Genomic DNA, 51,510 nt, shown 5'->3' with positions numbered 1-51,510 from the left:
CTGCGCGAGCTGCTTGAGCCTAATGGCCGCGGACAAACCGGCGGGACCGCCGCCGACGATCACGACGTCGTATTCCATCGATTCTCGAGGGCCGTACTGCTCGATCAGACTTTCGGGGGTCATTGAGGCTCCTTAACCATTAGAATGCTTTTTTTCGGGTTCGTATTGTCAGCGAACGATAGGGACGCCGCAACCGCATGAATCGAGATTAGCACGACCGTTCTATTTTATGTTAGAGTGGCGGCTCCGCAAGCGGAGGTCATTTCGTCGCTGTATCTTCCCTGTTCGATTCGCGCGTCGTGCACAACTTCATCGACTAAAGGAATGAGAATGGGCCGTTCGATCAACCTGGAAGGCAAGGTCGCGCTGATCACCGGCGCGTCAAGCGGGCTCGGCAAGCGTTTTGCGCTGGTACTGTCGCAGGCGGGCGCCAAGGTGGTGCTGGCGAGCCGGCGTGTGGAGCGGTTGAAGGAGCTGCGCGCCGAAATCGAGGCATCGGGCGGCGCGGCGCATGTGGTCTCGCTCGACGTCACCGATTATCAGAGCATCAAGTCGGCCGTCGCGCACGCGGAGACCGAGGCGGGCACGATCGACATCCTCGTGAACAATTCCGGTGTGTCGACGACGCAAAAGCTCACGGAAGTTACGCCGGCGGACTACGAATATGTGTTCGATACCAATGCACGCGGCGCGTTCTTCGTCGCGCAGGAAGTGGCGAAACGTATGATCATGCGTTCGGGCGGCGCGGCCCAGAAGCCGGTCTACCGGATCATCAACATCGCGTCGGTGGCGGGCTTGCGCGTGTTGCCGCAAATCGGCCTGTATTCGATGAGCAAGGCTGCCGTCGTCCATATGACGCGCGCCATGGCGCTCGAATGGGGGCGGCACGGTATCAATGTGAACGCCATCGCGCCCGGCTACATCGACACCGAGATCAACCATCACCATTGGTCGACCGATCAAGGGCAGAAACTGATGGCGATGCTACCGAGGCATCGCGTGGGCCAGCCCGAGGACCTCGACGGTCTATTGCTGCTGCTCGCGGCCGACGAGTCACAATTCATCAACGGCGCCGTCATCGCGGCCGACGACGGGTTCGGCCTTGCCTGACAATTACCAACCTGCCTTCGAAATGTCGATCCCGATCCGCTGGGGCGACATGGACGCGTTCGGCCACGTCAACAACACCGTGTATTTCCTCTACATGGAGCAGGTTCGGATCAGCTGGTTCGAATCGCTCGGCATCATGGGCGGCGCCGAGCAAGGGCAGGGGCCCGTCATCGTGAATGCCTCGATGGAGTTCTTGCGGCAGCTGCACTATCCCGGCGACGTGATCGGCATGATGTCGGTGGGCAAGCCGGGACGGAGCAGCTTCGATACCGGGTTCGAGCTGCGCCGCTCCGACGATCCGGGCACGCTCTATGCGCGCGGAACGGCGCGCTGCGTTTGGATCGACTACGCCGCGGGCCGCTCGGTGCCGTTGCCCGACCGGCTGCGCTCGCTGCTCGAGCATCCCCACCTCGTCAGCGCGCGCTGACGTTCGTCCGTTTCGGTCCCGGCCCCGGCCTTAGTGTCGGCGTCAATGCCCGAGCAGCCGCTGCATGAGTTCGGTCGCGTTGCCCGTGCCGTACTTGCGCATGAGCCGCGCGCGGTAGATGTCGACCGTGCGCGAGCTGATGTCGAGCACCCGCCCGATCTGCTTGCTCGTCTTGCCCGTCGCAAGCTGCGCGGCCACTTCCCGCTCGCGCGGCGTCAGTTCGATGGCTACGCGGCGCGTGGCGCTCAAATCCTCGAACGTCCATACGCCCGCGGCCAGCGGGGCATGGCGCTCGAGCGCCCGGCCTGTGACGTGGCACCAGAAGAGTTCCCCGTCGGCGCGTTTCATGATCCGGTCGTCGGCATAGCTGCCTTGCGCGGTCATGATCGGCCCGATCCGTTCCCCGATGCGCACGAACTCGTCGGCGGACGGGTACAGCACCTCGAAGGAGCGGCCGATGAGCGCCGAGCGCTCGCACCGGAAGATGGCGGCTACCGCGTCGTTGCAGTCTTCGATGCTCCGGTCGCGCGAGAGCACGAGGCCGATCGGCGCGAGTTGAAAGGCGGTTTGGTAATCGAGTTTGGGCATGGTTCGCGGCAAGCCTGCGCGCTTGCACGGGGCTTTCGCTTATGTATTTTTGCGTATTGTGCCGCAAGCACCGGCCATCGTACCCTTTGCGGCATTAAATCGAGTGCGGCGGCGCGCGTCGGAGATAAACCGACGGATGCGCGTTCGGCGACTAAAATGACCATCGATTGCGTTCGATGTCGATCATTGCACTCGTGCCGATCCGGTTTTCGGATTTCCATCATGGAAGGGACACACAGATGAACAAAGTCTATCCAAGCGCGTCCGCCGCGCTCGAAGGCATCGTCAAGGACGGCCAGACGTTCGCCGTCGGCGGCTTCGGCTTGTGCGGCATTCCCGAAGCGTTGATCGCGGCCCTGCGCGACTCGGCCGTCAAGGGCATCACCTGCATCAGCAACAACGCGGGTGTCGACGGCTTCGGCCTTGGCGTGCTGCTCCAGACTCGCCAGGTCAAGAAGATGATCTCGTCGTATGTGGGCGAAAACAAGGAGTTCGAGCGCCAGTTCCTGGCGGGCGAGCTCGAGCTCGAATTCACGCCGCAGGGCACGCTGGCCGAGAAGCTGCGTGCGGGCGGCGCCGGCATTCCGGCGTTCTACACGGCCACCGGCTTCGGGACCGTCATCGCCGAGGGCAAGGAAACGCGCCAGTTCGGCGAGAACCAGTACGTGCTCGAGCATTCGCTGACGGCCGACATCGGGCTCGTGAAGGCGTGGAAGGCCGACAAGGCCGGCAATCTGATCTATCGCCGCACCGCGCGCAACTTCAACCCGATGTGCGCGATGGCGGGGCGGATCACCGTGGCCGAGGTCGAGGAGATCGTCGAAGTGGGCGAGCTCGATCCCGATGCGATCCACACGCCCGGCATCTTCGTGCAGCGCATCGTGCTCAATGCGCATCCGGAAAAACGCATCGAACAACGCGTCGTGCGCGCAAAAGGAGACTGACATGGCTTGGACTCGTGACGAGATGGCCGCGCGCGCGGCGAAGGAACTGCAAGACGGTTTCTACGTGAACTTGGGCATCGGCCTGCCGACGCTCGTGGCGAACTACGTGCCGCCCGGCATCGACGTATGGCTGCAATCGGAGAATGGCCTGCTCGGTATCGGCCCGTCGCCGACGGAAGAGGAACTCGATGCCGATCTGATCAATGCGGGCAAGCAGACGATCACGACGCTGCCGGGCTCGTCGATTTTTTCGTCGTCCGATTCGTTCGCGATGATCCGCGGCGGCCACATCAATCTGGCGATTCTCGGCGCCATGCAGATCAGCCAGAGCGGCGATCTGGCGAACTGGATGATCCCGGGCAAGATGATCAAGGGCATGGGCGGCGCGATGGACCTGGTGGCGGGCGTCAAGCGTGTCGTCGTGCTGATGGAGCACGTGGCCAAGGGCGATCAGCACAAGATCCTCGAAAGCTGCACGCTGCCGCTGACGGGTGTGGGCGTCGTCGATCGTATCATCACGGATCTGGGCGTCATCGACGTGATCGACGGCGGCCTGAAGCTCGTCGAACTCGCGCCTGGCGTGACGATCGACGAAATCCAAGCCAAGACGGGTGCGCCGCTCGATACGAGCGCCGTCCATTGAGTCTGGCCTATCATGAGCGCGAATAGGCCAAGCCGTTCGCGTTAGGGCGATGAAACGGGTGAGGCGAAGGCTTCGCCCGTTTTTGCTTGGCGGGTCCGGGTGTGCCCCGGCACGTTCGAACCCGTGGGCCGCCCTTCTGCATTTCCATGATCGTGAGGATGATCCGATGAGCGAGTCGATCGCAGCCGCCGCCTTTTCCGATACCGGCGCGCATGGGCGTGCGCCGCGCGAGTGCGAAGTCACCTGCGCCAATCCGATGGGCCTGCACCGCATGGCCTATCGGGAATGGGGCGATCCCGACAATCCGCGCGTGCTCGTCTGCGTCCACGGACTCACGAGATCGGGGCGAGATTTCGATCGCGTGGCCGCGGCGCTCAGCGATGTCTACCGCGTCGTCTGCCCCGACGTCGTTGGGCGCGGACGCTCGCAGTGGCTGCCCGACCCGAATCGCTACGTGCTGCCGCAATACGTGGCGGACATGGTGACGCTGGTTGCGCGCCTGAACGCTCGGACGGTGGACTGGTTCGGCACGTCGATGGGCGGGCTCATCGGCATGGCGCTGGCCGGCTTGCCCGGTTCGCCCGTGCGCAAGCTGCTCGTCAACGACATCGGTCCGCATATCGAGCCCGAAGCGCTCGTGCGTATCGGCGGCTACGTCGGCCAGAGCACGCGGTTCGCGACGCTCGACGAAGGCATCGCGCATGCGGCCTCGCTGGCGTCGACGTTCGGGCCGTTGACGGCCGACGAATGGCGCGAAATCAACACGCCGCTCGTTCGCCGGCGCGCGGACGGCGCCTGGGAGTTTTGCTACGACCCGGCGATTGCCGTCCCGTTCGGGGCGACGACGCCCGAGGCCGCGGCGGCGGGAGAGGCGGCGCTATGGCAATTGTTCTCGGCCATCGAGGGGCCCGTGCTCGTCGTGCGCGGAGAGGAATCGGACCTGCTCTCGCGCGAGACCGTGTCGCGCATGATCGAATCCGGCCGCTCGGTCGAATCGGTCGAGGTCCCGGGCGTCGGCCACGCGCCGGCCTTCATGGACCCCGCGCAGATCGCCGTCGCGCGGCGATTCTTCGCGGGAGACGCAGGAGACGCGGGCGAGTCATAATAGCGGTCTGCGGCGCCGTTCCGGCGGCGCCCGATCGTCTACGATCGCCCACTCTCCTACCGAACAGGGACTTTGAAATGGCAGTCATTCGTCATCACGTCGGCAAGCGCCTCTCGGAAATCGCGGTTCACAACGGCACCGTTTATCTGGCTGGGCAAATCCCCGACGACACGACCCAGGACATCGGCGGCCAGACGCGCGAAGTGCTCGGCCACATCGATCGCCTGCTCGGGGAAGCGGACAGCGACAAGTCGCTGCTGTTGTCGGTGCAGATCTATATCTCGGACATGATCCACTTCGGCGGCATGAACGCAGTGTGGGATGAATGGGTCCCCGCGGGCAACACGCCCCCGCGCGCAACGGTGGAGGCGAAGCTGGCCAACCCCGAATGCCTCGTCGAGATCGTCGTGGTCGCGGCTCAGCGGAGCTGATCGCATCGAATCCTCGAAGTCGCAGTCAACCGTCGAAGTCCAGCAAGAGAGTCGAACGATGAACGCCGATACGGCCGTCGCCGGCGCACCATCGTTGCCGTCGCACGAGGATGCGCTCGCTTTCGTGCGCGAGCACGCGGGCGACGCGCGCCTATCGTCGGGCGAGTCGCTGGCCGAGCATGCGGCAGGCACGGCATCGATCGTCGGCAAGCTCAACGTCGATCCGCCCGCGGTGCTGGCGGCGGCGCTGTTCGCGCTGACGCCTCATCTCGCCGATCCCGAACGGGTCATCGCCGAGCGCTTCGGCGAGGAAGTGGGGCAGCTCGTCGGCGATGTGCGCAAGCTGCTTCGGCTCGGCACGGTGAGCCTGAAGGCCGCGAGCAACGCGGTGCCCGAGGCGGGCCGCGATGCGCAGGCGGCGCGGCGCGCGCAGATCGAGGCGCTGCGCAAGATGCTGCTCGCGTTCGCGCAGGACATCCGCGTCGTGCTGATTCGGCTCGCGTCGAGATTGCAGACGCTGCGCTACTACGCGGCCGCGAAGCGCTCGCCCGGGCTTGACGTCGCGCGCGAGACGCTCGAGATCTATGCGCCGCTCGCAAACCGGCTCGGCATCTGGCAGCTGAAGTGGGAGCTCGAGGATCTAGCCTTCCGCTTCGAGGATCCGGATACCTACAAGCGCATCGCCAAGCTGCTCGACGAAAAGCGTGTCGAGCGCGAGACCTACGTGGCGCAGGCGATCGCGCAGCTTCAGCACGAACTCGCGGCCGCTCATATTCAGGCCGAGGTCAGCGGGCGGCCCAAACACATCTACAGCATCTGGCGGAAGATGCGCGGCAAGGCGCTCGATTTCGCCGAACTGTACGACGTCCGCGCGTTCCGGGTCATCGTCCCCGACATCAAGGATTGCTACACGGTGCTCGGCATCGTGCACAACCTTTGGCAGCCCGTGCCGAAGGAGTTCGACGATTACATCTCGCGGCCGAAGCCGAACGGCTACAAGTCGTTGCATACGGTCGTGATCGGCGACGACGGCCGCGCATTCGAAGTGCAGATCCGCACGCACGAGATGCATCGATTCGCCGAATACGGCGTGGCCGCGCACTGGCGCTACAAGGAAGCCGGCGTGCGCGGCTATGGCGGTCAATTCAGCGCCAGCGAGAAATACGACGAGAAGATCGCGTGGCTGCGGCAGCTGCTCGCTTGGAAAGAGGACGTCGCTGAAAGCGAGCAGACCAATCCTTGGGAGCAGTTGCGCCAGGCGACGCTCGACGACGATCACCTCTACGTGCTGACGCCGCAGGCGCGCGTGATCGCGTTGCCGCAGGGCGCGACGCCCCTCGATTTCGCTTATCACCTGCACAGCGAACTGGGTCATCGCTGCCGCGGCGCGCGCGTCGACGGCGCGATGGTGCCGCTCAATACGCCGCTGCAAAACGGTCAGACCGTCGAGGTCGTCGCGGTGAAGGAGGGCGGCCCGTCTCGCGATTGGCTCAATCCGCAGCTCGGCTACTTGCAGAGCAACCGCGCGAAGCAGAAGGTGCGCGCGTGGTTCAACGCGGTCGAACTGCAGGAGACCATCGCGGGCGGCCGCGCCATGGTCGAAAAGACGCTGCAGCGCGAAGGAAAGACGTCGGTCAATCTCGATCAGCTCGCGGCCAAGCTCGGATTCAAGTCGACCGACGATCTGTTCAACGTCGTCGGCAAGGAAGAGTTCAGCCTGCGCAACATCGAGCAGGCGCTCTCCGATACCGTGCCGCCCGAGCCAGCCGCCGATACCCCCGAACAATTCGAAAAGCGGGGCAGCGGCGCGAGCGTCGCGCGCGGTGCTTCGACGGGCGTGCTCGTCGTCGGCGTCGATGCGCTGCTCACGCAGCTCGCGCGGTGCTGCCGTCCCGCGCCGCCCGACGACATCAGCGGCTTCGTCACGCGCGGCAAGGGCATGTCGATCCACCGCAGCGATTGCACCATGTTCCAGCGGATGGCGGCGCGTGCGCCCGAACGCGTGCTGCAGGCCGCGTGGTCGGCCGACGTCATGGTTGGGCGCGGATCGTCGGTCTATCCGGTCGACATCGTGATCGAGGCGCAGGATCGGCAGGGCTTGCTGCGCGACATCTCCGAGGTGTTCGCGCGCGAGAAGATGAACGTCGTCGGCGTGAAGACGATGAGCCGTCGCACGGCGGCGTTCATGCAGTTCACGGTCGAAGTGTCGAGCTCGTCGCAGATTCAACGCGCCTGCACGCTGCTCGGCGAAGTGGTCGGCGTCATGAGCGCAACGCGCAGGGCGTAACTTTTTTCATGTGGAAGCATAAAAGGGCTTGCCAAGGTCAGATACGCTCCATATAATCTCGTCTTCTTCAGGCTCGTAGCTCAGCTGGTTAGAGCACCACCTTGACATGGTGGGGGTCGTTGGTTCGAGTCCAATCGAGCCTACCAACGAAAATAGAATGTCCGGTTCGCCGGATGTTCGATGGCAGTCAAAGGCGCGAAAGCGCTCAGGGCGAATACGGTTATGACACCGCGAACGTTGACCGAAACCTTTTCGGAGCGACGCTAGTCGAGGACCTCTTTCGCACTTGTTGATTTGCTTGTCAGTGAAAGTGAATGCGGCCCCTCGAAAGCGGGGCCGCATTTTTTTTATGCGTCTTCGGCGCGGGTCTATTTGCAGTTTGGGTTGGTTGCCGCCAGCCGATTGTTTCGATGCCGCGCGCGGCATCTCGGAGAACACGCAATGGTTTCGATACGCCTGCCCGACGGTTCGGTTCGACAATACGATCACCCGGTGACGGTGGCCGAGGTAGCGGCTTCGATCGGCCCGGGCCTCGCGAAGGCCGCGTTGGGCGGCAAGCTCGACGGCGAACTCGTCGATACCTCGACGCTGATCGAGCGCGACGCGACGCTTGCGATCGTGACGGAAAAGGATCCGGACGGCCTCGACATCATTCGCCACTCGGCGGCGCACTTGCTTGCTTACGCGGTCAAGGATCTCTATCCCGAAGCGCAAGTGACGATCGGCCCCGTGATCGACAACGGCTTTTACTACGACTTCGCCTATCAGCGCCCCTTCACGCCCGAGGATCTCGAAAAGATCGAGCAGCGCATGCAAGAGCTCGCGAAGAAGGACGAGCCGGTATCGCGCCGGGTCGTCTCACGCGATGAGGCGGTGGCTTATTTCAAGGGCATCGGCGAGAAATACAAAGCCGAGATCATCGAATCGATCCCCGCGAGCGACGAAATCAAGCTCTACTCGCATGGCGGGTTCACGGATCTGTGCCGCGGGCCGCACGTGCCGTCGACGGGTAAGCTCAAAGTCTTCAAGCTCATGAAGGTGGCCGGCGCGTACTGGCGCGGCGATTCGAAGAACGAGCAGTTGCAGCGCATCTACGGCACGGCCTGGGCGAAGAAGGAAGAGCAGGAAGCGTATCTGCACATGCTCGAGGAAGCCGAGAAGCGCGATCACCGCAAGCTCGGGCGTCAGCTCGACCTGTTCCATCTGCAGGACGAATCGCCGGGCATGGTGTTCTGGCATCCGAAGGGCTGGTCGCTGTGGCAGCAAGTCGAGCAGTACATGCGCCGGCGCGTGAACGACGACGGCTATCTCGAGATCAAGACGCCGATGATCATGGACCGCTCGCTGTGGGAGGCGTCGGGCCATTGGCAGAACTATCGCGAGAACATGTTCACCACGGAGTCGGAAAAGCGCGACTACGCGATCAAACCGATGAACTGCCCCGGGCACGTGCAAGTGTTCAAGCACGGCTTGCGCTCGTACCGCGATTTGCCGCTGCGCTACGCCGAATTCGGCTCGTGCCATCGCAACGAGGCCTCGGGTGCGCTGCACGGCCTCATGCGCGTGCGCGGCTTCGTGCAGGACGATGCGCACATCTTCTGCACGGAAGAGCAGTTCATCGAGGAATCGATCAAGTTCAATACGCTCGCGATGAGCGTCTATCGCGATTTCGGCTTCGAGCAGATCGACATCAAGCTGTCGCTGCGTCCCGAGCAACGCGCGGGGACGGATGAAATTTGGGATCGCGCGGAACAGGGCTTGCGCCAGGCGCTGACGGCATGCGGGCTGCAATGGGAAGAACTCGAAGGCGAGGGCGCTTTCTACGGTCCGAAGATCGAGTACCACATCAAGGATGCGCTCGGCCGGTCCTGGCAGTGCGGTACGCTGCAGCTCGACATGGTCTTGCCGGAGCGGCTCGGCGCGGAGTTCGTGGCCGAGGACAACAGCCGCCGCCGGCCCGTGATGCTGCACCGGGCGATCGTCGGTTCGATGGAGCGTTTTCTCGGAATTCTGATCGAACACCACGCCGGAGCAATGCCGCCGTGGCTTGCGCCGACGCAGGCCGTCGTCATGAATATCGCGGAAAGCCAGGCCGAGTATGCGCAGTCGGTGGCCCAAACGTTGCAAAAACAAGGGCTTAGAATCGAGCTGGATTTGCGCAATGAGAAAATTAGCTATAAAATACGCGAGCATACGCTCGAAAAAGTGCCGTACCTGCTCGTGGTAGGCGACAAAGAGCGTGAAGCACAAACGGTAGCCGTGCGTGCCCGTGGCGGTGTCGATCTGGGTGTGATGCCGGTCGACGCCTTCGTTGAGCGCCTGCATCGAGAGATCGAGGCGTTCAAGTAGCCACTGCGGCAGCGCGGCTCGTTTTTTTAATTTTTAGAGGAAACGGAACATCGCTACTGAAAAGGGGCATCGCATCAACGGTGAGATTACGACTCCCGAGGTGCGTCTAGTCGGAGTCGACAACGAACCGCTCGGCATCGTTAAACTGGCTGATGCTTTCCGCATGTCGGAACAGCAGGACGTCGATCTGGTGGAAATCGCCCCGCAGGCGGTTCCTCCGGTCTGCCGTTTGATGGATTACGGCAAGTTCAAATACCAGGAATCGAAGAAGCAGCACGAAGCGAAGCTGAAGCAGAAGGTCATCCAGGTCAAGGAAGTGAAATTCCGCCCGGGTACCGACGACGGCGACTACAACGTCAAGCTGCGCAATCTCGTGCGCTTCCTCGAGGACGGCGACAAGACGAAGATCACGTTGCGTTTTCGCGGTCGCGAAATGGCACACCAGGAAATCGGCATGCGAATGCTCGAGCGCCTGCGCACTGATCTTGACGAAGTCGGTCAGGTCGAGCAGATGCCGAAGATGGAAGGGCGCCAGATGATCATGGTGCTCGCGCCGAAAAAGAAGAAATAACGCGCGGCTCGCCGCCGGTCGGCCAGGATTCGAGGCCGGCGGGGCGGGGTGTGCGGCGAAGCGGTAAAATATATTGAGCAGGTTTCGGAGCGGCGTCCGGCGGTATCGGGCGCCGGTCCAGAAAGCGCGGCGGCCGGCAACGGCAAGCTGCAGACAAGTGGACTGGGTTTCGAAGGGCGGAACTGGGGCTTTTTGCCGGCCGCACACCCATCGCCATCAAATAACGGAGTAGTTGTCATGCCGAAGATGAAAACCAAGAAGAGCGCTGCAAAGCGCTTCGTGGTTCGTCCGGGCGGTACCGTCAAGCGCGGTCAAGCCTTCAAGCGCCACATTCTCACGAAGAAGACCACGAAGAACAAGCGTCACCTGCGTGGTTCCACCGCTGTGCACGAGTCCAATCTGGATTCCGTGCGCGCGATGATGCCCTTCGCCTAACCCTTAACCTTTACTCATAGGAGCGAAACATGCCTCGAGTCAAACGTGGGGTTACGGCACGTGCCCGCCACAAGAAGATCATCAACCTGGCCAAGGGTTACCGCGGCCGTCGCAATAACGTCTACCGCATCGCGAAGCAAGCGGTCATGCGCGCCGGCCAATACGCCTACCGCGACCGCCGCAACAAGAAGCGCGTATTCCGTGCACTGTGGATCACCCGTATCAACGCGGCGGTCCGTCAGCACGACATGACGTACAGCGTGTTCATCAACGGCCTGAAGAAGGCGTCGATCGAACTCGACCGCAAGGTGCTGGCCGATATGGCCGTGTTCGACAAGGCCGCTTTTGCCGCGATCGTGAAGCAGGTGAAAGCCGCCGTTGCAGCCTAATTGCGAGATTAGTACTGCGTGGTTCGTCGGGAGTGCCGGTGCAAACCGGTGCTTCCGACAAGAAAACGGGGCTCCTCACCGAGCCCCCTTTTTTTTGCTGGTCGCCTATACGTGGTTCACGTGTTTCGTAAAACATCTCCGACGCTGAAATGATGGGATCAATGGATCTGGACCGGATTGTCGCCGACGCGCAAGCAGCATTCTCCCAAGCCGACGATAGCGCCACGCTCGAAAACGAGAAGGCTCGTTTCCTCGGCAAGGCGGGCATGTTGACCGAGCTGCTCAAGGGGCTCGGCAAGCTCGATCCCGAGGCACGCAAGGCCGAGGGGGCGCGCATCAACATTGCGAAGCAGCAAGTCGAAGCGGCGCTGACGGCCCGTCGCGACGCGCTCGCGCAAGCGCTGCTCCAGCAGCGGCTCACGGCCGAGGCGATCGACGTGACGCTGCCCGGGCGCGGCACGGGTGCCGGCAGCTTGCACCCCGTGATGCAAACGTGGGAACGCGTCGAGCACATTTTCGGCTCGATCGGCTTCGACGTGGCCGACGGCCCTGAAATCGAAACCGATTGGTACAACTTCACGGCGTTGAACAGCCCGGAAAACCATCCGGCGCGGTCGATGCAAGACACGTTCTACGTCGACGGCCAGGATGCGGGCGGCCGTCCGTTGCTGCTGCGCACGCATACGAGCCCGATGCAGGTGCGCTACGCGCGCAGCAACCAGCCGCCGATCAAAGTCATCGTGCCGGGGCGCACGTATCGCGTCGACAGCGACGCGACGCACTCGCCGATGTTCAATCAAGTCGAAGGCTTGTGGATCGAGGAGAACATCAGCTTTGCCGACTTGAAGGGCGTCTATACCGACTTCCTCAAGAAATTCTTCGAGCGCGACGACATCCTCGTGCGCTTCAGGCCTTCGTATTTCCCGTTCACGGAACCGTCGGCCGAAATCGACATGAAGTTCGAAGAAGGCAAGAACGCCGGCAAGTGGCTCGAGATCTCGGGCTCGGGCCAAGTGCATCCGAACGTCATCCGCAACATGGGCCTCGATCCGGAGCGCTACATCGGCTTCGCGTTCGGCAGCGGCCTCGAGCGTCTGACGATGCTGCGCTACGGCGTGCAGGATCTGCGGCTCTTCTTCGAGAACGATCTGCGCTTCTTGCGGCAGTTCGCGTAACGCGCGGCCGCAAGCGGTGCCTGGGCCCGTGGGGGCGTTTGTCGAACGACGAACGCGCTCGCGCGAGGCCGGGCATGGACCCACTCCTTCGAACGTAGACACACATGCAATTCCCTGAATCCTGGCTCCGCGCGTTTGTCGATCCGCAACTGACGACGGACGAACTGTCGCATGCGTTGACGATGGCCGGACTCGAAGTCGAGTCCCTGCGCCCGGCCGCGCCGCCGACGTCGAAGATCGTCGTCGGGCGCGTGCTCGAAGTGGTCAAGCACCCCGATGCGGACAAGCTCAACGTTTGTCAGGTCGACGCCGGAACGGGCGCGATCCTCAATATCGTCTGCGGTGCGCCGAATGTCGCGCCCGGAATCAAGGTGCCCGTCGCGCTCGTCGGCGCGCAATTGCCGCCGGCCGAAGAGGGCGGCGCGCCGTTCATGATCAAGCTGTCGAAGCTGCGCGGCGTGCAAAGCGAAGGCATGCTGTGTTCGGCGCGCGAGCTCAAGCTCTCGGAGGATCACAGCGGCTTGATGATCTTGCCCGAGGACACGCCGATCGGACAGGACATCCGCGAAACGCTGAATCTCGACGACACGGTGTTCGAAATCAAGCTGACGCCGAATAAGGCGGATTGCCTTTCGGTGTTCGGCGTGGCAAGGGAGACAGCGGCCATTACCGGTTCGCCGCTCAAGCCGCTCGCGATCGAGCCCGTTGCCGTGAAGCTCAGCGAGCGTCTGCCCGTGAAGATCGCGGCGCCCGATCTGTGCGGCCGCTTTTCCGGCCGCGTGATCCGCGGCGTGAACGCGCGCGCGAAGTCGCCGCAGTGGATGGTGGAACGGCTCGAACGTTCAGGACAACGAAGCATTTCGGCGCTCGTCGATATCTCGAACTACGTGATGCTCGAGTTGGGCCGCCCGTCGCACGTGTTCGACCTCGACAAGATTCACGGCGGTATCGAAGTGCGCTGGGGCCGTCGCGGCGAGAGCCTGAAGCTGTTGAACGGCAATACGATCGAACTCGACGAAGCGGTCGGCGTCATCGCCGACGATCGTCAAGTGGAGAGCCTGGCCGGCATTATGGGCGGCGACAGCACGGCGGTCACGCTCGACACGACGAACGTCTACCTCGAAGCCGCGTTCTGGTGGCCCGACAGCATTCGCGGCCGTGCGCGCAAGTACAACTTCTCGACCGACGCCGCTCATCGCTTCGAGCGCGGTGTCGATTACGAGACGACGGTCGCGCACATCGAACGCATCACACGCCTCATTCTCGACATTTGCGGCGGCGAAGCCGGCCCCGTCGACGACCAGGTCGTCAATCTGCCGCAGCGCAAGCCTGTCGCCATGCGCGTGGCGCGCGCGCAGCGCGTGATCGGCGTGGCGATCGATGCCGATGAAATGGCGCGGATTTTCACGCGCCTTGGGCTCGAGTACGAATTCGACGGCGAGATCTTCGCCGTAACGCCGCCGTCGTACCGCTTCGACATCGAGATCGAGGAAGACCTGATCGAAGAAGTCGCGCGCATCTACGGCTTCGAAAAGATTCCGGCGCGTCCTCCCGTTGCGGCGAATGCGATGCGCGCGACGAACGAAACGCGTCGCTCGATTCATACGCTGCGTCATGCGCTGGCGGCGCGCGATTATGCCGAGACGATCAACTTCAGCTTCGTCGACGAAAGCTGGGAGCGTGATTTCGCGGGCAACGAAACGCCGGTTCGCGTCGTCAATCCGATTGCGAGCCAGCTGTCGGTGATGCGGACGACGTTGTTCGGCAGCCTCATCGAAGTCTTGCGTCACAACTTGAATCGCCGTGCGGACCGGGTCCGCGTGTTCGAAGCGGGGCGGGTGTTCTTGCGTGATGCGTCGGTCGGCGCAAGCGAGATGACCGTCGAAGGCTACGCGCAGCCGAAGCGCCTTGGCGCGCTGGCGTATGGCCCGGCCGCGGAAGAGCAGTGGGGTTTGTCCACGCGCATGGTCGACTTCTTCGACGTGAAGGGCGACGTCGAGGCCTTGTTCGCGCCGCGCAGCGTGCGCTTCGTCAAGGCCGAACATCCCGCGCTGCATCCGGGGCGCAGTGCGCGCATCGAACTCGACGGCCAGGTCGTCGGCTGGATCGGCGAGCTGCATCCGCGTTGGATGCAGCAATACGATTTGCCGCATCCCCCGATTTTGTTCGAAGTCGATGCAGAGGCGCTGATGGGCCGCGCGTTGCCGGCGCCTACCGAAGTGTCGAAATATCCGCCGGTGCGGCGCGATATCGCGGTGGTCGTCGAGCAGAACGTGGACGTTCAGGCGTTGCTCGACGAGATGCGCAAGGCACTTGACGAGGACGCATGCAAGTTCGTTCAGAGGGTTGCGCTTTTCGATGAATTTCGTGCAAAATCAAGTACTTCCGGTGGGATGGCGGCGCACGAGAAAAGCCTTGCCTTCCGCGTGACCCTGCAAGATACTGGCGGCACTCTGCAGGACGAGACGGTCGATCTGGCCGTCAAGGCCTTGGTGGATCGCTTGGCTCGAGTCTACGGCGCGCGGTTGCGCGGATGAGCGCGGGAACGCTCGCAAGAGCGTTCGTGCGGTGTGTCGCCATCGGCTAGTCGCCGTTTTTAGACATGAACGAAATGAACTCGAGTGATTTCGAAGCCCTACTTGCGGCGCAGCGTGGCGCCATGATTCGCGAGATACCGACATCGTCCATCGGCGTATCCACTTCAACGGAAACGCCGACACTGACCAAAGCCGAATTGGCCGAGTTGCTGTTCGACAATGTGGGATTGAACAAGCGCGAAGCCAAGGACATGGTCGAGGCGTTTTTCGATGTAATCCGCGATGCGCTCGAAGGGGGAGACAGCGTGAAGCTGTCGGGCTTCGGCAATTTTCAGTTGCGTGACAAGCCCCAGCGTCCGGGGCGCAATCCCAAGACGGGCGAGGCGATTCCGATCGCGGCGCGCCGTGTCGTGACGTTCCACGCCAGTCAAAAGCTGAAGGCGCTAGTCGAAAGCGGCGCTTGAGGCGGTTTGGCCTCGCGTGGGAATCGCGAGATTTCCGACGCGTTGCTGCGCGCCTTTTACCACGACGGTTAACCGACGATGACTACGACGGTCGAAAAAGTCGTCTTGCCCCCGATCCCGGCGAAGCGGTACTTCACCATCGGTGAAGTGAGCGAGCTGTGCGGCGTCAAGCCGCACGTGCTGCGCTACTGGGAACAGGAGTTCACGCAACTGCGGCCGGTGAAGCGCCGCGGCAACCGTCGCTACTATCAGCATCACGAGGTGCTGCTCATCCGCCGTATCCGCGAACTGCTTTATGAGCAGGGCTTCACGATCAACGGCGCGCGCAACAAACTCGACGCGCGCGGCGCGGTGATCGACGACGAAGCGGGCGCGAAGCCGGAGCAGGAAGGGCAGCCGAAGCAGAGTGAGGATGCATCGCCGTCGCAGTCGCCATCGTTATCGTCTCAAGAGGCGGGTGCGAATGTCGACGTCGTACGGCTGCGAAAGGATCTGATCGGCATCGTCGAACTGCTGCGCAGATAGTTTCGCGTAGGTGGTTCTAATCGGTGAAAGTGTCTGTTATACTCTCATGCTTTCGGGGCGTAGCGCAGCCTGGTAGCGTACCTGCATGGGGTGCAGGTGGTCGGAGGTTCAAATCCTCTCGCCCCGACCAGGAATATGAAGGACTTACGGTGAAAGCCGTAAGTCCTTTTTTCGTTTCTGGCGGCTGCGTGCTCGGTCTGCATGCGATGGGTTTTCTTAACGCCGGAGCGCCCATCTGATTTCCTTATACGGTGCATTTAATTTTCACGTTCGACCCGCTACCCGGGTTGCATAAAAATTCGCGCGTGCTCGGCTGAAGCCGGGTACAAGCGGACCGCAACCGGGGTGGATCGTTGCGGAGCGAATCGGATCAACGTGGATATTCGATGAAAAAACTATTTGGTGGGGCGGCGCTCGCCCTCGTTTGCTGTGGGGCGTACGCTCAGTCGAGCGTGACGATGTACGGCTTGATCGATGAAGCGGTTCGCTTCCAGACATCGGGTGCCGGCAATACGGTCGGGCTCAACGAAGGCGCGATCAACGGCACGCGTTTCGGCTTCAAAGGCAGCGAGGAGCTCGGCGGTGGTTCGCGCGCGATCTTTCAACTCGAATCGGGCTACAACGTAGGCACCGGCAAATCCGATCAGCAGCAGCAACTGTTCGGCCGCTTCGCGTGGGTCGGATTGCAGAACGACAAGTTCGGCACGGTCAGACTCGGCCGTCAATACGGCGGCGTCTATAGCTTCTACGCGTTCAACTTCGATCCGATCGGCGGCGGCAACGTCAATGCCGTCGACTGGTCGCTGTTCCTCACTGGCATCCGCTTCGACAACACCGTCGAATACGACAACAAATTCGGCCCCGCGGTGCTGACGCTTCAGCATTCGCTAGGCGGGCAGCCCGGCAGCACCGCATCGGGCAGCACGACGACGGCCTCGCTGATCTATAACTTCAGCGGCGGCAAGGTCGGCATCGCCGGCGCCGAATCGAAGGACGGCGGCGGCCATAAACTGCTCATCGGCTCGGCGGGCGGTACGTACGCGTGGGGGCCGGTGGGCCTCTACCTGTACGGGATCGACGCACGCCGCGATGCAGGTTTCAACGTTGCCGGGACGAATACGGGCGGACCGCTCTCGAATACGAACATCATCAGCAACGCGACGACCCAATTCGGCACGCAGACGGCCGCTCGCGACGACGTGTTCGTACGCGTAGGCGCGACGTATCAACCCGCGGCTCAATGGCGCTTCATCGCGTCGTATGCCTACGACCACGCGAACAACGTCGCACCCGGCCGCAACGGGACGATACAGGGCGTGTACGGGATCGCCGATTACATTCTCAGCAAACGGACGGATATCTACGTCGAAGTCGACCATAGCCATCTTGCCGGCGCATCGGTCAACGACCCGAACGGGCCGCTGACGTTCGCGGGCAGCGCGAACAATTTCGGGGCGAGCGTCAGCTTGCGCCAGGTGTTCTGAGATTGCGATTGAGACTGTGAGGTTGAGGTTTGACGCCGGTCCAATGCCCTGTGCCGGCGTTTTCAGCGGGCGCGCATTGCGCGCGCCCGGCTTTTTGTTTCTGTGTTTGCTGTTCACTCGGCAGTACGACGGAGACGGGCTAGTCCTTCATCCGAATCGGCGTCTGCTGGCCTTGCTGAAAAGCCGAAATGACCGTCTGAGTCATCCCCAGGTGAGAAGATTGCGCCGCATAGTAGGCGCCGACCACCATCCCGCATACCGCGATGATGATTGTGGATGCCGCCATCCACAAGTGTGTGGTCAGGTGCGACGTGCGCTCCAGCGCAGCATCCGCCCGTTGAATAAACATGTCGAATCGCTCGTTTTGCGCGGTGTATCGTTCGCCAAATCGCTTGTCCTGCTCGGTCCATCGTTCGTCGAATCGCTTGTTCTGCTCTTGGAGTTGTCCGTCGAACAGCTTGTTCTGCTCTTTGAGTTGTTCGTCGAATAGCTTGTTGCGTTCCTCGAACCGCTTGCAGAACGCATCGAACTTCTCATCCATACGTCGCTCGCGCTCCTCGGAGCGGATCTCGGCGGCATCCATCCGAGCGATCAAAGCATTGACGCGTCCATCCATCCGAGACTCGATGGCCTCGATCCGCGCCTCGAACGCTTCTCGTGTTGGGGTACTCATGTCCGGTAATCCAATGGCGAAAGGTTGTGCCTCTGTGGGATTCGGCTCTTCCCAGCGCTTTGTTGATTCCCTAAAACAGTCGCTTCGGTTTATTGCGCCTAACGGGGCCGCCCCGAAGCATGAGTAACGGATGGCACGCTTCGGTTCCAACTCACTCGTATGAGTATTACGTGCTCCGCCGACGCGTCCGGCTCGAATCTCAGCCATCCCATCAGGCGAATTCTGAACTCTCAGAATTTTGCGTCCGATGGAGCGCATGAAGTCTAAAAAATATAAATAAAATCAGTTACTTATATTGATATCACCACGCTGACCAACTGGCATAGGCCTTGCAATTCTGGGCGTCCAATAGGTATCGGACCGTCACATGGAAGCGATCGCGACGATCCGCGCCGACACCTCGAATCAAGGAGACATGTTTTGCCATCCACTTCGCCCGCCTCGAGCCATCCGCAAGCCCTATCCGCCGCGGGCTCCGCCAATAAAACCCGCTTCTGGCCTGAAGGCTGGTGGAAGCTGATGGAGTATCGAATCGGCATCATCCCGCTGCCGATCTACTTCGTCTTGCTCGCCCTCATCGCGACCTTCGCGATCAAGGGAAAGGTGCCCGGCGAGATCTCGATGGCGATCGCCGTCCTCGCGTTCTGCGGCTTTACCTGCGCCGAGATCGGCAAGCGCCTGCCGGTGCTGCGCAATATCGGCGCCGCCGCGATCTGCGCGACCTTCGTGCCGTCGGCGCTCAACTACTATCACCTGCTGCCCAAGCCGGTGCTCGGCCTGACGGTCGAGTTCACCAAATCGACCAACTTCCTCTATCTGTTCATCGCGTCGATCATCGTCGGCAGCATCTTGAGCATGGACCGGCGCGTGCTGATTCGCGGCTTCCTCAAGATCTTCGTGCCGCTGGCGGCGGGGTCGATTGCCGCGGCAGGCGTGGGCACCGCGGTCGGCGCCATGCTCGGGCTCGGCGTGCGCCATACGCTGCTTTTCATCGTCGTGCCGATCATGGCGGGCGGTGTCGGCGAAGGGGCGATCCCGCTGTCGGTGGGATATTCGGAAATCCTGCATCTGCCGCAAGGTCAACTGTTCGCACAAGTGCTTCCGCCGGTCATGCTGGGCAGCCTGACCGCGATCATTCTGGCCGGTGCGCTCGACATGCTGGGCAAGCGCTTTCCGCACCTGACCGGGCAGGGGCGCCTGCAAGTGGGCGAGTCCGACGAAATGGATCCGGTCGAGCAGGAGATTCGCGGCCATGTCGACGTCACGCATATCGCCGCGGCCGGCATCACCGCCATCACGCTGTACTTGGTCGGCTTGATGTGCCGCGATCTGTTCGGTCTGCCCGCACCGGTCGCCATGCTGTTCCTCGCGGTGCTCGTGAAGCTCGCGCGCGCGGTGTCGCCGCCGCTGCAGGAAGGAGCGTTCGTCGTCTATAAGTTCTTCTCGACCGCCGTGACGTACCCGCTGCTGTTCGCGATCGGCGTCGCGATGACACCGTGGGACAAATTGACGGCCGCTTTCACGCTGGCCAATACCGTCACGATCGTCGCCACGGTGACGACGCTGATGGGCACGGGCTTCGTGGCCGGCCGCCTATTGAAGATGTACCCTATCGATACGGCGATCGTGAACGCGTGCCATAGCGGGCAGGGCGGCACGGGCGATGTCGCGATTCTGACCGCGGCCAACCGGATGCAACTGATGCCGTTCGCGCAGATCGCCACGCGTATCGGCGGCGCAATCGTGGTGACGCTGACGCTGATCTTGCTGGCCCACTTCGGCTGATGCTCGATCCGGCCGATCCTCGCGATGGCGCTGCAATGCGCATGCACATTCCGACTTCCGGCATGGTCCATCGATGAGGGCGAAGTTGCGTACGAGCATAACGAGCAAACGGTTCTGGGGATGGGCGGCGGCGGCGGTTCTGTACTTCGGTGCGGCCGCGGCTGCCGCCGAATTCACGTGGGATCGCGCAATCGATGCACTGGCGGAGGCGGGCGAGCATCGGCTCGACCTCTACGCGGCCAGCTTGAAAAGCGAATTGAATCGCTTCGAGACGACGCCCTCCATCGTCGCCCGTCAGGACAGCGTTCGGGCATTGCTGGCGGCGCCTCACGCTCCGCCCGAGTCGCTGCATGCGGTGAACGCCTATCTCGAAGCAGTCAATCGCGACACCGGCAGCCTCGCCACTTACGTGATCGATCGCGAAGGTTCCGTGATCGCGGCCAGCAACTGGAATCAGGCGCGCAGCTTCATCGGCACCAACGTCTCGTATCGGCCGTATTTCAAGGATGCGCTCGCGAGCGGGACGGGGCGCTTTTTCGGCATCGGCACCAACACGGGGATGCCCGGCTTGTACTTCGCGAGCGCGGTGCGGGACGCGGGGGCGGCAACGGGGGCGGTGGCGGTCAAGATCAGCGTCGATGCGCTCGAATCGGCATGGCGAATGCCGGACGAAGCCGCCATGGTGGTCGACGGCAACGGGGTGATCGTCATCTCGACCGTGCCCGGGTGGAAGTTCACGTCGATGCGGCCCATTACCGCGCAGCGGCAACGCGCGATTGAAGCTTCGCAGCAATACGCCGGCCGCGCCGTCGATCCTTTGCCGTATCGCCGAGTGGATGAGTGGAGCCGCACGGCATGGCTCGGGCGCTTTCCCGATTGGCGCGCGCCCGGCCGCGGCGCCGAGTATCTCGTCGTATCGCGGCCTCTGCCGGAAGCAGGCGATTCGTTGATGGTGCTGCAGGGCATCGCGGGTGCTTATCGGCAGGAGCATCTCGCCGTCGCGTTCGTGACCGGCGCCTTCCTGATCGCCGCGCTCTATGGGCTGTATGCGGGCCAGCGCCGCAGGACAATTGCGGAGAAGCTCAAGTCGCAAGATGCCCTGCGCCGCGCAAACGACCAACTGGAGTTGACGGTCGCGCAGCGTACCGCGGCGCTGACGGCCGCCAACGAAAGAATGCAGCGTGAAATCCTGGAGCGCGAATCGACCGAGCAGCGCCTGCGCGATTCGCAGCAGGAGGTCGTGCATGCGGGCAAGCTCGCGGTGCTTGGGCAAATGGCGGCGGGGCTCACGCACGAGATCAATCAGCCGCTCGTCGCGATCAGAACGCTGTGCGACAACGCGCGCACGTTCTTCGAGCGCGATCAGCCGGCGCAAGCCATCTCCAATTTGGCGCGCATCGCGCGTCTGGTCGAAAGCATGGCGGTGCTGACGAGCGAGCTGAAAGCCTTCGCCCGCAAGCCGGATGTCGAGCGAGTGGCCGTTTCGCTGGGCGAAGTCGTCGCTCACGCGCGACTCATGTACGAGACACGGATTCGCGACGAGGCGGTGCGGCTCGACGTGAACATACCGCCGGGTACGATGGTGTGCGCGGAATCGAGCCAGCTGCAGCAAGTGATCGTCAATCTGCTCGGCAATGCTCTCGATGCGATTCGCGATGCCGAGCAGCGCATCATCCGCATCGAGGCGGCACCGTCGGACCGACATCCGGGCCGCGTGCTGTTCACGATCGAGGACAGCGGGAGCGGCATTGCGCCGGAAGTGCTCGCACACCTGTTCGAGCCGTTCGTCACGACCAAACCGAGAGGCCAGGGGCTGGGTCTGGGCCTCGCGATTACGTCGCGCATCTTGGAGGGGTTGGGGGCGAAGATCCAGGGCGCGAACCGCGAGGACGGCGGAGCACGATTCAGTATTGAATTTGCGGCGGCGACGTCGCTCAGGGCGGAACATGGAAGATGAGATTCGAGTGTTGGTCGTGGAGGACGACGAGAACGTCCGCGTTGGCGTCGAGCAGGCTGTTGCATTGGCGGGATATCCGGTAGCCGCGTACGAGTCGGCGAGCGAGGCCCTTTCGCAAGTCGCACCGGGCGCGCCGCTCGTGGTCGTGTCGGATCTGAAGATGCCGGGCATGGACGGGATGCAGCTGCTTGCGGGCGTGCTCGAGATCGATCCTCAGATCCCCGTGGTCCTGATCAGCGGGCACGCGGATATTTCGACTGCTGTCGGTGCCATGCAGGTTGGCGCCTACGACTTCATCGAGAAGCCGTTTTCATCCGATCACATCGCCGGCAGGGTCGCTCGTGCGGTCGAAAAGCGTCGTCTGACGCTCGAAGTGCAGGGTCTGCGCGCCGCGCTCGATAACTGGCAGGGAATCGAAGCGCTCGTGCTCGGCAAGTCGCCGGCGATGGCCGAGGTGCGCAAGAAGATTCTCCGGCTTGCCGGCACGTCCGTATCGGTGCTGATTACGGGCGAGACCGGTACCGGCAAGGAACTGATTGCACGCAGCCTGCACGACTTCGGCGGGCGCCGCGACCGGCATTTCGTCGCGCTCAACTGCGGCGGTTTGCCGGAGCAGATTTTCGAAAGCGAACTGTTCGGTCACGAAGCCGGTGCCTTTACCGGAGCGATCAAGAAGCGGGTGGGCAAGGTCGAGTGGGCCGACGGCGGGACGCTCTTTCTCGACGAGATCGAAACGATGCCGGTTTCGCTCCAGATCAAGATGCTGCGGGTATTGCAGGAGCGCGTGGTCGAGCGGCTGGGCGCGAACGAGCCGATTCCGGTCGACTGCAGGGTGGTGGCGGCGTCCAAGGCCGATCTGGCGGAGTTGTCAGCCGATGGGCGCTTTCGCGCCGATTTGCTTTACCGGCTCAACGTCGCGCAAATCGAACTACCCCCGTTGAGGGAGCGCCGCGAAGACGTGCCTCTGCTCTTCGAACATTTCGTGCTCGCGGCCGCGCGCAAATTCGAGCAGCCCGCTCCGATCGTGTCGGCATCTCAGGTGTCCGAATTGATGACGCATCAGTGGCCGGGCAACGTGCGCGAACTGCAGAACGTGGCGGACAGGTTCGTGCTCGGACTGACGGGCGACACGCTGCTCGGCGCGAGCGGCGGCGGCAGTGGCGCCGGTGGCAAAACCGGAACGCTGGCGCAGCAGTTGGCTTACTTCGAGCGCATGCTGATCGAGGACATGCTGCGGCGGCACAATGGGAGCGTGGCGGATGCCAGCGTGGAGCTGGGCATGCCGAAGAAAACGCTTTATCACAAGCTTCGACAGCTCAAGATCGTTGCGCGCGATGCGCAGAGCGAAGGCGGAGAGACGACCGGCAACGAGTAGCAAGGGTAGGCGCGGGCGTGGATCGTATCGATATCCGGCTCGCTCGAACACGCTACTCCTTTAACGGCGCCTGAGTTTGTTGGCCTTGCTGGAATGCCGAAATCACCGTCTGAGCGATGCCTAGGTGCGACGATTGTGTTGCGTAGTAGGCTGCGACGACGGTTCCTATTACAGCAACGATGACCGTCGATGCGGCTAGCCACATGTGAGATTTGAGATTAGAGGCGCTTTGTGCCGCGGCAGTGGCTTGTTGGAATTGCAGTTCGAGCCGCTTATCGCGCTCGTCCAGCCGCTTGTCGCGCTCGTCCAGCCGCCTGTCGCGCTCGGCGGACATGACCACGAAACGCTGCAGCCTTTCTTCGGCAAGCGCCGTATAGGCATCCAACCTCGCGCCTATCGCAGCGACCCGCGCATCCATTCGTGATTCGATGGCTTCGATGCGTGCGTCGAATTCGTCTCGTGTCGGGGTGCTCATTGCTTCCGCTCTCGTACAGGTCCGGATCTCGATTTCGCCGCCGCTTTCCCCGGAGCCGATCGGTTCCGAGACATGGGGCAATGGCGGTTGATTCTTTGGCATGAGTAACGCCTAGCGCTTTTTGGTTCCAATTCGTAGGCGATATCGAGGCGACTCGATCGCGTTCGTGGTCGCCGGGTTCGGCATGGGCGCACGTTGCGGCCCGGAAGCCTGAAAGTGCCGACAAGACCGGCCAAATCGAGTCGGTGATGTACTACGAGCTGACGAGCGGAGACGATACGTACGGTATCGTGCTCGACAATCTGGCGCCGATTCAGCCGACGTACGGGACGTTCCAAAGCTTCGTCCAGCAGCACGCGGACGTTTGATTTCGGTGCGATAGCGCCTCGGCGCTGGCGATGCGGAGCCTGAAACGAGAGACGGGAATCCGTCTACGTTTCGGGCTTTTTTCGTTCGAGCGTCCCGCGAAGCCTCTCGTTTACGCGTTTTTTACACGCCCCCCATCACTCTTATCGTGGCGTTTACGCGATCTCCTCTACGCTCCAGGCTGTCCTGATCCGCTACGGGAGAACACCAAAATGGACTTCATTTATTTAGTCGGCATAGCCATTTTCTTGGGGCTATGCGTGGCGCTGACGGCCGGCTGCGAAAAGCTGCGCGGCCGCGGACCGGGAGGTCGGCCGTGATTGCCTGGATGCTGTGGCTCGCTGGAGCTTCGACGCTGCTTTTGCTGGCGTACCTCGTCTACGCGCTGCTGCGCGCGGAGGACCTCGAATGAACGCCAATAACTTTCTTCAAACCGCTCTGTTCATCGTCGTATTGATCGCGCTGGCCTTCCCGGTCGGCCGGTACATGACGTCCGTGCTCGACGGCTCGTCCGTCGTCGTGCGCAAGCTCAGTGCAATCGAGCGGCTGCTCTACAAGATCGCCGGCGTCGATGCGAACGCCGAAATGTCGTGGAAGCACTATGCGATCGCGGTGCTGCTGTTCAATGCACTGGGCGCACTGGCCGTATACGGCTTTCTGCGTCTGCAGCAGTGGCTGCCCGCCAACCCGCAGGCGTTTGGACCGATGACGCCCGACGCGGCCTTCGATACGGCCGTCAGCTTCGTGACGAACACGAACTGGCAGGACTATACGCCCGAGGCGACCGTCAGCTATTTGACGCAGATGGCCGGCTTGTCCGTGCAGAACTTCTTGTCCGCGGCGACGGGTATTGCCGTCGTCATCGCGCTGATTCGCGGCTTCGCGCGTCATACCGTGCAGACGATCGGCAACTTTTGGGTCGATCTCACGCGCATCACGCTCTACATTCTTGCGCCGCTCGCGACGATCATCGCGCTGGTGTTCATCAGTCAAGGCGCGATTCAGAACTTCAAGTCGTATCAGGACGTGCCGACGTTGCAGGTCACGACGTATCAAGTGCAAAAGACCGACGCGCAAGGCAACCCGGTGAAGGATGCGAAGGGCAATCCGGTCATGCAGGACGCGAAGGCCGACAAGCAGACGATCGCGATGGGCCCCGTTGCCTCGCAGGAAGCGATCAAGATGCTCGGCACGAACGGCGGCGGCTTCTTCAACGCCAACTCCGCGCACCCGTACGAGAACCCGACGCCGCTGTCGAACTTCGTGCAGATTCTGTCGATCCTGATCATTCCGGCAGGGCTGTGCGTCGTGTTCGGCCGGATGGTCGGCGATCGCCGCCAAGGCTATGCCGTGCTGGCTGCGATGACGATCGCGTTCTCCATCGCGTGCTGGGGAGAGATTTCCGCCGAGCAAGCCGGCAATCCGCTGTTTACGTCGCTGCACGTCGATCAGAGCGCGACGGCTCTGCAGCCGGGCGGCAACGCGGAAGGCAAGGAAGTACGCTTCGGCATCGCGCAGACGGGCATCTTCACGGTCGCGACGACGGCTGCGTCTTGCGGCGCCGTGGATGCCATGCACGACTCGCTCACCCCCCTCGGCGGTCTCGTTCCGATGCTGCTGATTCAGCTCGGCGAGGTCATCTTCGGCGGTGTCGGCTCAGGCCTGTACGGGATGCTCGTGTTCGCGCTGCTGGCCGTCTTCGTCGCAGGCCTGATGATCGGCCGCACGCCCGAGTACGTCGGCAAGAAGATCGAGTCGTACGAAATGAAGATGGTCTCGATCGCGATTCTGTTGACGCCGTTCCTCGTGCTCGTCGGGACCTCGATCGCTGTATTGACGCCCCTCGGCACGGGAGGCATCGCGAATCCGGGAGCGCACGGTTTCTCCGAGATCCTTTACGCGTTCAGTTCCGCCGCCAACAACAACGGCAGCGCGTTTGCGGGGCTCTCGGTGAATACGCCGTTCTACAACGTGCTGCTGGCAATCGCCATGTGGTTCGGCCGCTTCGGCACGATCGTGCCGGTGCTCGCCATCGCCGGTTCGCTCGCGAACAAGAAGCGCATCGCCGCGACCTCCGGCACGCTGCCGACCCATGGGCCGCTGTTCGTCGTGCTGCTGCTCGGCACGCTCGTGCTCGTGGGCGCCCTCACTTACGTGCCGGCATTGGCGCTCGGCCCCGTCGCCGAACATCTCACGATGATCTCGGGTCATTGATTTCGAGGAAAGCATGACTACTGTCACTCAACCGCCTGTCCATCGCCCCGACAATCTCGGGCAGGCACGTAACGCCGCGCGGTCGATGTTCGACCCGGCGCTCGTGAAGCCCGCGATCGTCGATGCGTTCAAGAAGCTCGGGCCGCGCACGCAGTTGCGCAACCCGGTGATGTTCTGCGTCTACATCGGCAGCATTCTGACCACGATCCTCTGGATCGCGGCGCTCGCGGGCCAGGCCGAGGCCCCGGCGGGGTTCATTCTTGCCGTCTCGCTGTGGCTCTGGTTCACGGTGCTGTTCGCGAACTTCGCCGAAGCGCTCGCGGAAGGGCGTTCGAAGGCCCAAGCCGCATCGCTTCGCAGCGCAAAGCACAACGTGATGGCGAAGAAGCTGAACGAGCCGCATCCGAAGGCGCCGGTCCTGCTCGTCACGTCCACCGATCTGCGCAAGGGCGACGTCGTGCTGATCGAATCCGGCGACACGATTCCGGCCGACGGCGAAGTCATCGACGGCGTCGCTTCCGTCGACGAATCGGCGATCACGGGCGAATCGGCGCCGGTCATCCGCGAATCGGGCGGCGACTTCTCGTCGGTGACGGGCGGCACGCGCGTGCTGTCGGACTGGATCGTCGTGCGCGTGAGCGTGAACCCCGGCGAGGCGTTTCTCGACCGCATGATCGCGATGGTGGAGGGCGCCAAGCGTCAAAAGACTCCGAACGAAATCGCGCTGACGATTCTGCTCGTGGCGCTGACGCTCGTGCTGCTGTTCGCGACTGCCACGCTGCTCCCGTTCTCGATCTTCTCGGTGGCCGCCGCCAAGGCGGGCCACGTCGTGACGATCACGGCGCTCGTCGCGCTGCTCGTCTGCCTGATTCCGACGACGATCGGCGGCTTGCTGTCGGCGATCGGCGTGGCGGGCATGAGCCGGATGATGCAGGCGAACGTCATCGCCACGTCGGGCCGTGCCGTGGAAGCAGCCGGCGACGTCGACGTGCTGCTGCTGGACAAGACGGGCACGATTACGCTCGGCAACCGGCAGGCATCGGCATTCGTGCCGGCGCCCGGCGTCACGGAAGAGGCGCTGGCCGATGCGGCGCAACTGTCGTCGCTGGCCGACGAAACGCCGGAAGGCCGCAGCATCGTCGTGCTGGCGAAGCAGCGTTTCAACATTCGTGAACGCGACATGCACGCGTTGAACGCGATCTTTCTCGCCTTCACCGCGCAAACGCGGATGAGCGGCGTCGATCTGCCCAACCGCGAGATCCGAAAAGGAGCCTCGAGCGCGGTGAAGGCGTACGTCGAAGACAACGGCGGCCGCTACCCGCAAGAAGTGATGAAGGCCGTCGACGACGTCGCGCGCCGCGGTAGCACGCCGCTCGTCGTGGCCGAGAAGGCGAGCGGCGTGGCGCGCGTTCTAGGTGTGATCGAGCTGAAGGACATCGTCAAGGGCGGCATCAAGGAGCGTTTCGCCGAGTTGCGCAAGATGGGCATCAAGACGGTGATGATCACGGGCGACAATCGGCTGACGGCCGCCGCGATCGCGGCGGAGGCGGGTGTCGACGATTTCCTTGCCGAAGCGACGCCGGAAGCGAAGCTGAAGATGATCCGCACGCATCAGTCGGAAGGCCGCCTCGTCGCGATGACGGGCGACGGCACCAACGATGCGCCGGCGCTCGCACAGGCCGACGTGGCAGTTGCGATGAACACGGGTACGCAGGCGGCGAAAGAGGCCGGCAACATGGTCGACCTCGACTCGAATCCGACGAAGCTCATCGAAATCGTCGAAATCGGCAAGCAGATGCTGATGACGCGCGGCTCGTTGACCACGTTCTCGATCGCCAACGACGTGGCCAAGTACTTCGCCATCATCCCGGCGGCATTCGCGACGACATATCCGCAATTGCGCGTGCTCGACATCATGCACCTGCACTCGCCGGCGTCGGCGATCCTGTCGGCCGTGATCTTCAACGCGCTGATCATCGTCTTCTTGATCCCGCTCGCGTTGAAGGGCGTGAAGTACCGCGCGCTCGGCGCCGCGTCGCTGTTGCGCCGCAATCTGCTGATCTACGGTCTCGGGGGCATCCTGCTGCCGTTCCCGTTCATCAAGCTGATCGACATGCTGATCACGGCGATGGGCTGGGCTTGATTTTAGGTTTGAACTTGATCCTCGCTCGACGGTAGCTATCGCGGGCCCGGCCGGCGATCGGAAGCGATCCGGCCGAATGGGCGGGCCCTCTTGGAACATCATTTGTTTGAATCGAACGACCATGAAAAATCTGCTGAGACCCGTGCTGGTGCTGTTTGCCGCATTGACGGTGGTCACGGGCATCGTCTATCCGGTCGTCGTCACGGCGATCGGCCAGGCCGTCTTTCCGCATCGAGCGAACGGCAGCTTGATCGAGAAAGACGGCAAGGCGGTCGGCTCCGAGCTGATCGGACAGCAATTCGACGCGCCCGGCTACTTCTGGGGCCGTCTGTCCGCGACGACGCCGAATCCTTATAACGCCCAGAACTCGGGTGGCTCGAACCTGGGCCCGACGAACCCGGCGCTCGCCGACGAAGTGAAAGGGCGCTTGAGCGCGCTGCACGATGCGGATCCGAAGAATACGCTGCCGGTCCCGGTCGATCTCGTCACGTCCTCTGCCAGCGGCTTGGATCCCGATATCTCGCCGGCCGCGGCAGCCTATCAATCGTCACGCGTGGCCAAGGCGCGAGGCTTGAACGCCGGCCAAGTCGACACGCTGATCGCGCGGAACACCTCCGGGCGGCAATGGGGCGTGCTCGGCGAGCCGCGCGTGAACGTGCTGAAGCTCAATCTGGCCCTGGATCAACTGAAACCGCTACACTGAACGGATTGATTCGGTTATGGCGAAGTGAAGACTTCTTATGGAACGCCCCGATCCCGATGCGCTGCTCGACAAGATTCAGCGCGATGAGGAAAAGCGCCACCGCGGCCGGCTGAAGGTATTCTTCGGTGCATCGGCGGGTGTCGGCAAGACGTTCGCGATGCTGCAGGCCGCGCGCCGCAGGCTCGAGGAAGGCGTCGACGTCGTCGTCGGCCTCGTCGAGACGCACGGGCGCAAGGAAACGCTCGCGTTGCTCGACGGGCTCGACATCCTGCCGTCGGCGCGCTTCGAACATCGCGGGCGCCAGCTCGCGGAGTTCGATCTCGACGCGGCGCTCGCGCGCAAGCCGGAGTTGATTCTCGTCGACGAACTCGCGCATTCCAACGTCCAAGGCTCGCGTCATCTGAAGCGCTGGCAAGACGTGCACGAGCTGCTCGATGCGGGGATCGACGTCTATACGACCGTCAACGTTCAGCATCTGGAAAGCTTGAACGACGTGGTCGGGCAAATCACCGGCATTCGCGTCTGGGAAACCGTGCCGGATCGCGTCTTCGATTTGGCCGATGAAGTCACGCTCGTGGATCTGCCGGCCGAGGAATTGCTCGATCGCCTGCGCGAGGGCAAGGTCTATCTGCCGCATCAAGCGGAAAATGCCGTTCGCAACTTCTTCCGCAAAGGCAATCTCATTGCCTTGCGTGAGCTCGCGCTGCGGCGCACGGCCGATCGCGTCGATGCGCAGATGCGCGAGTATCGCGCCGATCAGTCGATCGAGCGCATTTGGCAGGCGCGCGAGCGGATCATTGTCTGCGTGGGGGCAGGGCCCGAGAGCACGACGCTCGTGCGCGCCGCCGCGCGTCTCGCTTCCAGCCTGAAGGCGGACTGGCTCGCCGTGTACGTCGAGACGCCGAAGCTGCAGCGGTTGCCGGACGCCATCCGCAAACGCACGCTCGACGCGTTGAAGCTCGCGTCCGAATTGGGCGCTGAGACCGTGACGCTGCAAGGGCCCGATGCAACGCTGACGCTGATCGCGTACGCGCGCATGCGCAACGTCTCGAAGCTCGTCGTGGGCGCGGCCCCGATGTCCGGGTGGCGCGGGTGGCTGCGGCGCTCGACGGGCGAGCGGCTGATTCGCGAGGCACGCGACATCGACGTGACGCTCGTCAATTCGGGCACGGTGCGCGAGACGGCCGAGCGCGGCGAAGCGGTGGCGCGCTTAGCCGGCATCGGCGCCGGAAGCGGCCGCTCCACATTCGTTTCGTACTCCTACGCGTTCGGCATTTGCGCCGCGATCACGATCGTCGAAAGCTTCTTCGTCGATCATATTTCGCTCGCGAATCTGGTCATGCTTTATCTGCTCGGCACGATCTTCACGGCCGCGAAGCTGGGGCGCGGGCCGGGCGTGATGTTTTCGTTTCTTGGCGTGGCGGCATTCGATTTCTTTTTCGTCCCGCCGCGCATGTCGTTTACGGTGTCCGACACGCAGTACCTGCTGACGTTCGGCGTGATGCTGATGACGTCGCTCACGATCAGCCATTTGACGGCGAGCCTGCAGCGCCAGGCGCGCATTGCGACGATGCGCGAACGCCGGACCGGCGCGATGTTCGCGATGGCGCGCGAGCTCGGCGCCGCACTGCAGACGGCTCAGATCATCGAAGTCGGCACCCGCCATGTCGCCGAAGTATTTCAAGCGCGCGTGGCGATTTTGCTGCCCGACAGCGGCGAGAAGGTTCGGCAAAAGATCGAAAACCCCGACGAGGCGCTGACGCTCGACGCATCGACCGTCGATTTGGATATTGCGCAGTGGGTCTACGACCAGCAAAAGAATGCGGGCCACGGCACCGACACGCTGCCGGCCGCTCCCGCGCTCTATCTGCCGCTGAAGGCGCCGATGCGCACGCGCGGCGTGATCGCGATTCTGTCGCCGCGCATGGAAGAGCTCGAGATCCCGGAGCAGCGCCGCATGATCGATACGTTCGCGTCGCAGATCGCGTTGGCGCTCGAGCGTGTGCACTATGTCGAGATTGCCCAGGATGCGCTCGTCAGCATGGAATCGGAGCGATTGCGCAACTCGCTGCTTTCGGCGATCTCGCACGACTTGCGCACGCCGTTGACGTCGATCGTGGGGTTTGCGTCGATGCTCGCGGAAGCGCCGGGCGGCGGGCCGTTGGGCGAGCGCGAGCAGGAGCTGGCCGATGCGATCCACGACGAGGCACTGCGCATGACGGGGCTCGTGACGAACCTGCTCGACATGGCGCGGCTGCAGGAAGGCAGCATGCGGCTCAATCGGCAATGGTCGTCGATCGAGGAAGTGGTCGGCTCGGCGCTGTCGGGGTGCCGCCGCATGCTGGCGGGGCGGACGATCGAGGCGCGCGTGCCGCCCGATCTGCCGCTCGTGCAGCTCGACGCCGTGCTCGTCGAACGGCTCTTCGCTAACTTGCTCGAGAACGCGTCGAAGTACACGCCGGCCGCGTCGCGGATCTCGATCGTGGCGTCCACACGGGAGGGGGAAGCGGGTGGCGAGCGCTACGTCAAAGTGGAAGTGCAGGATAGCGGGCCGGGATTGCCGGCCGGGATGGAATCGCGCTTGTTCGAGAAGTTTACGCGCGGCGAGAAGGAGTCGGCCAAGCCGGGCATCGGTTTGGGCTTGGCGATCTGCCGGGCGATCGTCGAGGCGCACGGCGGGCAAATTGGCGCGGACAATCGTTGCGACGCCGCCGGGGCGGTGATCGGGGCGGCGTTCTGGTTTACGTTGCCGGCGACCGACGCGCCGACGATCGAGACCGAGGCGATCGAAGATGACGAACCGGGAGAAGGGGCTCAAGGCGCGGCGCCGCCCTCCGCATCACCGGCATCGCCGGATAGCGCGGTCAGGGAGCCGTCCGCATCGGTCCCGCAGTCGGATCCCGAGTCAGCGAACAGAACATAGAGCACCCATGTCGGAATCCACGATTACCGTCGTCCTGATCAAGGACGACAAAGCCATTCGCCGCTTCGTGCAGGCGTCGCTCGAATCCGAGAACGTCCGCGTGATCGAGGCGGAATTGGGCCGCCGAGGCCTCTCGCTCGCGGCCAGCGCACGGCCCGATCTCGTCATTGTCGATTGCTGCTGGAGCTTTGAGGCTCGATCTCGAAGCTTTCCGCTTCCTGGCGCTCGCGCCGCTCTTCGTTGGCGCGCCGTGCCCTTAGCCGCTGACGGGACAGCACGGCGATCACCTCGCTCGTGCTGGCTCCGGCAGGCACTTCGTTACGGATGACGTTCGGCACCATCGGCAATCCGGAGCGTTGCCGGCGCAGCGCTCTGGAGATCGCCGTCCGGCACTCCTGCCCATGGCATTCCCATTCGTCGCGGCGTTTTCCGCAATAACGGCACTTGTCCATGCCAGCTATTTTACCGGCAATCGCCGAAGCGATCAGGGCGCGGGAAGGGGCGCCCCGGAACGCCCCGATTCCTCAACTCAAGGCGACTTCGTCGAATAGCAGCCGGTAGGGCCGCGCAAGTTCGATTTCGTCGCAGTTCGGCTGATTGCCCCCGCGATCGACGACGAGGAAGTCGGCGATGGCATCGAGCGCGATCAGCGGATGATGCCAGACACCGCGGGCGTAGTTCACGCCGACGCCGCCGGTGACGGCGAACGCGCGCATGCGCCGCTCGTCCAACGCTCCGCTCGGCGCGACGACGACGAGGTAGCGGACGTCGCCCAAGGGAATGAAGGCCTGGCTGCCGAGCGGGTGGCGCTCCATCATCGCGACTTCGAAAGGCAGCGTGCGCGGCTGCGCGCGAAAGACGTTGACGAGCGTTCGCCCGCCGGCTTCGCCGACGTCGATCGTCGCCAAATCGTGAAAGCGCTCGGTCGTGCCGCCGTTGATCGGGAAGCGGCGGGCGCCGTCCAGCGAGATGACGTCGCCGAACGGCGCGAACGCATCGCGCGTGAGAGGCTCGATAGCGAGCGTGGGGCTCATGGTGGGGTCCTTACTCGCCCCAGAGGCGCAGCCGCGATACGCCCCCGTCGGGGAAGATGTTGAACCGCACGTGCGTGACCGCGCCGATCGCCGCGATCTCGCGCTCGTAAAAGTGCCGGTTGTCCATTTGCAGCGATTGCTCGGGCAGCAAGACGGGCCAGAACATGGCTTGCGTCACGAGCGACTCGTCGGTGCCGCCGGTTACGTTGGCGGCCTGCAGCGAGCAGCGGTCGGGATAGTTGCCTTTGAAGAAGGCGGTGTCGACTTCGATCTTGCGGATCACGCCGGGGCGCGCGAGCGCGACGATCGCCCAATCGTTGCCCGGCTCGCGGCGCCGGCGGGTTTCCCATCCGTCGCCCATGTTCGCGCCGCGGCCCGGCATCAGCATATTGCTCGCCAGCCCGAAATGCTGGTTGTTCGCGCAGACGACGTGCGCGCCGTTCTCGGCGGCCGCGAGATCGACGAGCGAGTCGCCGGACGAAGAGGCGAGCGCATCTTCAAGCGCGGGCCGGCCGTAGATGCGCAGCCTGGCGACGCCGCCGTCGGGGAACAGCGTGATGCGAATGTGCGTGAACGTATCGGAGCCGCCGATGGCGAGGTAATGATGCTGATTGCCTTGCAGCGCCGTGGGCGGAACGAGCATGTGCCATGTCGCGTCGTCGGGCGGCAGCTCGCTCGTGCTTGCACAGGCTTCGATCGATGCCGCCGGCGGGAAATTACCCGTGAAATGGCTCGTGTCGATGTCGACGCCTTCGATCGTGCCGCGGCGAGCCAGTTTGACGACGCACGAATCCTGGCCCGTGGTGCGCTTGCGGCGCGTCTCCCAGCCGTCCATCCACTTGCCGTGATCGTCGTACTTGCCGGGGATGAACACAGCGGGCTGCGGGTCGAGCATGCGCTCCTTCGGCGCGAAGAATTCGTCGCTGGCAACGAGCGCTTTCGCGCCGAGGCGCGGATCGGCCAGATTCAGGCAGCGGCGTGTGAAGTCGGGCGCGTTGGGGTCGAGAGTCGGAATGGCCATGATAGATCGATTAGGAGTCCAAAATTGTGCTGCGGGAAGAGGCGGGGCGGCCTCTTCGGTCACGGAACGGTAGTGGGGGGGAGGCTGCCTGGCGGTCTAGCCGTGCTTCGAGCGGCGAATCAAACCGCGGCGGCACCGTGCGTGGGCGTTTCGAATTCCGGCATGGCGGCCGCGTCGACGAACTTCAGGGCGGGATCCTGGTTCAGCACGCGGCGGGCGCGCGCATGATCGATGTCGCGTTCCCAGGCTGCCACGACGACCGTCGCCACGCAGTTGCCGATCATGTTGGTGAGGGCGCGGGCAATGCCGACGAACCAGTCGACGGGAAGAATCAGCACGAGGCCGAGTACCGGGATCGCCGGAATGGCCGACAACGTCGCCGCGAGAATCACGATCGCCGAACCGGGAATGCCGTGCGCGCCCTTCGACGTGATCAGCGAGATCAAAACCACCACGAACAAATCGTGCATCGACAGCGGCGTGTTGGTTGCCTGGGCGATGAACAGGACGGCCAGCGTCAGGTAGATGGAGAAGCCGTCGAGATTGAACGAGTACCCGGTGGGAATCACGAGTCCGACCGTCGTATCCTTGATGCCCATCCATTCGAGCTTGCGCATGATCTGGGGCAGCACGGCGTCCGACGAGGCGGTGCCGAGCACGATGACGAGTTCTTCGCGCAGGTAGCGAACGAGCTTGAAGACGTTGAAACCCGCGAGCTTCATGACGATCCCGAGCACGACCACGACGAACACCGCGCAGCTCGCGTAGAAGACGAGCACGAGCAGGCCCAGTTGTTCGAGCGAAGCGACGCCGTAGGTGCCCGTCGTGAAGGCGATGGCGCCGAGCACGCCGAGGGGCGCGAGCTTGATGATGAAGCCCATGATGCGGAAGAACACCTGGGCGAGCTCGTCGATCAGCGAACTCACGCGTTTGGCCTTGTCGCCGAGCAGCGACAGCGCCGAACCGAACAGCACGGCGAACACGAGCACTTGCAGGATGTCGCCTTTGGCGAATGCATCGAAGGCGGTCGACGGGATGATCTTCAGCAGAAACGCGGCGACGTCCTTCAGGCTCTTGGCATGCTCGGTATAGGTCGTCAGCGCTTGAGGATCGAGCGAGCGAACGTCGACGTTCATGCCGGCGCCCGGCTTGAGCACGAGGGCGAGCACGGCGCCGATCATCAGCGCGATCGTGGTCATGGCTTCGAAGTAGACGATGGCCTTGCCGCCCACGCGGCCCACCTTCTTCAAGTTGCCGGCACCGGCGATCCCGCTCACGACCACGCAGAAAACGATCGGTCCGATGATCATCGTGATCAATTTGAGGAAGCCGTCTCCGAACGGCCGCAGCGATTGCGCGAAGTGCGGGAATAGTGCGCCGATCGCGATGCCGGCGACGAGCGCGATCATCACGCGGCCGAACAGCGAGTTGAAAAATCTGAGCACGGCTTTCTCCAGAACAAGGTAGTAGCGGGCGGGAAATCATCTGGTCTAACTGGTAAGACCGGAAGACTTATGGCGAAGATTAGGAAACCGATATAGTCGCGTCAAGCCTGGCGACGGTAGGTGTATACCCGTCGATCATGACCGGAAGAAGGCTGGGCGCGGGCAGCCGGGCGGCGCCGCGCTACAATGCTGGTCCGACCAGGCGATTTTTCGGCCCATGAGAAGCAATACCCAGACGGTGACGGAAGCCGCAACCGAGACGATCCGCGAGCGTATCGAGCGCGGCGAGTATCCGGTCGGCAGCGCATTGCCCGCGCAGCGGCAGCTCTCGGAAGAGCTCGACATCAGCCGCGCGGCGCTGCGCGAGGCGCTCTCCACGCTCGAGGCGGTCGGCATGCTGACGATCCGCGCGGGCAAGGGCGTGTATGTGCAAAGCGCACGGGCGGAGGCGGGGCCCGCATGGCGATTTGCCGAACAGTCGTCGCTGCCCGATACCTATCAGGTCCGTTATGCGCTCGAAGGATTCGCGGCGCGCATGGCCGCGCTGGCGATGACGGACGAGGTGATCGAATGGCTCGAAGAGAACATGGCCCAGCTGCACGAGGCGCTGATCGAGGGCGATCTCGATACCGCGGCCCGGCTCGATTTCGCGTTTCACATGCGCATCGTTGCCGTCGCGGCCAACGGCGCGATCGAGGCGATTCTGCGCAGCAGCAGCGAAATCATGAAGGAGAGCCAGCGCTTGCCGTTTTATCGGCGCGAGCTGCTGCAGTCGACGTATCGCGAGCATCGCGCGGTTCTCGATGCCTTGAAGGCGCGCGACTGCGAAGCGGCGGGGCGCAGTATCGAGGCGCACATCACGGCCGCGGCGCAGCGGGCCGGCGTGCATTTTCCGGCGCCCCCGCGGGCCGACGTCGATTGACGCGGCCCGCTATCCTTTAGCCGGTCGGGCGCTTTCGCCCTCTGCCGCGCGGCTCGATTGCCGTCGTTTCTTGTGTCGCTAGCGCGAACGCCTGCTTGACTTGCTCCCTCATCCACCCGATGGCGCTTTCGCCCTCGCTATCGCGTCGCCATATCAACTGCACCGGATAGCTCCCCAGATCGAGCGGCGCGGCACAAACACTCAACCGCGATATTCGCGCAAGTGCCGCGGCCGCGTGCGAAGGCAGTGTAACGACGGCGCGCGTATTCGTGAGAAAGGCCGGCACCGCCGAAAAATGCGTGAGCGCCGCGTAGACATGGCGTTCGCGCTTCAACGCGCGCAGCGCCGTATCGACGATTCCGGTTCTGCCCGAGTACGACACGAGCAGATGCGGGATGTCGAGATAGTCGTCGAGCGAAAGCGGTAGCGGTGCACGGACGGCCTTCTCATCGACTACGCACGCATAGCCGCTGTGCCCGATCTGCTCCTGCGCGATCCAAGCGCGTCTGACCGTGCCCGATACGACGGCGAGTTCGATCTCGCGATCGTTCAGCATCTGCTCGACCGTGTGACGATTCGTTTGCCGAAACATCACCGAAACCTGGGGGCCCGCACGCTGCACGAGTGTGGTGAGGTGAGGCCCGAGCGCGATTTCGAAGTCGTCCGACATGCCGATCGAAAAGCGGCGCGATGCGCTCGACGGGTCGAATGCTTGCTGGGCCGTCAATACCTCCCAAAGATCGGCGATGCCGGCTTCGAGCCGATCGGCCATCGCCTGCGCGCGCGGCGTGGGCGCCATGCCGCCGCGCACGCGGACGAACAGCGGATCGCCACAGGCTTCACGCAATCGCGCCAATGCCGCGCTCGTTGCTGCCTGGCTCAGCGCGAGACGCGCGGCGGCCTTCGTGACGCTGCGCTCCTGCCATATCGCGACGAATACTACGGCCAGGTTCAAATCCAGCCGTTTTATATCGAGCACATTGATTTTCATCATCTAGACAATTTGTTTGATAGATAAGCGGGAGAATAGCAAACTGCTCCCGTCACAACATCTTCGATCGGAGCAGCAAGTGAGAACACATCGCGTGGCCGTAGTGCAAACCGGTAGCCGCCTATTCGATACGCCGGCAACGTTGCAGCGCATGGAGCAACGCGTCGATGAGGCGAGCGAGCAGGGCGCACGGCTCATCGTATTTCCCGAGGCCTATATCGGCGGTTATCCGAAGGGGCTCGACTTCGGCGCGCGCGTGGGCTCGCGTTCCGCCGCGGGCAGAGACGATTTTCTGCGGTACTGGCAGTCTGCAATCGACGTACCGGGCCCGGAGGTCGTGCGCATGGGCGAGATGGCACGCCGTGCGCAGGCTTGGCTGGTGGTGGGCGCCATCGAACGCGACGGCACGACGCTGTATTGCACGGCGCTCTTTTTCGGACCGGACGGTACCTTGGCCGCGCGGCGCCGCAAGCTGATGCCGACCGCGAGCGAGCGCTTGATATGGGGGATGGGCGACGGCTCCACGCTACCGGTGATCGATGCGCCGCCGTTCGGCAAGGTCGGCGCGGCGATCTGCTGGGAGAACTATATGCCGGCGCTGCGCATGTCGATGTACGACAAGGGCATCGGCATCTGGTGCGCGCCGACGGTCGACGATCGCGACACCTGGCAAAGCACGGCTCGGCACATCGCCTGCGAAGGGCGATGCTTCGTGCTCAGTGCGTGTCAATATTTGACGCGTGCGGACTGTCCCGATCACTACGATTGCATCCAGGGCAACGCACCCGAAACCATGCTGATTCGAGGCGGCAGCGTGATCGTCGATCCGCTCGGAAAAGTGTTGGCCGGTCCGGTCTACGATCGTGAAGCCGTTCTGACGGCCGAGATCGATCTCGACGACATCGTGCGTGGCAAGTTCGATTTGGATACGGCTGGGCACTACACGCGGCCCGACATCTTCGAGCTACGCGTCGATGCGCGTGCGCGTCGAGCCGTGTCGCTCGAGTGCGATGCGGGCGACGGGGAGCCGGAAGACGGCGGTCCGGGAACGGAGACGACCCAGTGAGTCCGGCGCCAGCCTCGATCCGGCGTCAATCGCCTCAAATCAGCTCGAGCTTCGACGTGAGGTAAGTCAGCTCCGTACGGTTCGCGACGCCGAAGCGCTTGCGCAGCTTGCGCAGGTGGTAGTCGACGTTATGGGCGCTCGTATCGAGGCGGCGCCCGATCTCCTTGTCCGATGCGCCTTCCGCGATGCCGAGCAGCAACTCGCGCTCGAACTCGGTGAGCTCGTCGGTCGTGCGCTCGCGTGCCGCGGCGGTCAATTGCTGAGCGGCGACGGTATGGACCGAAAGGCCGATCGCGAGCGCCTGTTCGAGCGTCGTCGAGGTAATCCAATCGTGCGTGCGGCGCTGGCCCGTAAAGCTCATGAACGCGTGCATCCGCGTGCCCGGTATCGGCATCGCGAACATGAGGCCGCTGCGCATGCCGTCCTCGCGCATCATCTTGATGAACCCGTCGAGGCCTTCTTGGGCAGCGTCGCCGCGCTCCAAGCAAGGCGCCCGGGCATGGAGCTGCTGTAGATCCCACACCAGAGGCAATCTCCCCTGGCGCGCCGCGACGGTGCGAGGATCGACGTCGTGATAGCGCTCTCGCACGTAATCGCCTCGGTACGTGCCGGGAATGAATGCCTCATGCAAGAACAGCCGTTCGACACGCTCGCGGCCGAATTCGAGTGCGAAGTAAGCGAACGTGGAAAATCCGATCAAGTGCAGCAAGCTATTGACCATGCGGCTGCGCTCGCACGCGCTTTGCGCTGCCGCCAGCGCCGTCGCGATGCCCAGGCGCGGCGTGTGCCGCGCGGCCAAGCTCAGCTGCCGCGGATCGTTGCACCAGACGACCTCGATCGTCCGGCCGCGGCCGGCCACGGCGGATTCGGAGCCGCACGAATGCGAAAGCGGCGCAAGTGCGGAGTCGTCCTTGCGCAATGCAGGGTAGTGCATCGATGAGCCTCCGATCGAGATTCACGTTACGTCGTATGACCCATAGTTTGATCCCACTATGTTTGTGCGCGTAACATCGCGTAATAATAAACGCAAAAAAACGATACCGGTGGGTGGGGTTATTCGCTGATGACAATCAATGACGAATTTCCGGCGCTCGTATGGTTTTCGCAAGGTGATGCCGTTGCCTATTTGCACCAGGTCGAACCGACCTTGGCGCCCGATCGGCACGAGTGCGAACTGCGCGAATGCCGAGAGCGCTTGCAGCAAGCGGGCTTTTCGACGTTCTCTTACATGGCATTGGAAACGATTGGGCGGCGCATCTTGCGTGCCTATGCCATGCGCGAGATGGGAAACGTCGGGTTTACGACCACTTATTTGAAGAGCCGGCTTTACGAAACGGATCCGCGCCTGGCGGTATTGCGCGAAAGCGGCCTTCCGGTGACTTGGAATCTCGATGAATTGGAGGCGCGCTCGAATGTGAGCGAGCCGCGCGTGCGTAGCCTGTTATCGACATTGCGCGCACACGGAATGCACTGCGGGCTGATTCTCGGCTTGCCGGCTCCGCGTGCCGATTTGCGCGTGGCCGTGATTCTCACGTCCCAGGCCTGCGACGCCCATTGGATCGACGATCGCGTGATGGGCACCGTGCTGGCGGCCAGCCTGACCATCGGCCGTCTGATGCAGCCTTATGTCGACGACTGCGCGCGGCGGGCCCGCAGGATCGTGCTGACCGACGAGCAGGCGGCAGTGCTCGAACGGCTCGTCAAGGGACTGTCCGATCATGAGATCGCCGCGGAAGTTGCGGCTTCGCTGCACCGCGTTACGCAACACGTGAAGATGCTCCAGAAAATGTTCAACGTCGAAAACCGCGCGCAGCTCGCGTATCTGGCCGCGCGCTGGGGATGGTGCAACGCGTAGCGCCAGATATCGGCATGTCTTGGCGTGTGTTGACGTGCATCGGCGCTACGCATTACTGCGTGAGCACGCGCCCCGCGATGTAGGCGAGCTGCACGCGATTGGTCGCGTGGTAGAGCTTCTTCAGTTGGCGCAGGTAATAGTCGACGTTGTGATGCGACGTGCCGAGCCGCTCCGCGATGTCCTTGTCGTTCAAGCCGAGCGTGACGAGTTCGAGAATCGAACGCTGAATGCCGCTCAGTTCGTCGATATGGGCTGGGCGGTGAATCTGCGGTTCCCGCAGCGCGAGGAACTCGTGCAGACCCACGGCCAGCGCGTAGGCGTGGCCGATCGACATGTCGGGTAGCCGAGCCTTGGACGGCTGCGAGTTCGAGAACATGACGACGCACGTGTCGAGCGCATCGGGCGTACCGAGGCCGAAGGAGACGCCCGACAGCATGCCCGCATCGCGCGCGGCCGTGGCGAAACGCTCGGCCCGCGCCGCCGTCGCGCTCGTCGGCCCGGCCGCGCTTTGGGCCGTGCCGGCGGGCGGTTCGTGGGACGCGATCGACGACAGATCCCACAGCATCGGCCACTCGTGCCGGCATGAGTAGGCAAGGCGAGCGTCGATTTCGTGGAAGCGCTCGCGCAAATAGCGCTGCGCCCATCCGGTCGGAGAAAACGCGTTGAAGTAGACGATCCGGTTGATCGTGTCGCCGATGCGCGAGACGCGCATGTAGCAGAGCGACTCGAAGCCCGCTGCTCGCAGCGCCGGGCGCAGCAGCGCGTGCCGGGCTTGCGCCGTCCCTACCTTGGCTAGATCGTGGGCGATGCCCGCCAGCCGCTGCCCTTCGGGGGCATCGTCGTCGAGCGGTGTATCGGTCATGCTATCGAGGTCGGCATCTCCGTAAATCAGAAAGTTCGAGGCATCGGTATCTGCGTCGAGGGGGCCGTACTGACTCATCGTTCTCGCTCCATATCCATGAAATGCGCGGATCCCCGGTGCCGCGAGAGGCAACAGTATCCCAGCGCGAGCGGCGTTCGGGAGTTGGTCGAACCAGTAGTTCGGCTGGGGTTTTGGGCGGTCTTGCAGCGAAGGACTACGAAAAGGAGGTATGCCTGCAATTCGCTGTCGTCAACATCGGTAAGACGTACGACTGGCGCGGCTTTGGCAGGTAATTTGTCCTTTCGAATCGCTTCGATGGAGATCCTGTTTTGCAGCGGTGGGAATCGACGCGATACGTCGTGTTTACTGCAGGATTTTGACGCCGCCCTCGTTCGGCCGAACATCGTTCGCGTTCGCGCAATCGGACAGCACGACGATGCCGGGTGCGCAGCGCGACACGCGCGTGCCGTGGGCTGGCGCCGAAGCGTTGGCCCTGCGCTTTGCCGGCATCGGCGCGGAAGGCGGCGGCGTGCTGCCGGCCGCAAGCGGAATGGGCCCGACCTCGTGATGCCCATCGTCGAGCGCGTGCGAGACGACGCGTTCGACGTAGCCGGCCGTGAACCCCGTGGAAAAATTGCCGCTGTAGTAGCAGGAGAGGGCCTTGCGCAGCGCGACTTGTTCGTCGGCTTCGGTGCGCGCCGCGCGCGCGAAGCACTCCGACAGTATCGAGGCGGCCACGCGCAGGTTCGCGCACGGATCGAAGATCGACGTGATCGTCTCGCCGAAGCGGGCGAGGTTATAGCGGTTCACCTGCCCGAGCCCGAGGCTGAAGTTGTAGCCGAGCCGCGCGAGATTCGCGGCGGTGGCGAGCGCCTCGTCGAGCGAGACCGGCTGCCGCAAGAGACGTCCGCCCACGACGCCGATCGCATACGGGTTGTAGTCCGATTCGACGCTGACCAGCGCCGCGAGCGTGTGCGCGTCGACGGTCGGGGCGCAGCGCATCGCGAGCGCCAGAAAATCGCCGGCGCGCGCGGTGCCGGGCCCCATGCACAGCAGGAATGCGACGACGACCGCGGCGAGCGTTCGGCGCATGGCATCTCCCGATGCGTCAGCGATACGACAGCACGAGCCCGTGCACGAGCACCGACCAGCCGTCGAGCATGACGAAGAGCAACAGCTTGAACGGAATCGAGATCGTGGTGGGCGAGATCATCTGCATCCCGAGCGCGAGCAGTACGTTGGCGACGATGAGGTCGGTCACGACGAAGACGACGTAGATCACGAAGCCGATCTGGAACGCGCGCGTCAGCTCTGAGAGCATGAAGCTCGGCACGAGCACCATCAAGTCGTCGGACTTCAGCGATTGCACGCGCTCCGCCGGCCAGATCGCCGTGGCCGAGCGCATGAAGAAGGCGCGTTCCCCGGGCGCCGTGTGCTGCGAGAGGAATTTTTTCAGCGGCGGGGTGATTGATTGCCCGATCGCCATGACGTCGTCGATGCTCATCGAGCCGTCGATCGTGACGTGGTTGCTCTGCATCGTATCGACGATGGCGCTGCCGACCGGCGCCATGATGTAGATCGTCAGAATTAGTGCGATGCCGTTCAGCACGATGTTCGGCGGCACTTGCTGGACGCCGAGCGCAGTGCGCAAAAGGCCCAGCACGACGACGAGCTTCGTATAGCTCGTGACCATCAGCGCGGCAAACGGAATCGTGCCGAGCGCGACGATCAGAAACAGCATCGTGACCGGACTCGGCATGTTACTCATCGCCGCCCTCCGAAAAGCGCGATACGCGCACACCGAGCTTGTTGCCCACGGCGATCAGATGCCCCTGTCCCACCAAGGCGCCGTTCGCGCGAATATGAACGGTGCTCTGATTGAGCGGCTGTTCGAGTTCGATGACATAGCCGCTTTTGAGCGCCTTCAGCTGGGCCAGCGGCATCGAGCGCTCGTCGAGTTCGAACGTGACCCGCACTTCGAGCGCGTCGATCTGAGTCAAGGACGGCTCGCTCGTTGCCGCGGTGCCCGAGCCTGCGTTCGGCGCGCCGGCGGCAGGCGCGTCGGGCCGTTGTGATGGCGTCACGGGATTCTCCTCGATTCGGTCGATGACGATGCGCGAACCGACGGCCTTTGCCCAGACGGTCACGTGTCCGTCGCTCGTCGTCGCAAAGCAGTGCAGTGCCGGCCCGGACGACTGCCAGCGTTCGATGCCGATGATGTCGCCGCGCGCGATCGAATGCAGTTCGGCGACGCTGAGCATCGTCGAGCCGAGCAGGAAGCGCAGCGCGATCGGCAGCGTGTCGAAGTCCTTCGGCTCGAGCTTCGGGGGCGGCGGCTCGGCGGGGCAGGCCAGGCCCAGATAGCGTTCCTCGGTGAAGCACAGCGCGCCATGGCAGCGCCATTCGCTGCCCGGCCGCGTCACGCAAAAGCGCAATGCGCCGGGGTCGCGCGCCGGATCGTCCCGCGGCGCCGTACCGGCCGGCACATAGCCGAGTTCGATCCGATGTCTCGTTCTCGCTTCGAGTGCGTCGATGAGCGGAGCGAGTGCGTCGGCAACGAGCGCGGAACGAATCTCGGCGGGCACGCTGTCGCTCGCCGCATCGCCGATCAGGGCATGCTCGCCAATCGAATCGAGCACGAAGCGGCCCTCGGCCGGCCCGAAGCGAAACGTATAGATGTGCCCCGGCGCGCGCACTTCGGCGTCGGCTTGCCAGCGCAATTCGTAGTGGCCTTGCGCGATCGCGAACGCGAGCGGCGTCGGCCACGCATAGGCGCGATTCAGCGCATGCGCGGCCAGCGTGCTGATACGCGGCAGCCCGGCTGCATTGCCGAGCGGGTGCCCGGCGGCCGCCGCGGGCGAGGGCGGGGCGGCGCGCGGTGCGCTCGCCTTGGGCGGCGCACTGGCCAAGGTGGCGGACATGGGATGGAAATCAGACGACGAACAGCCGCCCCGCGAGATACGCGAGCTGCACGCGGTTCAGGACGCCGTACTTCTTGCGGATCTGCCGCATGTGATAGTCGACGTTGCTGCGCGACATGTTCAACTGCTGCGCGATCTCGCGATCGCTGAGGCCGCTTGCGGTGAAGTTCAGGATGCGGCGCTGCAGATCGGACAGCGTTGGTGTTTGCGCCATCGAGGCCATTTGCCCGGCCAGGAAGGCGTGCACGCCGAGGCCGAGCGCATAGGCTTGGCCGACCACGCGGTCGTTGATCCAGCCGCTCGTCGGATTCACGGAACTGAAGATGATCACGCTGTGCTCGAGGCTGCCTGGGTCGACAAGACCGAACGCAATCCCGCTGCGGGTGCCGCAGCCTTCGGCGTCTTCGATGAAGCGCTGCATGCGCGCGTTCGATTCGGCTGTGATCGTCGGCTCGGCCGCCAGCGTTTCGTGGTCCCAGACGAGCGGCCAATCGTGTCGGCATGCAAATGCCATGCGCGGGTCGATATCGAAATAGCGCTGATCGACGTAGCGCTGCGCCCAGCCGGGCGGCGAGCATAGATCGAAGTAGCGCACGCGGTTCACGATTTCGCCCAGCCGCGTCAGGCGGCAATAGCAAAACCAGTCGAAGCCGATCGTGCGCAGCGCGATCCGCAGCAGTTGCTTGCGTTCATGCGGGGAGTGCGCCGCGGAAAGATCGGCCGCGATTTCGGAGACACGATCGCTGCCGTTCGCTTCTCCGTGGCGTCCGGCATGCTTGCTGACCACGAGCCCGCAATCCGCCGCTTCGATGAAGTCGATCGCGTGCCGTGCATCTCGTTCGCTGCTGCCTTTCGGCAGGCGCTTGCGCGCCTCGGGGTTCGTCATGCAGTCCTCCAACTCGTGAGCGGCGATTCATGTGATCGAGCGCCGTTTCATGGCTTTCGACTATAGCCGCGTGTCCATGGCCTACGTAACTGCACTGTTCAGTAGTGTTTCGCGCCGGCGCGGCCGTCGAGGCGCGATTTACTACGAATCTCACGATTGAGGCATGCACCCCGCGCTTTTACACTTTTGTCGCGGATTCCCGTTTCCGCGGTGGCGTTTCTTTAGCGAGGGATTTCATGTCCGTGGCGGCGCTCAGGAAGCAAATGAAGGACTGGTGGCCGGGGGCGAGCGGCGCCGAGGAGGCGCGCCGCCCGGTACGGCCCTACGACCTTGCGTTGGCCGGCTTCATGGCGATCGTCGTTTCGCTGTTCGTGCTGCCGCTGCCGACGGCGGCGATGGACGCGCTCATCTCGCTGAACCTTGCCATCAGCATCGTCTTGCTGACGGTATCGACCTATCTGCCGTCGGCGCTGAGCTTCTCTTCGTTTCCGGCGATGCTGCTGTTCACGACGCTGCTGCGTCTGTCCCTGAACATCGCCTCGTGCAAGCTGATCTTGCTGCACGCGAATGCGGGGCACATCATCGATGCGTTCGGGCGGCTCGTCGTCGGCAACAATTTCGTGGTCGGCGGGGTCGTGTTTCTGGTCATCGCGATCGTGCAGTTCATCGTGATCGCGAAGGGCTCCGAGCGCGTTGCCGAGGTGGGGGCACGGTTCTCTCTCGATGCGATGCCGGGCAAGCAGATGAGCATCGACGCCGATTTGCGCGCGGGCATCATCAGCTCCGAGGAAGCGAAGCATCGCCGTGAGCGGCTCGAGCAGGAATCGCAACTGCACGGCGCGATGGACGGCGCGATGAAGTTCGTCAAAGGCGATGCGATCGCCGGCACCGTCGTCGCATTCGTCAATATTCTCGCGGGCATTGCCGTCGGCACGATCATGAAGGATATGAGCGTGTCCGATGCGCTGCATCGCTACGCGATTCTGACCGTCGGCGACGGCATGTCGGCGCAGATTCCCTCGCTGCTCGTTTCCATCGCGGCCGGCGTCGTCACCACGCGCGTCGCGACGCGCGACGCCAACGACAGCCAGCTCGGCGAACAGATCGGCAAACAAGTGACCGCGCACCCGCGCGCGCTTTTAATCGCCTCGGCCGTGCTGCTCGCCTTCGCCTTCGTACCCGGTTTTCCGGCATGGTCGTTCGGGTTGCTCGCGCTCGTGACGGGCGGCGGCGGCGCGTTGCTGCTGCGCCGGCGCAAGACGATGCCGCCGCTCAAGCTCATCACGCTGGCAGAGCCGATCGCCGCCGGCGAACAAGAGTCGCAGGTCGGCCCGCATACCTCGGGCGTGACGTCGCCGCTCGCGGTGACGCTGGCGCGCACGGTCTCGCCGCACCTGAATCTAGTGCGCTTGCAGGCGGCGCTGGCCGTGGCGAAGTCGAACGTCGAAGCCGACATCGGCCCCGTCTTTCCGCGCGTTCACGTGGCGTTCGACACGGCGTTGCCCGAGGGCCGCTACCAAGTGTTCGTCCAGGACGTGCTCGCGTCGGAAGGGCAGGTGCGGCTGGGCCGGCTGCTGTGGGACGGCACCACCCCCTTGGAGGACGGCGTCGAGCGTACGCCGGGCGAGCCGTTCGGCCCGTTTCCCCAGCCGGTTTGGCTGCCGCTCGATGCGAAATCGGCGGAGCCTCGCGTCAAGCAAGCACCGCCGCCGCCGCGCATCAAGGCGGTCTTCACCGTCGAAACGGTGACGCCGGAGTCGCTGGTCGGCCTGCGGACTGAGGAAGTGGTGGCAAGACATGTCGAGAGCGAAGTGCGCAAGCATGCCGCCGCGCTGATCGGCATTCAGGAAGCGCAGCATCTGATCCGGCTCGTGCGGCGCGATTACGCCGAACTCGTGGCGGAACTGATGCGCCTCGTGCCGCTGCAGCGCATTACCGAAGTGCTGCGGCGCCTGCTGCTCGAGGACATCCCGATCCGCAATCTGCGCATCATCTTCGAAAGCATGATCACGTGGGCGCCGCGCGAGCCCGACGACACGATCGCGCTCGTCGAACTCGTGCGGGTCGACCTGCGCCGCATGATTACCGATCGCCACGTCGGCAACGCCCGCAAGCTCGACGTCATTTTGTTCGAGCCCGTTTTGCAGGAGCGCTTCGAGCAGGCTGTGCTGCGCACGAAGCAGGGCAACGTGCTGGGGCTCGCGCGCGAGGTCAAGGACGACGTCTGCCGGCAAGTGAGCGCGCTGTTCGACGGCCATCAGGGCACCGCGAGCGGCGGCATGCCGCGCAAGCGCGCAACCTCGGTGCGCACGGCCGTCGTCGTCTCGCTCAACGTGCGCCGCTATGTGCGCACCACGCTCGCGGCCGTGCTGCCCGATTTGCCGGTGCTTTCCTATCAAGAGCTCGAGGAGGACGTCGAGCTGCGCACCATCGGCTGGGTGTCGAGCCCGGCGATCGCCTAGCCGGGCGACCTACACAACGACACAACTACATAACGAATCACATGAGGCAAGGGATCATTCGATGACTACCGAAACGATATTGGACATTACGCGGCAGGCGCTTTTGCTCGTGCTGATGCTGTCGTTGCCGATCGTGCTCGTCGCGGCGGGCGTGGCGCTCGTCGTCGCGCTGGCGCAAGCCGTGACGCAGTTGCAGGATCAAACGATCGGCCTGGCCGCGCGCATGATCGCGGTGATGGTCGCGGTCATTGTGACGGGCGGCTGGATCGGGCGCTCGGTTCTGCTCTTCGGCCAGCAGTCCCTCGCGAGGTTGTTTTGAGCCCCCACATGCTTTCTGCTCGGGCGCGCCGCGCCTATGCTGCCCGCTTGCGCTACGTCTCGCTCTTTTCGCAGCTCGCGCTCGGCGCGCTCGCCTTGTCGTGTGCCGGTGCGCTCGGCATGCCACGCATCGCGCACGCGGCCGAACTGCAGTGGCGCGATCGCCCTTATACGATCGTCGCCGACGGCAAGAAGGTCACCGACTTCATCCGCGAACTCGCATCGGCGCAAGGGGTGACGGCCGTCATCGATTCGAAGGTCGACGGCACGATCAGCGGACATTTCTCGGGCTCGCCGATCGCGACGCTGCGCAGCGTGTGCGCAACGTACGGCCTCACGTATTACTTCGACGGATCGCTGCTCTACATCGATCGCGCGGAAGACGGCCAGACGCAGGTATTTCCGATCCCGAAGGGCAGCGCGGGGGAACTGTCGCGCACGCTCGAGGCCATGCAGATTCCTGACAAGCGCTACCCGCTCATCATCAGCGATCGCGAAAACACGATCTATGTGTCGGGCCCGCAGCGCTATGTCGACCTCGTGCGGCAGGCGATCTCGACGATCACCGATCCGAGCCGCGGGCTCGATCGCGCGGAGATTCGCGCGTTCCCGCTGCGCTATGCGTACGCCACCGACTTCCAGATCAACCGATCCGGCAAGGAAGTGACGATTCCCGGTGTGGCGACGACGCTCGGCCGGCTATTCGGCAAGAACGACGGCAACGGCGGCCTGCCCGGCTACGGCGCTAGGCTCGGCGGCGCGACGCGGCAGGTCAAGCTGACGTCGGGCGATACGGTCAATGTGCCGCGGTTGACGCTCGGCGCGGCCGGCACGACGGAAACGCCGAGCAGCGATGCATCGGAGGCGGCGGTTCGGACCGGGCAGCCGATTTCACTGCCGCAGATCGTGGCCGATGCGGGAACGAACTCGGTCATCGTGCGCGACGTGCCCGAGCATATGCCGGAATACGCGCAGCTGATCTCGGCGCTCGATGCGCGGCCGCGCCTGATCGAGGTGGGGCTGACGATCATCGACATCGACGAGAGCGCGCTCGATTCGTTCGGCGTCGATTGGCGGCTGCATACGCCGAACGGCGACTTCCAATTCGGCGACGGCAGCAACCCGCCGCTGTCGTTCAGCGGCAATACGGAGGCGGGACAGACGGGGGCGTCGACACCGGTCGGCATGGCGCTTACCGCGTCGATCGGCGGCGCCATGCGCAACTACCTGCTCTCTCGGATCAACATGCTGCAGCAAAAGGGCAAAGCGCAGACCTTGTCGAAGCCGATGATTCTAACGCTCGACAACAACGAGGCCATCCTCGAGAACCTCACCGAGTTCTACGTGCAGGTGTCGGGTTATCAGGACTCCTCTCTATATGGAATCACGACGGGCACGAGCGTGAAGGTCACGCCGCGCATCGTCAACGACGGCGGCAAGCCGAGCGTGATGATGTCGATCGATATCGACGACGGCGAGCTCAACAGCACGCTGACGGTGACGTCGGTGCCGGCCGTGATCGAGCGCAACATCGTGACGAAGGCGATGATCGACGAGGGCAAGAGCTTGCTGATCGCGGGCTTCAACAACGACACGCTGACGACGAACAAGACGGGCATTCCGTGGATTTCCGACATTCCGTGGATCGGCAATCTCTTCAAGTACACGAAGAAGAACGGCGAGCGCACGGACCGGTTCTATCTGTTGACGCCGCGCGTGGTGCAGACCGCGAGCACATTCGATCCGAACGCCGCGCCGCTCGGCGTCGAGCCGCCGCTGCCGGGACAGCCGTTCAATTCGAGCGAGCCGATGCCCAACACCGCGCCCGGGCCGTTGGTCGTGCCGCCGAGCGCGGTGCCTGCGATGCCGCCGTCGTCTACGCCGCCGTCTAACGGCATGCCGTCGAATTCAATGCCCGCCCCGGGGGCTTCGGCCGAGCCGGTGCCACCGGGCGACTCGGGCAAGCGTGCTTCGAAGATCGTTTCGTCGATACCGCCGGCGGGCGCATTGGAGCACTGAATGAGCGACCAAGCGATGTCCGCCCCCAGGCAGGCCCCGGTGTCTTCGACGAAGGCGCCGTGGAGTCTGTCGTTCTTGAGCGGACCGCTGTTCGGCCGGACGTTGGCGCTCAAGCTCGGCGAGAACTGGGTGGGGTCGGGCGCGCAGTGCGACGTGATCGTGCCCGATCGCGACATCGCTCCGAGGCAACTGCGGCTTTCGGTCGGGCAGATCGCCGTATCGATCCAGAACGTCGGCGGCGGCGAGGCGACGCTGAACGGCGCGGCGCTCGACGCGACACGGCGGGCGCTGCGGCACGGCGACGTCGTCGAGATCGGCCCGCTCAAGCTCGGCATCGTGCCGGCGGCCGAGCCGCGTACGGTTGCCGCGCCCGATGCGCCGTCGCCCAGCCGCGGCCGGCTGGCTCGATGGGCCGCGGCGCCGTGGGCCGCTTGGATGGCGAGCCGCCGCTTCGTGATCGGTCTCGGTGTGCTGTGGGGCGTGCTCGTGCTGGCGGGCGGCGCTTATCTGGCCATCGGCGCGACTGATCCGTTCTGGTTTCAGGCAAGCGCGACCGAACGCATGCGAGAGGTGCGGCAAGCATTGCACGACTATCCGGAACTGAACGTGAAGCCGACGAGCACAGGCTTCCTGGTATCGGGCTACGTCAACGCGTTGTCGGATCGCGACCGGGTTCAACGGATCGCCCAGACGTTTCCGCAGACGACGGTCGGCGATGTCTACGTGATCGACGAGCTGCTCGGATCGGCCCGGCTGTATTTCAGCGATACGCCGTTGACGGTGACGTACGGCGGGCACGGCACGCTGCTGATCGGCGGCTCGGGCGGCCGCTCCCTGCAGCAGCGTGTCGCCAACTTCGCGAAGGATGCGCGTCCCGCATTGCAGGTGGTCGATCGGGTGGTCTATGCGGGTGCGCCGCAGACGGCGCCGAAGCAAGCGCCGCCGACGGCCGGCGACGTGCCCGACATCGTCGGCGTCTACGGCGACGGCCTCGGCACGCGCTTCATCGAGACCTCGGACGGGGCCCGCTATTTCGAAGGATCGCGTTTGCCGGGCGGGCTCGAGGTCAGGCAAATCGGCAACGACCGCGTGATTTTCGCGCGCGGGCCTGACCGGTTTTTCATGGACGTAAGCTCGGCGGCCGTCCATGAGTTCATTCCGCCGCCGCCGGGCTAGCTTTCGCGGTGCGTCGTCGTCGCTTCGATGCGCACGATGCCGCGCCGCGCAGACGGGTTCACGCGGGACGAAGCGTCTCGCATGAGCAAGCAAGCGCGGCAACGCGCGTTTGTTGAACTTGAGCGTCCCCGTCGCCGGGGCAACGATATCTCACCGCAAAGGAGAGCAGCAATGACTGTGTCATCGACGTCATCGACGAGCATGAATTCGGGCGACATCGAAGCCCAAATGAACAACATGCAAACGCAGGAAGAGGATTTCCAACTGTGGTCCATGCAGTTAAGCAACACGCAGGACATGTGCAAGACCGAGATGTCGGCTCGTCAAGGGGAGAGCAGCACCGTGGATACGGCGTGCCAAAGCATGCAGCGCGGCGCGCACGTTTCCTGAAGCCGGCGGTTCGGCGCTTGTCTCGCGGTTAGGTCCGGGCGCCGCGCAAGCGGCGCCCGGTGCT

The 51,510-nt window shown here is 63.7% G+C and carries 47 protein-coding genes and 2 tRNA genes; 34 read left to right on the top strand and 15 right to left on the bottom strand.

Features of this window, described 5'->3' with window-relative positions; all coding sequences use genetic code 11:
- Window positions 1–123 (bottom strand): FAD-binding protein (locus tag DWV00_RS16485; RefSeq protein WP_115534680.1); only part of this gene is annotated, 123 nt, incomplete at its 3' end.
- Between the two features lie 207 nt (window positions 124–330).
- On the opposite strand from DWV00_RS16485, the gene DWV00_RS16480 reads away from it, so the two are divergent.
- Window positions 331–1,110 (top strand): SDR family oxidoreductase, encoded by a 780-nt coding sequence (locus DWV00_RS16480; protein WP_245964905.1) that lies wholly within the window; start codon window positions 331–333, stop codon window positions 1,108–1,110.
- Between the two features lie 22 nt (window positions 1,111–1,132).
- Entirely contained in the window at window positions 1,133–1,537 is a 405-nt protein-coding gene (locus DWV00_RS16475; RefSeq protein WP_115534636.1) for an acyl-CoA thioesterase, read from the top strand.
- 42 nt (window positions 1,538–1,579) lie between these two features.
- Here DWV00_RS16475 and DWV00_RS16470 read toward each other — a convergent pair whose 3' ends face one another.
- On the bottom strand, window positions 1,580–2,125 hold the full coding sequence (locus tag DWV00_RS16470; RefSeq protein ID WP_115534635.1) for a LuxR C-terminal-related transcriptional regulator: 546 nt from the start codon (window positions 2,123–2,125) through the stop codon (window positions 1,580–1,582).
- A gap of 239 nt (window positions 2,126–2,364) precedes the next feature.
- On the opposite strand from DWV00_RS16470, the gene DWV00_RS16465 reads away from it, so the two are divergent.
- The 16 genes from DWV00_RS16465 (at window position 2,365) to DWV00_RS16385 (ending at window position 17,464) form a co-directional block, all read left to right on the top strand.
- Entirely contained in the window at window positions 2,365–3,069 is a 705-nt protein-coding gene (locus tag DWV00_RS16465) for a CoA transferase subunit A (protein WP_115534679.1), read from the top strand.
- Between the two features lies 1 nt (window position 3,070).
- Window positions 3,071–3,712 carry a 3-oxoacid CoA-transferase subunit B gene (locus DWV00_RS16460; RefSeq protein ID WP_115534634.1) on the top strand — a complete coding sequence of 214 codons (642 nt, stop codon included), beginning with the start codon at window positions 3,071–3,073 and terminating at the stop codon, window positions 3,710–3,712.
- A 166-nt stretch (window positions 3,713–3,878) separates the two neighbouring features.
- Window positions 3,879–4,817 (top strand): alpha/beta fold hydrolase, encoded by a 939-nt coding sequence (locus DWV00_RS16455; RefSeq protein WP_115534633.1) that lies wholly within the window; start codon window positions 3,879–3,881, stop codon window positions 4,815–4,817.
- 77 nt (window positions 4,818–4,894) lie between these two features.
- Window positions 4,895–5,248 (top strand): RidA family protein, encoded by a 354-nt coding sequence (locus tag DWV00_RS16450; RefSeq protein ID WP_115534632.1) that lies wholly within the window; start codon window positions 4,895–4,897, stop codon window positions 5,246–5,248.
- A 58-nt stretch (window positions 5,249–5,306) separates the two neighbouring features.
- On the top strand, window positions 5,307–7,535 hold the full coding sequence (locus DWV00_RS16445) for a RelA/SpoT family protein (protein ID WP_115534631.1): 2,229 nt from the start codon (window positions 5,307–5,309) through the stop codon (window positions 7,533–7,535).
- Between the two features lie 69 nt (window positions 7,536–7,604).
- Window positions 7,605–7,681: transfer RNA gene (locus DWV00_RS16440), tRNA-Val, on the top strand.
- A gap of 295 nt (window positions 7,682–7,976) precedes the next feature.
- Window positions 7,977–9,884 (top strand): threonine--tRNA ligase, encoded by a 1,908-nt coding sequence (gene thrS, locus DWV00_RS16430; protein ID WP_115534630.1) that lies wholly within the window; start codon window positions 7,977–7,979, stop codon window positions 9,882–9,884.
- A 49-nt stretch (window positions 9,885–9,933) separates the two neighbouring features.
- A complete protein-coding gene (gene infC, locus DWV00_RS16425; RefSeq protein ID WP_115534629.1) occupies window positions 9,934–10,455 on the top strand; it encodes a translation initiation factor IF-3 in 522 nt (173 codons plus the stop codon).
- Between the two features lie 237 nt (window positions 10,456–10,692).
- Entirely contained in the window at window positions 10,693–10,890 is a 198-nt protein-coding gene (rpmI, locus tag DWV00_RS16420) for a 50S ribosomal protein L35 (RefSeq protein WP_115534628.1), read from the top strand.
- A 29-nt stretch (window positions 10,891–10,919) separates the two neighbouring features.
- Entirely contained in the window at window positions 10,920–11,279 is a 360-nt protein-coding gene (rplT, locus tag DWV00_RS16415) for a 50S ribosomal protein L20 (protein ID WP_004192938.1), read from the top strand.
- Between the two features lie 161 nt (window positions 11,280–11,440).
- On the top strand, window positions 11,441–12,454 hold the full coding sequence (pheS, locus tag DWV00_RS16410) for a phenylalanine--tRNA ligase subunit alpha (protein WP_181885482.1): 1,014 nt from the start codon (window positions 11,441–11,443) through the stop codon (window positions 12,452–12,454).
- A 104-nt stretch (window positions 12,455–12,558) separates the two neighbouring features.
- On the top strand, window positions 12,559–14,991 hold the full coding sequence (gene pheT / locus DWV00_RS16405; protein ID WP_115534627.1) for a phenylalanine--tRNA ligase subunit beta: 2,433 nt from the start codon (window positions 12,559–12,561) through the stop codon (window positions 14,989–14,991).
- 65 nt (window positions 14,992–15,056) lie between these two features.
- On the top strand, window positions 15,057–15,455 hold the full coding sequence (locus tag DWV00_RS16400; protein WP_115534626.1) for an integration host factor subunit alpha: 399 nt from the start codon (window positions 15,057–15,059) through the stop codon (window positions 15,453–15,455).
- 78 nt (window positions 15,456–15,533) lie between these two features.
- Window positions 15,534–15,980, top strand: coding sequence for a MerR family transcriptional regulator (locus DWV00_RS16395; RefSeq protein WP_115534625.1), 447 nt, complete (start codon window positions 15,534–15,536; stop codon window positions 15,978–15,980).
- A 53-nt stretch (window positions 15,981–16,033) separates the two neighbouring features.
- Window positions 16,034–16,110, top strand: a tRNA-Pro gene (locus DWV00_RS16390).
- A gap of 256 nt (window positions 16,111–16,366) precedes the next feature.
- Window positions 16,367–17,464 (top strand): porin, encoded by a 1,098-nt coding sequence (locus DWV00_RS16385; RefSeq protein WP_115534624.1) that lies wholly within the window; start codon window positions 16,367–16,369, stop codon window positions 17,462–17,464.
- Between the two features lie 139 nt (window positions 17,465–17,603).
- Here DWV00_RS16385 and DWV00_RS16380 read toward each other — a convergent pair whose 3' ends face one another.
- Window positions 17,604–18,080, bottom strand: a complete 477-nt coding sequence (locus DWV00_RS16380; RefSeq protein WP_115534623.1) for a hypothetical protein — start codon at window positions 18,078–18,080, stop codon at window positions 17,604–17,606.
- Between the two features lie 477 nt (window positions 18,081–18,557).
- Here DWV00_RS16380 and DWV00_RS16375 point away from each other — a divergent pair, with 477 nt between their 5' ends.
- From DWV00_RS16375 to DWV00_RS16365, 3 genes are all read left to right on the top strand, one after another.
- Complete coding sequence (locus tag DWV00_RS16375) at window positions 18,558–19,922, top strand: 2-hydroxycarboxylate transporter family protein (RefSeq protein ID WP_115534622.1); 1,365 nt, start codon at window positions 18,558–18,560, stop codon at window positions 19,920–19,922.
- Between the two features lie 73 nt (window positions 19,923–19,995).
- Window positions 19,996–21,879 carry an ATP-binding protein gene (locus DWV00_RS16370; RefSeq protein WP_115534621.1) on the top strand — a complete coding sequence of 628 codons (1,884 nt, stop codon included), beginning with the start codon at window positions 19,996–19,998 and terminating at the stop codon, window positions 21,877–21,879.
- Complete coding sequence (locus DWV00_RS16365; RefSeq protein WP_115534620.1) at window positions 21,869–23,254, top strand: sigma-54-dependent transcriptional regulator; 1,386 nt, start codon at window positions 21,869–21,871, stop codon at window positions 23,252–23,254. Before DWV00_RS16370 ends, DWV00_RS16365 begins: the two co-directional genes overlap by 11 nt.
- A gap of 52 nt (window positions 23,255–23,306) precedes the next feature.
- Here the strand turns inward: DWV00_RS16365 and DWV00_RS16360 are convergent, their stop codons facing one another.
- Window positions 23,307–23,672, bottom strand: coding sequence for a hypothetical protein (locus tag DWV00_RS16360; protein ID WP_115534619.1), 366 nt, complete (start codon window positions 23,670–23,672; stop codon window positions 23,307–23,309).
- A gap of 742 nt (window positions 23,673–24,414) precedes the next feature.
- On the opposite strand from DWV00_RS16360, the gene DWV00_RS16355 reads away from it, so the two are divergent.
- The 5 genes from DWV00_RS16355 to DWV00_RS16335 all read left to right on the top strand — a co-directional run bounded on the left by DWV00_RS16355 (window position 24,415) and on the right by DWV00_RS16335 (window position 32,078).
- Window positions 24,415–24,507: a potassium-transporting ATPase subunit F gene (locus tag DWV00_RS16355; protein WP_115534677.1), complete on the top strand. Its 93-nt coding sequence runs from the start codon at window positions 24,415–24,417 to the stop codon at window positions 24,505–24,507.
- Window positions 24,504–26,309, top strand: coding sequence for a potassium-transporting ATPase subunit KdpA (kdpA, locus tag DWV00_RS16350; RefSeq protein WP_115534618.1), 1,806 nt, complete (start codon window positions 24,504–24,506; stop codon window positions 26,307–26,309). Before DWV00_RS16355 ends, kdpA begins: the two co-directional genes overlap by 4 nt.
- Window positions 26,310–26,322: 13 nt before the next feature.
- Window positions 26,323–28,452 (top strand): potassium-transporting ATPase subunit KdpB, encoded by a 2,130-nt coding sequence (gene kdpB / locus DWV00_RS16345; protein ID WP_115534617.1) that lies wholly within the window; start codon window positions 26,323–26,325, stop codon window positions 28,450–28,452.
- Window positions 28,453–28,573: 121 nt separating this feature from the next.
- Entirely contained in the window at window positions 28,574–29,155 is a 582-nt protein-coding gene (kdpC, locus tag DWV00_RS16340) for a potassium-transporting ATPase subunit KdpC (RefSeq protein WP_115534616.1), read from the top strand.
- 37 nt (window positions 29,156–29,192) lie between these two features.
- The gene (locus DWV00_RS16335) at window positions 29,193–32,078 is read left to right on the top strand and encodes a DUF4118 domain-containing protein (protein WP_115534615.1); all 2,886 of its coding nucleotides are present in this window, start codon (window positions 29,193–29,195) and stop codon (window positions 32,076–32,078) included.
- A gap of 164 nt (window positions 32,079–32,242) precedes the next feature.
- On the opposite strand, the gene DWV00_RS16325 is transcribed toward DWV00_RS16335, so the two are convergent.
- From DWV00_RS16325 to DWV00_RS16310, 4 genes are all read right to left on the bottom strand, one after another.
- Entirely contained in the window at window positions 32,243–32,530 is a 288-nt protein-coding gene (locus DWV00_RS16325) for a hypothetical protein (protein ID WP_115534614.1), read from the bottom strand.
- Between the two features lie 72 nt (window positions 32,531–32,602).
- On the bottom strand, window positions 32,603–33,112 hold the full coding sequence (locus DWV00_RS16320) for an ureidoglycolate lyase (RefSeq protein ID WP_115534613.1): 510 nt from the start codon (window positions 33,110–33,112) through the stop codon (window positions 32,603–32,605).
- Window positions 33,113–33,122: 10 nt separating this feature from the next.
- Entirely contained in the window at window positions 33,123–34,133 is a 1,011-nt protein-coding gene (gene alc / locus DWV00_RS16315; protein ID WP_115534612.1) for an allantoicase, read from the bottom strand.
- Between the two features lie 119 nt (window positions 34,134–34,252).
- Complete coding sequence (locus DWV00_RS16310; protein ID WP_115534611.1) at window positions 34,253–35,578, bottom strand: C4-dicarboxylate transporter DctA; 1,326 nt, start codon at window positions 35,576–35,578, stop codon at window positions 34,253–34,255.
- Between the two features lie 217 nt (window positions 35,579–35,795).
- Between DWV00_RS16310 and DWV00_RS16305 the strand changes: the two genes are divergently transcribed.
- A complete protein-coding gene (locus DWV00_RS16305) occupies window positions 35,796–36,500 on the top strand; it encodes a FadR/GntR family transcriptional regulator (RefSeq protein WP_115534610.1) in 705 nt (234 codons plus the stop codon).
- Between the two features lie 16 nt (window positions 36,501–36,516).
- On the opposite strand, the gene DWV00_RS16300 is transcribed toward DWV00_RS16305, so the two are convergent.
- Window positions 36,517–37,494 carry a LysR family transcriptional regulator gene (locus tag DWV00_RS16300; protein WP_115534609.1) on the bottom strand — a complete coding sequence of 326 codons (978 nt, stop codon included), beginning with the start codon at window positions 37,492–37,494 and terminating at the stop codon, window positions 36,517–36,519.
- A gap of 76 nt (window positions 37,495–37,570) precedes the next feature.
- On the opposite strand from DWV00_RS16300, the gene DWV00_RS16295 reads away from it, so the two are divergent.
- Window positions 37,571–38,557 (top strand): nitrilase-related carbon-nitrogen hydrolase, encoded by a 987-nt coding sequence (locus DWV00_RS16295; protein WP_115534608.1) that lies wholly within the window; start codon window positions 37,571–37,573, stop codon window positions 38,555–38,557.
- Between the two features lie 34 nt (window positions 38,558–38,591).
- Here the strand turns inward: DWV00_RS16295 and DWV00_RS16290 are convergent, their stop codons facing one another.
- The gene (locus tag DWV00_RS16290) at window positions 38,592–39,491 is read right to left on the bottom strand and encodes a helix-turn-helix transcriptional regulator (RefSeq protein WP_115534607.1); all 900 of its coding nucleotides are present in this window, start codon (window positions 39,489–39,491) and stop codon (window positions 38,592–38,594) included.
- Window positions 39,492–39,620: 129 nt separating this feature from the next.
- On the opposite strand from DWV00_RS16290, the gene DWV00_RS16285 reads away from it, so the two are divergent.
- The gene (locus DWV00_RS16285) at window positions 39,621–40,412 is read left to right on the top strand and encodes a helix-turn-helix transcriptional regulator (protein WP_115534606.1); all 792 of its coding nucleotides are present in this window, start codon (window positions 39,621–39,623) and stop codon (window positions 40,410–40,412) included.
- Window positions 40,413–40,464: 52 nt separating this feature from the next.
- Here DWV00_RS16285 and DWV00_RS16280 read toward each other — a convergent pair whose 3' ends face one another.
- The 5 genes from DWV00_RS16280 to DWV00_RS16260 form a co-directional block, all read right to left on the bottom strand.
- Window positions 40,465–41,352, bottom strand: coding sequence for a helix-turn-helix transcriptional regulator (locus tag DWV00_RS16280; RefSeq protein ID WP_115534605.1), 888 nt, complete (start codon window positions 41,350–41,352; stop codon window positions 40,465–40,467).
- Between the two features lie 285 nt (window positions 41,353–41,637).
- Window positions 41,638–42,366 carry a lytic transglycosylase domain-containing protein gene (locus DWV00_RS16275; protein ID WP_115534604.1) on the bottom strand — a complete coding sequence of 243 codons (729 nt, stop codon included), beginning with the start codon at window positions 42,364–42,366 and terminating at the stop codon, window positions 41,638–41,640.
- Window positions 42,367–42,382: 16 nt separating this feature from the next.
- Window positions 42,383–43,042 carry a type III secretion system export apparatus subunit SctR gene (gene sctR, locus DWV00_RS16270; protein ID WP_115534603.1) on the bottom strand — a complete coding sequence of 220 codons (660 nt, stop codon included), beginning with the start codon at window positions 43,040–43,042 and terminating at the stop codon, window positions 42,383–42,385.
- Window positions 43,035–44,195: a type III secretion system cytoplasmic ring protein SctQ gene (sctQ, locus tag DWV00_RS16265; protein WP_115534602.1), complete on the bottom strand. Its 1,161-nt coding sequence runs from the start codon at window positions 44,193–44,195 to the stop codon at window positions 43,035–43,037. The genes sctR and sctQ overlap by 8 nt, the downstream gene beginning before the upstream one ends.
- A gap of 10 nt (window positions 44,196–44,205) precedes the next feature.
- Complete coding sequence (locus DWV00_RS16260) at window positions 44,206–45,081, bottom strand: helix-turn-helix transcriptional regulator (RefSeq protein ID WP_115534601.1); 876 nt, start codon at window positions 45,079–45,081, stop codon at window positions 44,206–44,208.
- Window positions 45,082–45,428: 347 nt separating this feature from the next.
- Between DWV00_RS16260 and DWV00_RS16255 the strand changes: the two genes are divergently transcribed.
- From DWV00_RS16255 to DWV00_RS16235, 5 genes are all read left to right on the top strand, one after another.
- Window positions 45,429–47,543, top strand: coding sequence for an FHIPEP family type III secretion protein (locus DWV00_RS16255; RefSeq protein WP_425452788.1), 2,115 nt, complete (start codon window positions 45,429–45,431; stop codon window positions 47,541–47,543).
- A gap of 61 nt (window positions 47,544–47,604) precedes the next feature.
- Window positions 47,605–47,862, top strand: coding sequence for an EscS/YscS/HrcS family type III secretion system export apparatus protein (locus DWV00_RS16250; protein ID WP_115534599.1), 258 nt, complete (start codon window positions 47,605–47,607; stop codon window positions 47,860–47,862).
- Between the two features lie 8 nt (window positions 47,863–47,870).
- On the top strand, window positions 47,871–49,880 hold the full coding sequence (sctC, locus tag DWV00_RS16245; RefSeq protein ID WP_115534598.1) for a type III secretion system outer membrane ring subunit SctC: 2,010 nt from the start codon (window positions 47,871–47,873) through the stop codon (window positions 49,878–49,880).
- Window positions 49,881–51,056, top strand: coding sequence for an FHA domain-containing protein (locus DWV00_RS16240; protein WP_115534597.1), 1,176 nt, complete (start codon window positions 49,881–49,883; stop codon window positions 51,054–51,056).
- A 171-nt stretch (window positions 51,057–51,227) separates the two neighbouring features.
- Window positions 51,228–51,446: a hypothetical protein gene (locus DWV00_RS16235; RefSeq protein WP_147297912.1), complete on the top strand. Its 219-nt coding sequence runs from the start codon at window positions 51,228–51,230 to the stop codon at window positions 51,444–51,446.
- Window positions 51,447–51,510 lie beyond the last annotated feature (64 nt).

The sequence above is a fragment of the Trinickia dinghuensis genome (assembly GCF_003367175.1).
Taxonomy (GTDB): Bacteria; Pseudomonadota; Gammaproteobacteria; order Burkholderiales; family Burkholderiaceae; genus Trinickia; species Trinickia dinghuensis.
The sequence above is the reverse complement of the archived record's forward strand: the minus strand, read 5'-3'. Positions and strand labels throughout refer to the sequence as shown.

What these genes read in the sequence shown, in the direction of transcription:
- DWV00_RS16480 (WP_245964905.1), top strand. Translation starts at nt 331, where the DNA reads ATGGGCCGTTCGATCAACCTGGAAGGCAAGGTCGCGCTGATCACCGGC.
- DWV00_RS16475 (WP_115534636.1), top strand. Translation starts at nt 1,133, where the DNA reads ATGTCGATCCCGATCCGCTGGGGCGACATGGACGCGTTCGGCCACGTC.
- DWV00_RS16470 (WP_115534635.1), bottom strand. Translation starts at nt 2,125, where the DNA reads ATGCCCAAACTCGATTACCAAACCGCCTTTCAACTCGCGCCGATCGGC.
- DWV00_RS16465 (WP_115534679.1), top strand. Translation starts at nt 2,365, where the DNA reads ATGAACAAAGTCTATCCAAGCGCGTCCGCCGCGCTCGAAGGCATCGTC.
- DWV00_RS16460 (WP_115534634.1), top strand. Translation starts at nt 3,071, where the DNA reads ATGGCTTGGACTCGTGACGAGATGGCCGCGCGCGCGGCGAAGGAACTG.
- DWV00_RS16455 (WP_115534633.1), top strand. Translation starts at nt 3,879, where the DNA reads ATGAGCGAGTCGATCGCAGCCGCCGCCTTTTCCGATACCGGCGCGCAT.
- DWV00_RS16450 (WP_115534632.1), top strand. Translation starts at nt 4,895, where the DNA reads ATGGCAGTCATTCGTCATCACGTCGGCAAGCGCCTCTCGGAAATCGCG.
- DWV00_RS16445 (WP_115534631.1), top strand. Translation starts at nt 5,307, where the DNA reads ATGAACGCCGATACGGCCGTCGCCGGCGCACCATCGTTGCCGTCGCAC.
- thrS (WP_115534630.1), top strand. Translation starts at nt 7,977, where the DNA reads ATGGTTTCGATACGCCTGCCCGACGGTTCGGTTCGACAATACGATCAC.
- rpmI (WP_115534628.1), top strand. Translation starts at nt 10,693, where the DNA reads ATGCCGAAGATGAAAACCAAGAAGAGCGCTGCAAAGCGCTTCGTGGTT.
- rplT (WP_004192938.1), top strand. Translation starts at nt 10,920, where the DNA reads ATGCCTCGAGTCAAACGTGGGGTTACGGCACGTGCCCGCCACAAGAAG.
- pheS (WP_181885482.1), top strand. Translation starts at nt 11,441, where the DNA reads ATGGATCTGGACCGGATTGTCGCCGACGCGCAAGCAGCATTCTCCCAA.
- pheT (WP_115534627.1), top strand. Translation starts at nt 12,559, where the DNA reads ATGCAATTCCCTGAATCCTGGCTCCGCGCGTTTGTCGATCCGCAACTG.
- DWV00_RS16400 (WP_115534626.1), top strand. Translation starts at nt 15,057, where the DNA reads ATGAACGAAATGAACTCGAGTGATTTCGAAGCCCTACTTGCGGCGCAG.
- DWV00_RS16395 (WP_115534625.1), top strand. Translation starts at nt 15,534, where the DNA reads ATGACTACGACGGTCGAAAAAGTCGTCTTGCCCCCGATCCCGGCGAAG.
- DWV00_RS16385 (WP_115534624.1), top strand. Translation starts at nt 16,367, where the DNA reads ATGAAAAAACTATTTGGTGGGGCGGCGCTCGCCCTCGTTTGCTGTGGG.
- DWV00_RS16380 (WP_115534623.1), bottom strand. Translation starts at nt 18,080, where the DNA reads ATGGATGGACGCGTCAATGCTTTGATCGCTCGGATGGATGCCGCCGAG.
- DWV00_RS16370 (WP_115534621.1), top strand. Translation starts at nt 19,996, where the DNA reads ATGAGGGCGAAGTTGCGTACGAGCATAACGAGCAAACGGTTCTGGGGA.
- DWV00_RS16365 (WP_115534620.1), top strand. Translation starts at nt 21,869, where the DNA reads ATGGAAGATGAGATTCGAGTGTTGGTCGTGGAGGACGACGAGAACGTC.
- DWV00_RS16360 (WP_115534619.1), bottom strand. Translation starts at nt 23,672, where the DNA reads ATGGATGCGCGGGTCGCTGCGATAGGCGCGAGGTTGGATGCCTATACG.
- kdpA (WP_115534618.1), top strand. Translation starts at nt 24,504, where the DNA reads ATGAACGCCAATAACTTTCTTCAAACCGCTCTGTTCATCGTCGTATTG.
- kdpB (WP_115534617.1), top strand. Translation starts at nt 26,323, where the DNA reads ATGACTACTGTCACTCAACCGCCTGTCCATCGCCCCGACAATCTCGGG.
- kdpC (WP_115534616.1), top strand. Translation starts at nt 28,574, where the DNA reads ATGAAAAATCTGCTGAGACCCGTGCTGGTGCTGTTTGCCGCATTGACG.
- DWV00_RS16335 (WP_115534615.1), top strand. Translation starts at nt 29,193, where the DNA reads ATGGAACGCCCCGATCCCGATGCGCTGCTCGACAAGATTCAGCGCGAT.
- DWV00_RS16325 (WP_115534614.1), bottom strand. Translation starts at nt 32,530, where the DNA reads ATGGACAAGTGCCGTTATTGCGGAAAACGCCGCGACGAATGGGAATGC.
- DWV00_RS16320 (WP_115534613.1), bottom strand. Translation starts at nt 33,112, where the DNA reads ATGAGCCCCACGCTCGCTATCGAGCCTCTCACGCGCGATGCGTTCGCG.
- alc (WP_115534612.1), bottom strand. Translation starts at nt 34,133, where the DNA reads ATGGCCATTCCGACTCTCGACCCCAACGCGCCCGACTTCACACGCCGC.
- DWV00_RS16305 (WP_115534610.1), top strand. Translation starts at nt 35,796, where the DNA reads ATGAGAAGCAATACCCAGACGGTGACGGAAGCCGCAACCGAGACGATC.
- DWV00_RS16300 (WP_115534609.1), bottom strand. Translation starts at nt 37,494, where the DNA reads ATGATGAAAATCAATGTGCTCGATATAAAACGGCTGGATTTGAACCTG.
- DWV00_RS16290 (WP_115534607.1), bottom strand. Translation starts at nt 39,491, where the DNA reads ATGCACTACCCTGCATTGCGCAAGGACGACTCCGCACTTGCGCCGCTT.
- DWV00_RS16285 (WP_115534606.1), top strand. Translation starts at nt 39,621, where the DNA reads ATGACAATCAATGACGAATTTCCGGCGCTCGTATGGTTTTCGCAAGGT.
- DWV00_RS16280 (WP_115534605.1), bottom strand. Translation starts at nt 41,352, where the DNA reads ATGAGTCAGTACGGCCCCCTCGACGCAGATACCGATGCCTCGAACTTT.
- DWV00_RS16275 (WP_115534604.1), bottom strand. Translation starts at nt 42,366, where the DNA reads ATGCGCCGAACGCTCGCCGCGGTCGTCGTCGCATTCCTGCTGTGCATG.
- sctR (WP_115534603.1), bottom strand. Translation starts at nt 43,042, where the DNA reads ATGAGTAACATGCCGAGTCCGGTCACGATGCTGTTTCTGATCGTCGCG.
- sctQ (WP_115534602.1), bottom strand. Translation starts at nt 44,195, where the DNA reads ATGTCCGCCACCTTGGCCAGTGCGCCGCCCAAGGCGAGCGCACCGCGC.
- DWV00_RS16260 (WP_115534601.1), bottom strand. Translation starts at nt 45,081, where the DNA reads ATGACGAACCCCGAGGCGCGCAAGCGCCTGCCGAAAGGCAGCAGCGAA.
- DWV00_RS16255 (WP_425452788.1), top strand. Translation starts at nt 45,429, where the DNA reads ATGGCGATCGTCGTTTCGCTGTTCGTGCTGCCGCTGCCGACGGCGGCG.
- DWV00_RS16250 (WP_115534599.1), top strand. Translation starts at nt 47,605, where the DNA reads ATGACTACCGAAACGATATTGGACATTACGCGGCAGGCGCTTTTGCTC.
- sctC (WP_115534598.1), top strand. Translation starts at nt 47,871, where the DNA reads ATGCTTTCTGCTCGGGCGCGCCGCGCCTATGCTGCCCGCTTGCGCTAC.
- DWV00_RS16240 (WP_115534597.1), top strand. Translation starts at nt 49,881, where the DNA reads ATGAGCGACCAAGCGATGTCCGCCCCCAGGCAGGCCCCGGTGTCTTCG.
- DWV00_RS16235 (WP_147297912.1), top strand. Translation starts at nt 51,228, where the DNA reads ATGACTGTGTCATCGACGTCATCGACGAGCATGAATTCGGGCGACATC.